At 38.4% G+C, this 56,867-nt stretch carries 64 protein-coding genes and 1 riboswitch (2 of these 65 cut by a window edge); of the genes, 44 read left to right on the top strand and 20 right to left on the bottom strand.

All coding sequences use genetic code 11. The features are described 5' to 3' along the window. A protein-coding gene (locus J2S77_RS06445; RefSeq protein WP_306975729.1) for an ECF transporter S component crosses the window boundary here: on the bottom strand, nt 1-16 show its 5' end (the start). 590 nt of this gene lie to the left of the window's left edge; the window shows 16 of its 606 coding nt (coding positions 1-16); it begins with the start codon at nt 14-16; its stop codon lies beyond the left edge, outside the window. A 10-nt stretch (nt 17-26) separates the two neighbouring features. Further along, nucleotides 27-617, bottom strand: coding sequence for a YkoF family thiamine/hydroxymethylpyrimidine-binding protein (locus J2S77_RS06440; protein ID WP_306975728.1), 591 nt, complete (start codon nt 615-617; stop codon nt 27-29). A 95-nt stretch (nt 618-712) separates the two neighbouring features. Further along, a riboswitch (TPP riboswitch) is annotated at nt 713-815 on the bottom strand. A gap of 111 nt (nt 816-926) precedes the next feature. Between J2S77_RS06440 and J2S77_RS06435 the strand changes: the two genes are divergently transcribed. The 4 genes from J2S77_RS06435 (at nt 927) to J2S77_RS06420 (ending at nt 4,196) form a co-directional block, all read left to right on the top strand. Then, nucleotides 927-1,577, top strand: a complete 651-nt coding sequence (locus J2S77_RS06435; protein WP_306975726.1) for an HD domain-containing protein — start codon at nt 927-929, stop codon at nt 1,575-1,577. Between the two features lie 73 nt (nt 1,578-1,650). After that, nucleotides 1,651-3,084, top strand: coding sequence for an aldehyde dehydrogenase family protein (locus J2S77_RS06430; protein ID WP_306975724.1), 1,434 nt, complete (start codon nt 1,651-1,653; stop codon nt 3,082-3,084). Nucleotides 3,085-3,178: 94 nt separating this feature from the next. Then, nucleotides 3,179-3,562, top strand: coding sequence for a PadR family transcriptional regulator (locus tag J2S77_RS06425; protein WP_370871791.1), 384 nt, complete (start codon nt 3,179-3,181; stop codon nt 3,560-3,562). After that, a complete protein-coding gene (locus tag J2S77_RS06420) occupies nt 3,552-4,196 on the top strand; it encodes a permease prefix domain 1-containing protein (RefSeq protein WP_306975720.1) in 645 nt (214 codons plus the stop codon). Before J2S77_RS06425 ends, J2S77_RS06420 begins: the two co-directional genes overlap by 11 nt. A gap of 106 nt (nt 4,197-4,302) precedes the next feature. Here J2S77_RS06420 and J2S77_RS06415 read toward each other — a convergent pair whose 3' ends face one another. Continuing rightward, complete coding sequence (locus J2S77_RS06415) at nt 4,303-4,497, bottom strand: YfhD family protein (protein ID WP_306975718.1); 195 nt, start codon at nt 4,495-4,497, stop codon at nt 4,303-4,305. A 125-nt stretch (nt 4,498-4,622) separates the two neighbouring features. Further along, nucleotides 4,623-5,300, bottom strand: a complete 678-nt coding sequence (locus J2S77_RS06410) for a queuosine precursor transporter (protein ID WP_306975716.1) — start codon at nt 5,298-5,300, stop codon at nt 4,623-4,625. 398 nt (nt 5,301-5,698) lie between these two features. Here J2S77_RS06410 and J2S77_RS06405 point away from each other — a divergent pair, with 398 nt between their 5' ends. The 10 genes from J2S77_RS06405 to J2S77_RS06360 all read left to right on the top strand — a co-directional run bounded on the left by J2S77_RS06405 (nt 5,699) and on the right by J2S77_RS06360 (nt 13,772). Next, nucleotides 5,699-6,391 carry an aspartate/glutamate racemase family protein gene (locus tag J2S77_RS06405; RefSeq protein ID WP_306975714.1) on the top strand — a complete coding sequence of 231 codons (693 nt, stop codon included), beginning with the start codon at nt 5,699-5,701 and terminating at the stop codon, nt 6,389-6,391. 272 nt (nt 6,392-6,663) lie between these two features. Beyond that, nucleotides 6,664-8,625 (top strand): aconitate hydratase, encoded by a 1,962-nt coding sequence (locus J2S77_RS06400; RefSeq protein ID WP_306975711.1) that lies wholly within the window; start codon nt 6,664-6,666, stop codon nt 8,623-8,625. Then, complete coding sequence (locus J2S77_RS06395; RefSeq protein ID WP_306975710.1) at nt 8,626-8,802, top strand: hypothetical protein; 177 nt, start codon at nt 8,626-8,628, stop codon at nt 8,800-8,802. A 100-nt stretch (nt 8,803-8,902) separates the two neighbouring features. Continuing rightward, entirely contained in the window at nt 8,903-9,358 is a 456-nt protein-coding gene (locus J2S77_RS06390) for a DinB family protein (protein ID WP_306975709.1), read from the top strand. A 136-nt stretch (nt 9,359-9,494) separates the two neighbouring features. Beyond that, nucleotides 9,495-10,130, top strand: coding sequence for a trimeric intracellular cation channel family protein (locus J2S77_RS06385; RefSeq protein WP_306975708.1), 636 nt, complete (start codon nt 9,495-9,497; stop codon nt 10,128-10,130). Nucleotides 10,131-10,200: 70 nt separating this feature from the next. Beyond that, nucleotides 10,201-10,884 (top strand): Crp/Fnr family transcriptional regulator, encoded by a 684-nt coding sequence (locus J2S77_RS06380; RefSeq protein WP_306975706.1) that lies wholly within the window; start codon nt 10,201-10,203, stop codon nt 10,882-10,884. 156 nt (nt 10,885-11,040) lie between these two features. Further along, nucleotides 11,041-11,163, top strand: a complete 123-nt coding sequence (locus J2S77_RS06375; protein WP_306975704.1) for a cytochrome c oxidase subunit 2A — start codon at nt 11,041-11,043, stop codon at nt 11,161-11,163. 30 nt (nt 11,164-11,193) lie between these two features. After that, on the top strand, nt 11,194-11,661 hold the full coding sequence (locus tag J2S77_RS06370; protein ID WP_306975702.1) for a cytochrome c oxidase subunit II: 468 nt from the start codon (nt 11,194-11,196) through the stop codon (nt 11,659-11,661). Continuing rightward, nucleotides 11,662-13,293 carry a b(o/a)3-type cytochrome-c oxidase subunit 1 gene (locus J2S77_RS06365; protein ID WP_306975700.1) on the top strand — a complete coding sequence of 544 codons (1,632 nt, stop codon included), beginning with the start codon at nt 11,662-11,664 and terminating at the stop codon, nt 13,291-13,293. Between the two features lie 20 nt (nt 13,294-13,313). Beyond that, the gene (locus J2S77_RS06360) at nt 13,314-13,772 is read left to right on the top strand and encodes a hemerythrin domain-containing protein (RefSeq protein WP_306975698.1); all 459 of its coding nucleotides are present in this window, start codon (nt 13,314-13,316) and stop codon (nt 13,770-13,772) included. A 357-nt stretch (nt 13,773-14,129) separates the two neighbouring features. Here the strand turns inward: J2S77_RS06360 and J2S77_RS06355 are convergent, their stop codons facing one another. Next, complete coding sequence (locus J2S77_RS06355) at nt 14,130-15,596, bottom strand: catalase (RefSeq protein ID WP_306975696.1); 1,467 nt, start codon at nt 15,594-15,596, stop codon at nt 14,130-14,132. Nucleotides 15,597-15,864: 268 nt separating this feature from the next. Next, nucleotides 15,865-16,245 (bottom strand): RidA family protein, encoded by a 381-nt coding sequence (locus J2S77_RS06350; protein WP_306975694.1) that lies wholly within the window; start codon nt 16,243-16,245, stop codon nt 15,865-15,867. 144 nt (nt 16,246-16,389) lie between these two features. Here J2S77_RS06350 and mbcS point away from each other — a divergent pair, with 144 nt between their 5' ends. Continuing rightward, nucleotides 16,390-17,964 carry an acyl-CoA synthetase MbcS gene (gene mbcS / locus J2S77_RS06345; protein WP_306975693.1) on the top strand — a complete coding sequence of 525 codons (1,575 nt, stop codon included), beginning with the start codon at nt 16,390-16,392 and terminating at the stop codon, nt 17,962-17,964. 46 nt (nt 17,965-18,010) lie between these two features. Here the strand turns inward: mbcS and J2S77_RS06340 are convergent, their stop codons facing one another. After that, entirely contained in the window at nt 18,011-18,901 is an 891-nt protein-coding gene (locus J2S77_RS06340) for a cation diffusion facilitator family transporter (RefSeq protein ID WP_306975692.1), read from the bottom strand. A gap of 145 nt (nt 18,902-19,046) precedes the next feature. On the opposite strand from J2S77_RS06340, the gene asnB reads away from it, so the two are divergent. Beyond that, nucleotides 19,047-20,894 (top strand): asparagine synthase (glutamine-hydrolyzing), encoded by a 1,848-nt coding sequence (asnB, locus tag J2S77_RS06335; RefSeq protein WP_306975690.1) that lies wholly within the window; start codon nt 19,047-19,049, stop codon nt 20,892-20,894. 47 nt (nt 20,895-20,941) lie between these two features. On the opposite strand, the gene helD is transcribed toward asnB, so the two are convergent. Further along, the gene (gene helD, locus J2S77_RS06330; RefSeq protein ID WP_306975688.1) at nt 20,942-23,209 is read right to left on the bottom strand and encodes an RNA polymerase recycling motor HelD; all 2,268 of its coding nucleotides are present in this window, start codon (nt 23,207-23,209) and stop codon (nt 20,942-20,944) included. A gap of 202 nt (nt 23,210-23,411) precedes the next feature. On the opposite strand from helD, the gene J2S77_RS06325 reads away from it, so the two are divergent. The 4 genes from J2S77_RS06325 (at nt 23,412) to J2S77_RS06310 (ending at nt 26,519) form a co-directional block, all read left to right on the top strand. Further along, nucleotides 23,412-24,224, top strand: coding sequence for an ABC transporter substrate-binding protein (locus tag J2S77_RS06325; RefSeq protein ID WP_306975686.1), 813 nt, complete (start codon nt 23,412-23,414; stop codon nt 24,222-24,224). A gap of 27 nt (nt 24,225-24,251) precedes the next feature. Then, nucleotides 24,252-24,911 (top strand): amino acid ABC transporter permease, encoded by a 660-nt coding sequence (locus J2S77_RS06320; protein WP_306975684.1) that lies wholly within the window; start codon nt 24,252-24,254, stop codon nt 24,909-24,911. Further along, nucleotides 24,904-25,626, top strand: a complete 723-nt coding sequence (locus J2S77_RS06315) for an amino acid ABC transporter ATP-binding protein (RefSeq protein WP_306975682.1) — start codon at nt 24,904-24,906, stop codon at nt 25,624-25,626. The genes J2S77_RS06320 and J2S77_RS06315 overlap by 8 nt, the downstream gene beginning before the upstream one ends. Nucleotides 25,627-25,724: 98 nt before the next feature. Further along, nucleotides 25,725-26,519, top strand: a complete 795-nt coding sequence (locus J2S77_RS06310; protein ID WP_306975680.1) for a DUF3298 and DUF4163 domain-containing protein — start codon at nt 25,725-25,727, stop codon at nt 26,517-26,519. Between the two features lie 43 nt (nt 26,520-26,562). Here J2S77_RS06310 and J2S77_RS06305 read toward each other — a convergent pair whose 3' ends face one another. After that, on the bottom strand, nt 26,563-27,519 hold the full coding sequence (locus J2S77_RS06305; RefSeq protein ID WP_306975678.1) for a carbohydrate kinase family protein: 957 nt from the start codon (nt 27,517-27,519) through the stop codon (nt 26,563-26,565). Then, nucleotides 27,512-28,201, bottom strand: a complete 690-nt coding sequence (locus J2S77_RS06300; RefSeq protein WP_306975677.1) for a phosphoribosylanthranilate isomerase — start codon at nt 28,199-28,201, stop codon at nt 27,512-27,514. Before J2S77_RS06300 ends, J2S77_RS06305 begins: the two co-directional genes overlap by 8 nt. 182 nt (nt 28,202-28,383) lie before the next feature. On the opposite strand from J2S77_RS06300, the gene J2S77_RS06295 reads away from it, so the two are divergent. Then, a complete protein-coding gene (locus tag J2S77_RS06295; RefSeq protein ID WP_306975676.1) occupies nt 28,384-28,650 on the top strand; it encodes a hypothetical protein in 267 nt (88 codons plus the stop codon). Nucleotides 28,651-28,815: 165 nt separating this feature from the next. Here J2S77_RS06295 and J2S77_RS06290 read toward each other — a convergent pair whose 3' ends face one another. From J2S77_RS06290 to J2S77_RS06275, 4 genes are all read right to left on the bottom strand, one after another. Next, nucleotides 28,816-30,648, bottom strand: a complete 1,833-nt coding sequence (locus tag J2S77_RS06290) for an ABC transporter ATP-binding protein (RefSeq protein ID WP_306975674.1) — start codon at nt 30,646-30,648, stop codon at nt 28,816-28,818. Beyond that, nucleotides 30,638-32,368 carry an ABC transporter ATP-binding protein gene (locus tag J2S77_RS06285; RefSeq protein WP_306975672.1) on the bottom strand — a complete coding sequence of 577 codons (1,731 nt, stop codon included), beginning with the start codon at nt 32,366-32,368 and terminating at the stop codon, nt 30,638-30,640. The genes J2S77_RS06290 and J2S77_RS06285 overlap by 11 nt, the downstream gene beginning before the upstream one ends. A 508-nt stretch (nt 32,369-32,876) precedes the next feature. Then, nucleotides 32,877-34,313, bottom strand: coding sequence for a DUF3221 domain-containing protein (locus tag J2S77_RS06280; RefSeq protein WP_306975670.1), 1,437 nt, complete (start codon nt 34,311-34,313; stop codon nt 32,877-32,879). Next, entirely contained in the window at nt 34,297-34,881 is a 585-nt protein-coding gene (locus J2S77_RS06275) for a sigma-70 family RNA polymerase sigma factor (protein WP_306975669.1), read from the bottom strand. Before J2S77_RS06275 ends, J2S77_RS06280 begins: the two co-directional genes overlap by 17 nt. Before the next feature lie 139 nt (nt 34,882-35,020). Here J2S77_RS06275 and J2S77_RS06270 point away from each other — a divergent pair, with 139 nt between their 5' ends. The 8 genes from J2S77_RS06270 to J2S77_RS06235 all read left to right on the top strand — a co-directional run bounded on the left by J2S77_RS06270 (nt 35,021) and on the right by J2S77_RS06235 (nt 40,729). Beyond that, the gene (locus J2S77_RS06270) at nt 35,021-36,169 is read left to right on the top strand and encodes a M20 family metallopeptidase (RefSeq protein ID WP_306975666.1); all 1,149 of its coding nucleotides are present in this window, start codon (nt 35,021-35,023) and stop codon (nt 36,167-36,169) included. Nucleotides 36,170-36,293: 124 nt separating this feature from the next. Further along, nucleotides 36,294-36,578 (top strand): hypothetical protein, encoded by a 285-nt coding sequence (locus J2S77_RS06265; protein ID WP_306975664.1) that lies wholly within the window; start codon nt 36,294-36,296, stop codon nt 36,576-36,578. Nucleotides 36,579-36,590: 12 nt separating this feature from the next. Beyond that, the gene (locus J2S77_RS06260) at nt 36,591-37,451 is read left to right on the top strand and encodes a 5'-3' exonuclease (protein WP_306975661.1); all 861 of its coding nucleotides are present in this window, start codon (nt 36,591-36,593) and stop codon (nt 37,449-37,451) included. A gap of 11 nt (nt 37,452-37,462) precedes the next feature. After that, the gene (locus J2S77_RS06255) at nt 37,463-37,906 is read left to right on the top strand and encodes a pyrimidine dimer DNA glycosylase/endonuclease V (RefSeq protein WP_306975660.1); all 444 of its coding nucleotides are present in this window, start codon (nt 37,463-37,465) and stop codon (nt 37,904-37,906) included. A 12-nt stretch (nt 37,907-37,918) separates the two neighbouring features. Next, nucleotides 37,919-38,446: a GNAT family N-acetyltransferase gene (locus J2S77_RS06250; protein WP_306975658.1), complete on the top strand. Its 528-nt coding sequence runs from the start codon at nt 37,919-37,921 to the stop codon at nt 38,444-38,446. An 82-nt stretch (nt 38,447-38,528) separates the two neighbouring features. After that, complete coding sequence (locus J2S77_RS06245) at nt 38,529-39,488, top strand: ring-cleaving dioxygenase (protein ID WP_306975656.1); 960 nt, start codon at nt 38,529-38,531, stop codon at nt 39,486-39,488. Nucleotides 39,489-39,520: 32 nt separating this feature from the next. Beyond that, nucleotides 39,521-39,847: a hypothetical protein gene (locus J2S77_RS06240; RefSeq protein ID WP_306975654.1), complete on the top strand. Its 327-nt coding sequence runs from the start codon at nt 39,521-39,523 to the stop codon at nt 39,845-39,847. Between the two features lie 15 nt (nt 39,848-39,862). Beyond that, the gene (locus tag J2S77_RS06235; protein ID WP_306975652.1) at nt 39,863-40,729 is read left to right on the top strand and encodes a DMT family transporter; all 867 of its coding nucleotides are present in this window, start codon (nt 39,863-39,865) and stop codon (nt 40,727-40,729) included. Nucleotides 40,730-40,743: 14 nt separating this feature from the next. On the opposite strand, the gene J2S77_RS06230 is transcribed toward J2S77_RS06235, so the two are convergent. Then, nucleotides 40,744-41,058, bottom strand: a complete 315-nt coding sequence (locus tag J2S77_RS06230; protein WP_306975650.1) for a YggT family protein — start codon at nt 41,056-41,058, stop codon at nt 40,744-40,746. A gap of 134 nt (nt 41,059-41,192) precedes the next feature. Between J2S77_RS06230 and ytzI the strand changes: the two genes are divergently transcribed. Beyond that, nucleotides 41,193-41,351 carry a YtzI protein gene (ytzI, locus tag J2S77_RS06225; RefSeq protein ID WP_306975648.1) on the top strand — a complete coding sequence of 53 codons (159 nt, stop codon included), beginning with the start codon at nt 41,193-41,195 and terminating at the stop codon, nt 41,349-41,351. 195 nt (nt 41,352-41,546) lie between these two features. Beyond that, a complete protein-coding gene (locus tag J2S77_RS06220) occupies nt 41,547-42,575 on the top strand; it encodes an acyltransferase family protein (RefSeq protein WP_306975646.1) in 1,029 nt (342 codons plus the stop codon). A gap of 71 nt (nt 42,576-42,646) precedes the next feature. Here J2S77_RS06220 and J2S77_RS06215 read toward each other — a convergent pair whose 3' ends face one another. After that, nucleotides 42,647-43,060 carry a thioredoxin family protein gene (locus J2S77_RS06215; RefSeq protein ID WP_306975644.1) on the bottom strand — a complete coding sequence of 138 codons (414 nt, stop codon included), beginning with the start codon at nt 43,058-43,060 and terminating at the stop codon, nt 42,647-42,649. 32 nt (nt 43,061-43,092) lie between these two features. Then, nucleotides 43,093-43,518 carry a disulfide oxidoreductase gene (locus J2S77_RS06210; protein ID WP_306975642.1) on the bottom strand — a complete coding sequence of 142 codons (426 nt, stop codon included), beginning with the start codon at nt 43,516-43,518 and terminating at the stop codon, nt 43,093-43,095. A gap of 134 nt (nt 43,519-43,652) precedes the next feature. Here J2S77_RS06210 and J2S77_RS06205 point away from each other — a divergent pair, with 134 nt between their 5' ends. From J2S77_RS06205 to arsC, 4 genes are all read left to right on the top strand, one after another. Then, nucleotides 43,653-44,450 carry an acyltransferase family protein gene (locus J2S77_RS06205; RefSeq protein ID WP_306975641.1) on the top strand — a complete coding sequence of 266 codons (798 nt, stop codon included), beginning with the start codon at nt 43,653-43,655 and terminating at the stop codon, nt 44,448-44,450. A 165-nt stretch (nt 44,451-44,615) separates the two neighbouring features. After that, nucleotides 44,616-44,963 (top strand): ArsR/SmtB family transcription factor, encoded by a 348-nt coding sequence (locus J2S77_RS06200; protein ID WP_306975638.1) that lies wholly within the window; start codon nt 44,616-44,618, stop codon nt 44,961-44,963. A gap of 13 nt (nt 44,964-44,976) precedes the next feature. Continuing rightward, on the top strand, nt 44,977-46,278 hold the full coding sequence (locus J2S77_RS06195) for an arsenic transporter (protein ID WP_306975636.1): 1,302 nt from the start codon (nt 44,977-44,979) through the stop codon (nt 46,276-46,278). 12 nt (nt 46,279-46,290) lie between these two features. Continuing rightward, nucleotides 46,291-46,707 (top strand): arsenate reductase (thioredoxin), encoded by a 417-nt coding sequence (gene arsC, locus J2S77_RS06190; protein ID WP_306975635.1) that lies wholly within the window; start codon nt 46,291-46,293, stop codon nt 46,705-46,707. 62 nt (nt 46,708-46,769) lie between these two features. On the opposite strand, the gene hmpA is transcribed toward arsC, so the two are convergent. After that, nucleotides 46,770-47,990 carry an NO-inducible flavohemoprotein gene (gene hmpA / locus J2S77_RS06185; RefSeq protein ID WP_306975634.1) on the bottom strand — a complete coding sequence of 407 codons (1,221 nt, stop codon included), beginning with the start codon at nt 47,988-47,990 and terminating at the stop codon, nt 46,770-46,772. Nucleotides 47,991-48,157: 167 nt separating this feature from the next. Between hmpA and J2S77_RS06180 the strand changes: the two genes are divergently transcribed. From J2S77_RS06180 to J2S77_RS06165, 4 genes are all read left to right on the top strand, one after another. Beyond that, entirely contained in the window at nt 48,158-48,670 is a 513-nt protein-coding gene (locus tag J2S77_RS06180) for an RNA polymerase sigma factor (protein WP_306975632.1), read from the top strand. After that, entirely contained in the window at nt 48,654-49,685 is a 1,032-nt protein-coding gene (locus J2S77_RS06175) for a hypothetical protein (protein ID WP_306975630.1), read from the top strand. The genes J2S77_RS06180 and J2S77_RS06175 overlap by 17 nt, the downstream gene beginning before the upstream one ends. Nucleotides 49,686-49,754: 69 nt before the next feature. Further along, a complete protein-coding gene (locus J2S77_RS06170) occupies nt 49,755-50,288 on the top strand; it encodes a DUF4269 domain-containing protein (RefSeq protein WP_306975628.1) in 534 nt (177 codons plus the stop codon). Continuing rightward, entirely contained in the window at nt 50,263-50,988 is a 726-nt protein-coding gene (locus J2S77_RS06165; protein ID WP_306975626.1) for a class I SAM-dependent methyltransferase, read from the top strand. The genes J2S77_RS06170 and J2S77_RS06165 overlap by 26 nt, the downstream gene beginning before the upstream one ends. Before the next feature lie 20 nt (nt 50,989-51,008). Here the strand turns inward: J2S77_RS06165 and J2S77_RS06160 are convergent, their stop codons facing one another. Continuing rightward, nucleotides 51,009-51,602, bottom strand: coding sequence for a TetR/AcrR family transcriptional regulator (locus tag J2S77_RS06160; protein ID WP_306975624.1), 594 nt, complete (start codon nt 51,600-51,602; stop codon nt 51,009-51,011). A gap of 212 nt (nt 51,603-51,814) precedes the next feature. Between J2S77_RS06160 and J2S77_RS06155 the strand changes: the two genes are divergently transcribed. After that, on the top strand, nt 51,815-52,600 hold the full coding sequence (locus J2S77_RS06155) for an SDR family oxidoreductase (RefSeq protein WP_306975622.1): 786 nt from the start codon (nt 51,815-51,817) through the stop codon (nt 52,598-52,600). Between the two features lie 45 nt (nt 52,601-52,645). Here J2S77_RS06155 and J2S77_RS06150 read toward each other — a convergent pair whose 3' ends face one another. Further along, the gene (locus tag J2S77_RS06150) at nt 52,646-53,458 is read right to left on the bottom strand and encodes a SurA N-terminal domain-containing protein (protein WP_306975621.1); all 813 of its coding nucleotides are present in this window, start codon (nt 53,456-53,458) and stop codon (nt 52,646-52,648) included. A gap of 320 nt (nt 53,459-53,778) precedes the next feature. Between J2S77_RS06150 and J2S77_RS06145 the strand changes: the two genes are divergently transcribed. The 4 genes from J2S77_RS06145 to J2S77_RS06130 all read left to right on the top strand — a co-directional run. Further along, entirely contained in the window at nt 53,779-53,976 is a 198-nt protein-coding gene (locus J2S77_RS06145; RefSeq protein ID WP_167262104.1) for a cold shock domain-containing protein, read from the top strand. Between the two features lie 153 nt (nt 53,977-54,129). Then, a complete protein-coding gene (locus tag J2S77_RS06140; protein WP_306975619.1) occupies nt 54,130-54,438 on the top strand; it encodes a phasin family protein in 309 nt (102 codons plus the stop codon). Between the two features lie 23 nt (nt 54,439-54,461). Further along, nucleotides 54,462-56,141 carry an ABC1 kinase family protein gene (locus tag J2S77_RS06135; protein WP_306975618.1) on the top strand — a complete coding sequence of 560 codons (1,680 nt, stop codon included), beginning with the start codon at nt 54,462-54,464 and terminating at the stop codon, nt 56,139-56,141. A gap of 198 nt (nt 56,142-56,339) precedes the next feature. Continuing rightward, nucleotides 56,340-56,867 carry the 5' portion of a putative bifunctional diguanylate cyclase/phosphodiesterase gene (locus tag J2S77_RS06130; RefSeq protein ID WP_306975617.1) on the top strand. Its footprint extends 1,524 nt past the window's final position, so 528 of the gene's 2,052 nt are visible here — the first part of the coding sequence; the start codon lies at nt 56,340-56,342; the stop codon falls past the right edge of the window.

Here is a 56,867-nt window from a genome sequence, read left to right as displayed (position 1 = left end):
TCCATTGTTTAGTCATAACAATCCTCCTATTGATTTGATGGGCTATTTGCCGAAATAGTAAAGGTCATCGTTGTGTGTGATACTTCTTGTTGGACAGCCTCGAAAGCATCTTCCATGGCATCAAAAATAGCTTGCACATCACCATCAAGACGCGTCATATAATGCGCAGCACTGACATCGACACCACGTGCTTTGGACAGATCAATTTGTTCATAGATTTTGTCCATATAGTCTTCCCGTCCAAGCGGATGAATCGCGAACTTACAACCAGCACGTTGTGGAGCATTGGCTAATTGAGGCGCATTAGCTGGTGCATCTGATTCTGCCATATAGACATCTGCTTCGTTATCCCCAGGGCACCCGATAGAATAAGTGCCTGTCATGGCCACATGTTCACCTGTTTTAGCAGCGTGTAAAAAGATGGCTTTGGTCACATCAAAAATGTGCACGATTTTACCCCGCACACAGGTTGTGACGTCATCTGTTTCTTTCCATACTTTTGATTGGTCGACCTCGTCCAGAGCGGATAAAATAATATCGACAAAGTTGTCACTCATTGGATAAAGCGTGAATTGAACTCCTGCAATACGACTTGTGTTACACTGTTGATTCGTCATGGCGAATCGCCTCCTTATAAAGTGTTTGATATAACAAAAAAACTGCATCCCGTGGGAATGCAGTTCAGCTATTGTCTCATTACACTTATGGTAGATTAAGCTTCACTGCACTTCCCCACGCTAGTATTACCTAGTTCGGGTCTTGAGGGTCAGGTCCAACCTTCTCAGCCATTTGACATAGCTCCCCTAGTGCATGTTCATCACGTATGCAGTTTTGTTATACTTTCATCATAATAAATGAACACATAATTGTAAACGTTTAAGGTTGCTAGAATTTGTCGATGTCAGTTTAATAAGGAGTGTATTGGGATGAATGATAGGCGACAGAACATAATTCAAGAAACGGAACAATTTGTACAAACTAAATTAGAAACAGAAGGATCTGGACATGACTGGTGGCATATCTATCGTGTTGTCAACAATGCTAAGCAGATTGCTGATACGGAAGCTGTTGATCAATGGATTGTGGAAATGGCCGCATTATTGCATGATGTAATTGATGATAAAGTGACGCACGATGTGGAAAGTAGCCGAGTAGAATTATTGACTTGGTTGAAAGACCAACATATTTCATATCAACAAATTGATGATATTTTCGCCATCATCGATACGATATCGTTCAAGCATGGTTACAAGACTTTACCAAGTCGTGAAGCAGAGGTTGTACAAGATGCGGACCGATTAGATGCAATCGGCGCCATAGGAATCGCAAGAAGCTTTACATATGCAGGGTCTAAAGGCCATCTCATCCATCAACCCGACGCATCGCCACGCGCTAATATGACAGCCGATGAATATCGCAATGAAACCAATACGGCGATCAACCATTTTTATGAAAAATTATTAACCTTAAAAGAAAAGATGAACACAGCTGAAGGCTATCGTATGGCAGAAAAACGGCATCAGTTCATGGAAACTTATCTAGAACAATTCTATGCTGAATGGGATGGAAAAGCGTAAATCGTGTTACGTTGTGGTTTAAATGTGGAATAGTATTATAGAACATCATTATAAAAGAAAGGTGATGACATATATGTTGCAATATCAACCTTATCTCGATCAGTTAGCTAATAACACAACTGAATCCCAAGCGTTAGTCAATCCGCATACGAAGGAAGAAATAGCTCGAATGCCTATTTGTAAAGAAGAGCAAATGGAGAATGCTATTAAACAAGCAGACGGTGCATTCGAAACGATTAAGAACATGCCTGCTCATGAACGTAGTGATATCTTAAATCGAGCCAGCGAAATTTTACATGACAATAAACAAATGGTCGCTGAAACGATTGCTCAAGAAGCGGCAAAACCGATTAAATATGCTTTATCAGAAGTAGATCGGACTGTGCAGACGTTGAAATTCTCTTCAATTGAAGCACGAAAATTAGAAGGCGAATCGATTCCCATGGATGCAGCGCCAAACGGAGCAGGTCGTGATGCGTACACGCTTTTTGAACCGATAGGCGTTATTGGTGCGATCACACCATTTAATTTCCCACTTAATTTAGTCGTTCATAAAGTCGGACCAGCGATTGCCTCTGGTAATACAGTCATTGTAAAACCAGCTGAAAAAACACCTCTATCAGCGATCTTATTACGTGAAGCGTTGGTACAAGCAGGGTTACCTGAAGATGCTTATCATGTCGTACCAGGTGAAGGGAAAGTCTTAGGAGATGTCTTACTTAAAAGTGACGCTGTTCAAAAGATTACATTCACAGGTAGCCCGCCAGTCGGTCGTGAAATTAAATCGAATGCTGGCCTTAAGAAGGTTACCCTTGAACTCGGGAATAACTCAGCGCTTTATGTTGATAAAAGCATGAATGATCGCTTAGATGATATCGTGTCAAAAGCGGTACATGGATCCTATGCCTATAACGGACAGGTCTGTATTAGTACTCAACGAATTTATGTTCACGAAGATATCGCTGACACCTTTACAGATCAATTTATTAAGGGAGCAGAACAACTTACATTTGGCGATCCACTTGATGAAGAAACGGATATCTGTAATTTAATTGATAAACCATCACAACAGCGCTTGTTAGAATGGATTGAAGACGCAAAACAGCAAGGTGCAAAAGTGTTAACAGGTGGAGAAGCCAAGGATGATGGGATTGCTCCGACCGTCTTAACAAATGTGCCAGAGGGCGCGAAGATCATGAAAGAAGAAGCCTTTGGACCAGTTGTCATCATTAATCGTGTAGCAAGTGGCGATGAGGCGTTAAAAGCGATGAATAACAGTCAATACGGCTTAAGTGCTGGTCTATTTAGTAATGATATGAAGCAAGCGATCGATATGGCTCACGGTTTAGAAGTTGGTCAGGTGTTAGTGAATGATGTACCGACTTTACGTTTTGACCATATGCCATATGGTGGTCGAAAACAATCAGGCTATGGTTACGAAGGTGTCAAATACGCCATTCATGAAATGGTGAATCGGAAAATGATAAGTTTAAATTATACATTTTAAAATGGTGAATGAGTGCCCATCAGTTTATTAACTGGTGGGCATTTTTTGTACCATATTAATTGTTGTAGCATATTACTTTGACAGACAAAGTAATATGTTGTACATTGTTATTGTGGAGGTGAGACATTTGGCATCGAATATTTCAACAGATTTAATTCGCGGACATACATCAACGATTATCTTGAATATCCTGCGCCAAGGCGATAGTTATGGATATGAGATTTATAAACAAATTATTGGCTTAAGCGATGGTGAGTACGAATTGAAAGAGGCGACTCTCTATACAGCATTCAGACGCTTACAAAAGGACGGATTAATTGAATCGTATTGGGGCGATGAAACTCAAGGGGGGCGACGGAAATATTACCGTTTAACTCAGGCTGGACTTGAAGCGTATGAGCAGAACCGGAAAGATTGGATATTTGCTAAAGAAATATTAAATAAATTGATTACAGGAGGAAATGAGGATGAATCTTAATCGAGATGTCCAACAATACGTGGACGATCTATTTAAAGGCGTAAGTGAGAGTCAGCAATTATTTGATTTAAAGCAAGAATTAATTACGAATATGCATGCTCGTATTAGCGATTATCAAAAACAGGGCATGAGTGATGAAGAAGCTTTTCAGGAAGCGAAAGCATCGATGGGGGACATGAGTGGCCTCGTAGAAGATATGAGACAACATGGTGCAGATGAATCCAAACAAACCGTCTATACATCAATGACGAACAGAATGGCCGTTGGGGCACTCGTGATTGGGTCCATGTTAATTGTCTTTGGATTACTAATGTCTGTGAGCATGATGTTTATGGAAGTTGAGCCAGTAGCCGTCCCAGGCGCAGGTATTTTTGCAGTCATCGGAGGAGTGTTTTTAACGTACGGTATTCTAACGCGTGAAACAAAGACCATGTATGCGATGCAACGCCTGAGAGCTGCGCTTTATGCCGTTGCAGTTGGTTTTATGTTATTTGCGATATTCACGGCTGTAATATCAGGTTTAGCGACAGGTGAGTTATTTATAGGTTTTTCTGCTTTTACGGTATTTTTTGTGATTGGCTTTGGATTATGGTTGAGCTTGTTGTTGATGACGAGAGTGAGTCGGAGGAAGTAGATTGAATAACAGCACTCTGTGATTTTAGTTATGAATATAGCCACTCATCAAAAAAGCCCCGAAGTGACTGTTCAATAAGTAAATTGGTCGCTTCGGGGCTTTTGTATTATAATGATCGTCGTTTATTATGTTTTTCCTGTCTAGTGCGTTCTTCAGCTTCGGCAGCTCTTCGTTGTGCTTCGAAATCAGCGCTATCGGCTAAGTCCTCTGCGAATTCAACATCCTTAGATTCGACTTGTTGATTGTTTGGTGTTTGCCCTAATGGCTTTTTACTTTTTCCTTTGTGTTCATCTTTTCCCATCATGTTCACCCTTTCTGAAAGTTAACACGCGTAGTATGTGCATATGGGTGATCTGATATGTATGAATGATGAATAATAAATCATAAAATAACCACCGTTCTGATCAGAACGATGGCTAGGTTTGTTTATTCTTTTTCTGGACCATTCATTTTACGTGCAAGATATAAAATCGGTGTGTCTAAGATAGCCACAAGAAGTTTTAATAAATAGGTTGTAATTCCAATCATAACGACTGTGCTGAATTCAAATACACCGAGAAAGGCAATGAAAGTGAAGATAAAGCTGTCCACTAATTGACTCGTTGCTGTACTGATATTATTTCGAATAAATAAAAACTTGCCATCAGTTTTGCGTTTAATGGCGTCAAATATATACACATCAAGTAGTTGAGAAATGAAGTAGGCCACAAAGCTTGCGATCATAATTCTCGGTGTAATGCTGAACAATGTTTCCATTGGTTCATGGGCGAAGTCTTCTGAGTTCGGTACATAATTTAAGTCGACTTGAATCATGATGACGAAAAATGCCATTGAAGCTAGTCCAACAAATACACTCTTGCGTGCTTCTTCCTTACCATATTTCTCATTTAATAAATCAGTGGCTAAAAAGATCGTCGCATAGACGACATTTCCGAGCGTTGCTTCTAAACCGAAGATATTGACGCTTTTAACAACTTCTATATTCGCAATCACTGTTGCAAAAGCAATCCATGCAAACAATCCGGTTTTTCCAAATAATTTATAGAATAACAATATCCCTATAAAGTTAATGGCTAACGTCACAAAAAATAAAATCTCGTTCAATTTGGTCATCTCCTTAATTTTTTTATAGCAGGTTTTGGGTAACTGCTGTATTAATCTGCGATTTTTGTAGCTAAATCGCTTGTAAATCATACCACTCAACAATACGTTGTTTCAATCATTAATTGTTAGATCGCCTCTATGTTTAACTGTATGTTGTACACAAGCGACAAACCTTTAAGGTCATTTGACTTATGACATTTCTTGCTCTAATATGATGCTAATAATTTAATGGATGGATGATTGAAAATTAGCTGATTATTCTATGCGTGTGGATCTTTCAATAACAAAAATTTTCTGCTTGAATGCTTTTTAAACAATTCATCCAGTGATGATACACTCATCGAAACATGTATTATTACCCGGGAAATAATTTGATTTTGTCGGAAGGTGGTATTGTAATGAAAACAATCGGTGTGATTGGTGGCATGAGTTGGGAGTCGACAGCTGAGTATTATCAGGAAATGAACAAACAAGTGAAGGAGCGTTTAGGTGGGCTTCATTCTGCTGAATGCATGATCTATAGCGTGAATTTCGCTGAGATTGAACGTTATCAGGCTGAAGGTGAATGGGATAAGGCTGGACAAGTGTTAGCTGAAGCGGGGAAGAAGCTTGAATTAGCTGGAGCTGACGTGATTGTCTTAGCTACCAATACGATGCATAAAGTAATCGATCAGATTGACATGGCAACTGAAATTCCGATCATTCATATTGCTGATGCAACAGCTGATGCCATTAAAGCGCATGGCCTTCATCGTGTCGCATTATTAGGGACGAAGTATACAATGGAACAAGAATTTTATAAAGGGCGAATCGCTGAACAAGATTTAGAAGTATTAGTTCCTAATGAGACTGATCAGAATCGTATCCACCAAATTATTTTTGAAGAGTTAGTTTTAGGTGAATTTCATGAGAAGTCAAGGCAGTATTATATTGATGTGATTAATCAACTTGTACAACAGGGAGCAGAAGGCGTGATTTTTGGCTGTACAGAGATTGGGCTATTGATTAAATCACATGATGTGACAGTGCCAGTTTTTGATACGTCTCAAATTCATGTCACACGGGCTGTTGATTATGCTATAGAAAGATGAGAATCGCTTGTTGTTTACATGATTTATGATTAACTGAATAGAAATAATTGTAGAGTGAATCTACATTATTCATTGAAAAAGGAGGGTTACCATATAGGGCTCTCCTTTTTAATATGGTAATAAAATGATTTTTTTGACTAATTCGAGATGATTTGAACATTCTATAAAAGGTGAGAACTGTTGGGTTAAGTGTTTAAGAATGTATGTAAAAGGGTAGATTGTTAAGTAAGTAAGATGAAGTGCGGAATATTATTGAAAGGGGATTCAAGGTTATGAAAATGAATGTAACACAAAAACTCATTTCTGAACATTTAGTTTCAGGTGAGATGACACCTGGTGAAGAAATAGGGTTAGAAATTGATCAGACATTAACGCAGGATGCGACGGGTACCATGGTTATGCTTGAGCTTGAAGCGATGGGCATTGATCAAGCTAAGACAGAAGTCTCTGCCCAATATGTTGACCATAACTTAATCCAAGATGATTATCGTAACCCAGATGACCATATGTTCTTACGTAGTGCAGCTAATCGTTTTGGCATTTATTATAGTCGCCCAGGTAATGGGGTCAGTCACCCTGTTCACATGCAAAAATTAGCTCGCCCAGGTAAGACATTATTAGGTTCAGATAGCCATACGTGTGCAAACGGTTGTATGGGTATGCTTGCGATGGGCGCAGGAGGAATTGATGTTGCTTTAGCGATTGCTGGAGAGCCATATTACATTAAAATGCCAGAAGTTTGGGGCATTAAGTTAACTGGTAAGCTACCTGATTGGGTCAGTGCTAAAGATGTGATTCTTGAGTTATTACGTCGTCATGATGTAAAAGGTGGCGTCGGCAAAGTCATTGAATATTACGGTCCAGGTGTCAAAGAATTATCAGCGATGGATCGTCACGTGATTGCGAATATGGGAGCTGAGCTTGGTGCAACAGGCACGGTTTTCCCGGCAGATAAAGAAGTGAAACACTTCATGAAAGTGCAAGGCCGTGAAGAAGAATTTGAAGAACTGTCAGCTGATCGTGGTGCTGAGTACGATATTGAAGAAGAGATTGATCTTTCACAATTAGAGCCATTAATTGCTAAACCTTCAAGTCCAGGTAAAGTTGTACCTGTTAGCGAAGTAGCAGGTGAACCGATTTATCAATCATATATTGGCTCATCAGCTAATCCTGGTTACCGTGACTTTGCTGTTGTGGCTGAGATTGTTAAAGATAAACATATTGCAGAAGGGTTATCACTTGATATTAACCCATCATCTCGTCAAATCCTAACGCAACTTGTAGAAGACGGCCATATCGCAAGCTTACTCCAAGCTGGAGCTCGTCTTCACCAAGCAGGTTGTAATGGATGTATCGGTATGGGGCAAGCGCCAGCATCTGGGAAAAATAGCTTAAGAACGACGCCTCGTAACTTCCCTGGTCGTTCAGGTACTAAAGAGGATAGTGTGTTCTTATGTAGCCCTGAAACAGCAGCTGCATCTGCACTAACAGGTGAAATTACGGATCCTCGTACACTTGATATGAGTTATCCGAAGATTAAAGAGCCAACAAAAGTCGATTTCCAAAAAGAAAAACACATGTTAGAAGCACCTTCAACACCTGCTGAAGGATTAAAAGTGGAACTTGAGAAAGGGCCTAATATTAGCTCTATCCCACAAATGAATCCTTTACAAGATCATTTTGAAGTGCCAGTTTTACTGAAGATGGGAGATAACATTTCAACAGATGAGATCTTAGCTGGCGGTTCACGTGTTCTACCATATCGTAGTAACCTACCTAAGATTAGTACCTTTACGTTTGAAATAGTTGATGATAATTACTATGAGCGTGCGATGAATCTTCGTAATGAAAGCGGTCATGCTGTAGTTGGTGGTTATAACTATGGTCAAGGTTCAAGCCGTGAACACGCTGCATTAGCACCGCGTTATTTAGGTATGAAAGCTGTGATTACGAAAGACTTTGCTCGAATTCATTTACAGAACTTAATTAACTTCGGTATTTTACCGTTAACTTTTGTGAATGAAAGTGATTACGACAAGGTCGAACAAGATGACGTCTTAGAATTCACAGGTATTCGTGATAAAATCCAAGAGTCTTATGAATTTGATGTGGGCATCAAAGGTAAAGATGAAACAATTCGAGTTAAACACAGTTTAACTGACCGCCATTTGGACATAATACTAGCAGGAGGCATTATCAATTGGGTGAAAAACAAACAAGAAAGTGGTGTCTAAATGGGTTCACAGGATTCGCGTTGTAAAGCATGTGATGGCGCTGGTCTATTAATGGACGATGAAGAATGGCGCTATACATGCAAGGTTTGTGGCGGTGATGGTTATGTTTCTGTCTATGAGCAAGGAGATAATCGTCACTTAAGCAATGTTGATGAGAACAATCGAATTTTAGACTAATGAAAAGCATCTCAGTCGTCTGACTGGGATGCTTTTCTTGTGCAGGTTGTTTTTGTTTATGACGAGCTTTTGCTATTATGAACTTAGGAGGGATGAGGAAATGAACGAACAAACAATTTTTGCAGATATGGACTTTTGGCGTAATGGTCTTATTCAATTAACTGAATCAATGACAGAAGAAGAGTTAGATCGAATTCCTCAAGGTTTTAACAACAATCCGCGTTGGAACATTGGTCATGCTTTAGTCACAACTGATAGTTTGGTCACAGGTGCGTTAGGTGAAAGCAGTCAAGTACCAGATGGTTATGCTGAGCTATTCGCACGCGGAACGAGTCCAAGCGAATGGGGAGAGAAAGTAGTGCCAACAAAAGATGCATTGATCGAGCAATTAAAAGCTAATAACCAGAAATTACAACAATTAGTTTCAGGTAAATTAGATCAATCCATGGCATTCGACATGTTCCATTTAGAAACGGTTGAAGATGCGATTAAATTTGCGACTTCACATGAATCAATGCATACAGGTATTGCCAAAGCGCAAAAACAGATGAAATAACTGGAAAAGGCTGACATATGTCGGCCTTTTTTTAGTTCTTTTATAAAGTTTTCTTTGAACACGTCACACATCCCGACATTATTTGTTAAAATAATATAAGTCTTTGCTTAAAGTTGTCATTAATGGGGGTGATGATATGACGTGGGAAATTCTAAATGTGATTGGTACGATGGCATTTGCTATTAGTGGAGCGATTGTCGCTTTAGAAGAACGATATGATCTCTTTGGTGTTTATTTACTTGGTTTCACGACTGCATTTGGCGGCGGCCTTATACGTCACGTTGTCTTAGGTTTACCAGTTTCAGAAGTATGGAACCAAAGCATGTTGTTTTTAATCGCATTTATCACGTTGACGTTATTATTTTTCATCCCGTTTCATTGGTTTTTAACAGGTTGGGCTAAATGGGGTGCGTTCTTTGACTCTATTGGCTTATCCTCCTTTGCTGTTCAAGGGGCGTTGTTTGCTGTAGCAGCTGGATATCCGTTACCTGCTGTTATCGTAGGAAGTGTCCTCACAGGAACTGGGGGTGGAATGGTGCGAGATGTCCTTGCAGGTCGGAAACCGCTTGTATTACATAAAGAAATATATGCGATGTGGGCTGTATTAGGTGCGATCGTGATTGGCATTGGTCTAGCTGATGAGATGATGGAATATATGATATTATTGTCATTAATCATTACGTTAAGAATGCTCTCAGTAATATATGACTGGCGATTACCAAGTCGAAGTGACTGGTTGAATTTCTTAAGGCGATTTGGTCGATCGTCTTAACGAGTGTACTATTCAATGACCTTGAGTTTGTAGGAATTATGGGGAGCAATCGTCCAGAAGGGGAGATTTCATGACTTATTCAATGGGATTCTTTCGGCAATTTCCGATTTTTCAAGATTTAGCTGACGAAGAATTGCAGGAAGTGAATGATATTGCTAATCAGCGTGAAATGAAAAAGGGAAATGTTGTTTTCCATCAAGGTGAAGTGCGCGATGCGGTCTTTTTTGTGATCTCTGGATTGATCAAAGTTTACAAAGTGAGTGAAAATGGTCAAGAACAAGTCATTAATTTCATTCACTCAAATGATATGTTTCCGCATGTAGGTTTTTTCGATGATTCCCCTTATCCTGCGACTGCTGTTACATTAACAGATACTCACTTGCTTGCTATTCCAATAGAGGCTTTTGAGAATTTATTAATACAAAAGCCCAAAATTTCTATCAAAGTGATGCGCGTGATGGGCAAGAAAATCTTAGATTTGCAGTCTCGCGTCCAACAAATTAGCACGCAAACAGTGTTTGAGCGAACAGTTTCAATGCTAATTCAATTGACGAATGAGTTAGGTGAAAGTGATACAAATGGTGAAATTACTGTAAACTTACCGATTACGAATACTGACTTAGCTAATATGGTCGGGGTTACACGTGAGTCAGTGAATCGGACATTTAATCAACTAAAGAAATCAAATATTATTACATATAACCGAAACTACGTGATCGTCCACGATTATGAAGCGTTATTGGACCGGATATAACAGTTGATTTTTTTCAAAGCCTATTAATGAAATGACAGCATTGTGAGAAATATCACAAAGCTGTCATTTTTTTATGGTCAAAATGTGATACAAATCACAAATTATTCTCCTAAGGATTTGTATGATGAGGTTAGATTCTTAAGAGGGGGCGTAAATATGAGTTCAAGAAAAAAGTCGGACCAAAATGAACCGAAGCTTTATGGCACGTTTATTTCGGTCGTAATCGTAGGAGTTACTATTACATTGATGTGGATCGGAATCTTTATTGGATTTATGTAATTCATAAAATAAGAGGGGAGAGTTGGGTTTATGCACGTACACAAGTTAGAGAAAGTTTGGCTAGCAATTGGATTTATCACGTTAGTAGCATTTTTAACAACAGTCGGTATTCAAGCTTTTGCTTCTGGACATGGGGCTCCTAGTGATTTAACAAAAGTGGATCCGCAAAATCTTGAAGAAACAGAACCATTTGATGACCCAGGTTTACATGAAATTGGGGAAAATGAATATGAGTTAGTTATGATTTTACAGTCTTATGGATTTACCCCTAATGAGATTACAATACCTGAAGGTGCAACAGTTCACTTTAAGGTTGCTTCAAAAGATGTGGTGCATGGCTTTGAAATAGCAGGTACGACAGTTAATATGATGGCAACACCTGGGTATGTTAATTCAACGAGTTATACGTTTGATGAGACAGGTGAGTACTTGATTTTGTGTAATGAATATTGCGGAACGGGTCATCATCTCATGAGTGCTCAATTGGAGGTGGAGTAAATGGTAAATGAAAATGACGTGAAGTTAAGTTTATATCATATATACGCTGCATTTGTGGCACTGTTTATTGGCGGATCATTAGGGTTATTACAAACCTTAGTTCGTAGTGAATCGATCACACTGCCATTTAAGTTAAACTATTATCAAATTCTGACTGCTCACGGAGTATTGCTAGCTTTAGTGTTTACGACATTATTTATTTTTGGATTTATGTATGCGGGTATCTCACGCACAACAGGGGAATTCACATCACACCGGCGTAAAGCAGCTTGGATTGGCTACTTCCTGATGACGATTGGTACTGTACTTGGTGTTGTGATGATCCTAATGAATAAGGCGACAGTTCTTTATACTTTCTACGCGCCATTACAAGCATCACCTTTGTTTTATATTGCATTAGCATTATTAATCGTCGGAACATATTTTGCTAGTTATGCGGTTATTGCTCAATATAATGGATGGCGAAAAGCAAATCCTGGCCAAAAGACCCCGTTATTTGCGTTCATGGCAGTTGCTACGATTGTCTTGTGGTTAATTGCAACGTTAGGGGTAGTTGCAGCAGTCCTCTTTCAGTTTATCCCTTGGTCATTGGGTTGGTCTGAGGAGATTAACGTGACATTAAGTAGAACACTATTCTGGTATTTCGGGCATCCATTGGTTTATTTCTGGTTACTGCCAGCTTATATGGCCTGGTATGTAGTCGTGCCCAAAGTGATTGGTGGTAAAATATTCAGTGATTCACTAGCACGATTAGCCTTTCTATTATTTATTTTATTCTCTATTCCTGTTGGTTTCCACCATCAGTTAACCGAACCAGGGATCAGTGAGGCATGGAAGTTCTTGCAAGTTATCCTAACGTTCGCAGTTATTCTACCATCGTTAATGACAGCCTTTTCTATGTTTGCGAGCTTTGAGTTAGCTGGACGTGAAAAAGGGTATAAAGGTGTATTCGGATGGTTTAAAGGTTTACCGTGGAGTGACGTCCGTTTTCTTTCGGCGTTTATTGGTATGGCATTCTTCATTCCAGCTGGAGCAGGTGGGATTATCAATGCGAGTCACCAAATGAACCAAGTCATTCATAATACGATTTGGGTCACAGGTCACTTCCATATTACAATAGGGGCAACAGTTATTTTAACGTTCTTTGGAATCGCTTATTGGTTGATTCCACATTTAAAAGGTCGAGTGCTTACGAAACGAATGAACAGTTTGGCTAATTTCCAAATTGTATTGTGGACAATAGGTATGTTTATCATGTCAGCAGCGATGCACTTCTCTGGGCTGTCAGGTAATCCGCGTCGTACGCAAAATAGTGACTATAACGGTCATGAAGTTGCTAGTCAGTGGGGGAGTTATGAGACGGCGATGGCTGTAGGTGGAACATTATTATTGTTCTCAATCTTTATGTTTATCATATTAATTATTCGATTAGCTAAAACTGAACCATTAGGACAAGAAGAATTTCCAATTGGGGTAGCATTAGATGAAAATACTAAATCTCCGAAACTATTGGAAAACTGGAAGCTATGGATTGGGATTGCGATTGCATTGATTTTAATTGCTTACACCATCCCAGTATTTGATATTATTCAAAACCCTGCGCCAGGTTCACCAGGTTATAAATTCTGGTAATATAAAGGGAGGATTCTAATATGAAACGACATGAATCATTATATCCTCTGTCTCATCACCACCATCATGCTTTAGTGATGGCTGTGGATATGACGCAAGTAGGTACAGAGAAGGAAAAGCATTCATATCGAGAAATGTTAAGGCAACTAATTGATTTTTGGGAAAAAGACGGTAATCAACATTTTCATGATGAAGAAACAGTACTGATTCCTCTTTACCTAGCGTATGGTGAAGAGATTGATCATGAAGCAGTAAAACGTATGTTATATGAGCATGCGCAGGTTCGTGGCTATGTTCATCAACTGAGACACTCAACGCGTGCTATGACAAACGAGATGCAAGAGTTAGGTCAATTATTACAAGATCATATCCGTTTTGAAGAACGTCATCTGTTTCCGAAAGTAGAAGAACAAATTCCAGAAAAGTATCTCTATCAAGCTAATGGTCAATTTATGCGAGATTCATATAGTGGGTTTTAAATAAAGGGTCTGTTAAAGTCCGTTGTTGATATTGTGATCCGCTGTCGGTGGACGCTTTCCGCGGGCACGGCTCGAGCCTCCTCGGAAGAAAAGCGCTTCCTGCGGGGTCTCGAGACTCGTGCTATTCCCGCAGGAGTCGCCACCTTCGCTCCTCACAATTCAACAACTCAGTGCTACGTCATTTGAAAATCAACGCTAAACTTTAACAGAGCCTAAATATAAAGGATCGAGCGCAACATGCGCTCGATCTTTTTTGAAAGCACCTCGCCGTATCGGAAAACGAACACGCACAATCGAATTAGTTGAACACACAAAAAACCAGCCGCGATCACTCACGGCTGGTTGATTTAATCTTGTTTATTTTTTCACATCTTCAGGTACTTCCATGCCTAGACCGTCTGCAACACGTTGACCGTATTCAGGGTCTGCTTTGTAGAAGTGACCGATTTGACGTTTCTTAACTTCTTCCATTGTGCACTGGCCTAAGTGACCTACGACTGCTTCGATGAGGCGATCTTTTTCATCAGCACTCATAAGGCGATATAAGTCACCAGCTTGTGTATAATGGTCTGCGTTAGGATAAGGTGCTTGAAGTACTTCACCTTCAACATCGAATTGTTGTACTTTGCTGTCTGGATCTTCTTTCGGTGCGTCATCATAGCTATTAGGTTCATAGTTGATGTTGCTGCCGTGATCACCATATTGCATGTAACCGCCACGCTGATAGTTGTTTTGACCATTTACTGGACGGTTAACCGGTAATTGTTCATGGTTAACGCCTAAACGATAACGTTGAGTATCTGAGTAAGAGAATAGACGTCCTTGTAACATTTTGTCTGGTGATGCTTCGATACCAGGCACTAAGTGAGCTGGTGATAATGCTGCTTGTTCAACCTCTGCGAAATAGTTTTCAGGGTTGCGGTTTAAGACCATCTTACCAACTTCGATACGAGGATAATCTTCTTTGCTTACTGTTTTTGTAACGTCAAAAATATCCCATTCATAGTCTTTGAAGTCGTTATAAGGAATGATTTGTACGTAAAGTGTCCAAGAAGGATAGTCTCCTTTATCGATGGAGTTGAATAGATCTTCTGTGTGATAGTCAGGGTTTGTACCTGCAATTTCATCAGCGACACTTTCGTCCATGCCTTTCACACCTTGGTCGCTTACGAAATGGTATTTGACCCAGAATGCTTCTCCATCTTCGTTTACCCACTTGTACGTGTGGCTGCCGTAACCATTCATGTGACGATATGTGGCAGGAATACCACGGTCACCATGTAGGTAAGTAACTTGGTGTAGTGATTCTGGTGAATTACTCCAGAAGTCCCAAACCATGTTTTTGTCTTTTAGGTTAGTTTGTGGATTACGTTTTTGTGTGTGGATGAAGTCAGGGAATTTGACTGCATCACGGATGAAGAAGATCGGTGTATTGTTTCCTACTAGATCATAGTTACCTTCTTCAGTATAAAATTTAACTGCGAAACCACGTGGGTCACGTAGTGTATCAGCAGAACCAGCTTCACCTGCAACTGTTGAGAAACGGATGAACATTGGTGTGCGTTTACCTTTTTCGTTTAAGAAATCTGCTTTTGTATACTTAGAAATTTCATCGTTTGTCACTTCGAAATAACCAAATGCGCCAGCACCTTTTGCATGCACGACACGCTCAGGGATACGTTCGCGGTCAAAGTGTGCTAACTTTTCAAGTAGATGAACATCTTGAATTAGTGTTGGGCCACGATTGCCAGCTGTAATAGAGTTCTGATTATCGCCGACAGGGGCGCCACTAGACGTCGTTAGACGATTGTTTTTGTCTACCATAAAATAATTCCTCCTTAGAATTAAATGATACATTATTATATTAACTAATTTATATAGATTTGTAAATTAAAATAATTATAAATAAACTGTGACAAAACTATAGTGAAAAAGTAGCCTATAAGATTGATAGACTTAATAGAAACCTTTTAATATTTCTCAAAAAAATCTAATAAATTTTCACTTGTTATCATACATGGATTTTTATTATTTGGCTAGTGAAATGACCTTAGAGGTACCATGTATTCTTAGTACCTCTTAATTGGTCAGTTTAGAAGCGCTTGGCGATGCCTTCAATCTCGACTTTAACGTTTTTAGGTAATTGGCTGACTTCATAAGCTGCTCGAGCTGGGTAAGGTTCATATAAATAGCTCGCATAGATATCGTTTACCGTAGCAAAATCACTCATGTCATCAAGTAGGATGGTTAGTTTGACTAAATGATCATAAGTTAAGCCTGTTTGATTAAGTATAGCGCCAATGTTTTTCATCACTTGATGAGTTTGCTCTTCGACAGTTTCGCCTACGATCTCCATTGTTTCTGGGACAAGAGGAATCTGACCGGAAATGTAGATTGTACTGTCGACTTCAACAGCTTGAGAATATGGACCAATAGCTTCTGGTGCTTGACTTGTTGCATAAACTTTTTTCATCGAATCGCTCCTTTCGTGTTAACTCTATCTTAGCAAAAGAATACCCGAACGAAAAATGACAATTGAGATAATCACAAAATAATTATTTATATTTTAAGAAAATTTGGTATAATCAGACATATACAATAAAGAAAGGGTGATTATATGAACAGAGAACAATTAATAGCACCTGAATATTACAACATCGTAAATGAATTTGAACAGTACCTAAAAGACCCACAACGTGATGCGATTCTATGGCAAGATGAAAACGGTAACAAGGACAAGGTAACCTATGAAGGGTTATTTAACAGAGCGAATCAATTTGCGAATGTTTTTACAGAGGCAGACTTACATAAAGGGGATAAGGTTTTAGTGATGATTCCCCGCCTAATTGAGGCGTATGAAGTTTATGTTGCAGCATTAAAAGCTGGACTTGTTGTTATTCCTAGTTCTGAAATGTTGCGTACAAAAGATTTACAGTATCGTATTCAACATGGTGACGTTAAAGCTGTCGTCAGTTATTATCCTCATACAGATGAGTTTGAAGCGGTTAATCAGTTTAGTGACTTAACACGCTTTATATTGGGTGGCAATCAAACAGGATGGCACCGTTTAGATGAATTAGCTGATCAAGCATCTACTGAGTTTGAAACAGTACAAACGAAGCGTGATGATATGGCATTTCTATCCTATACATCTGGTACTACTGGCAACCCTAAAGGTGTTGTACACACACATGGTTGGGGTTATGCTCATTTGAAAACAGCTGCGCCGAAATGGTTAGGCATTCAAGAAAAAGATCTTGTATGGGCAACAGCTGGCCCAGGTTGGGCGAAATGGTTGTGGAGTCCATTCTTATCCGTATTAGGCTCAGGGGCGACGGGTTTTGTTTACCAAGGGAAGTTCTCACCCACAACGTATCTTTCATTACTCGAATCCTACGGCATTAACGTTTTATGTTGTACGCCAACTGAGTATCGTCTAATGGCCAAAGTAGATGGATTAGGTGAATATGATTTAAGCAAACTTCATAGTGCTGTTTCAGCTGGGGAACCGTTAAACCGTGAAGTGATCGATACTTTTGAGCATTATTTCAATTTGACAGTACGTGATGGTTATGGACAAACCGAAAATACGTTACTTGTCGGTGTGACGAAGGGAATGGAGGTTCGTCCTGGTTCGATGGGTAAACCAACGCCAGGTAACTCAGTGGATATCATTAATGAAAATGGTGTTCCAGTCAAAGTTGGTGAAGTGGGAGATATTGCTGTTCATCAATCGACACCTGCCTTGTTTAAGAAATATTATAAAGATCCAGAAAAGACGAGTGCCACTTATCGTGGTGAGTATTATTTAACAGGTGATCAAGCGACAAAAGATGAGGACGGATATTTCTGGTTTGAAGGTCGAAGTGATGATATTATCATTAGTTCTGGTTATACAATTGGACCTTTTGAAGTAGAAGATGCCTTAGTGAAGCATCCCGATGTTCAAGAATGTGCTGTGGTCGCTAGTCCTGATGAAGTTCGTGGTGCGATTGTAAAAGCATTTATTGTTTTAAAAGATGGCGTTGATCCTGAGCGTGAAGGGTTTGTTAAAGAGTTACAAGATCATGTTAAAGACTTAACGGCACCGTATAAGTATCCACGTGATCTTGAGTTTATCAAAGAACTGCCGAAAACAACGTCAGGAAAGATTAGACGGATAGAACTTAGAAAGCAAGAGATGCAACAATAAAAAATGCCAGGAGGATTCCCTCCTGGCATTCTTACGTTCAAGATAACTATTCATGATAAGGATTAACGTGAACATAAACGTCTTGGACTTCTTGATGATCTTCCATCAGTCGTTCTTTGACTCGAGCGGCAATACTATGACCTTCATTGACTGTAATAGTTGGGTCAACACTGATTTTGACATCAATGATGACATAGGATCCATGGGTTCTAGCATTTAATAAATCGAGTCGTTTAACACCATTGATCTTTTTAGTAGTGATTTCAAATTTCTTCGTTCGTCCATGGTCAAGTACTGTTTCTAGCGTCACACTGACTGCGTCACGACCGATTTTAAAGCCCATCCACATAACAAGAATCGAAATTAAAGCACCAGCAATTGGGTCGAAATATTGTAAAACTGGAATACCAGCACGCTGACCAATCATTGCAATTCCAATACCCGCTAGAGCAATGAAGGAAGAGAGTGCATCTGAACGGTGATGCCATGCATCAGCTATCAGTGCAGGGCTATTAATCTTATCGCCGAGTCGTTTCTTATATTGAAACAGAACTTCTTTCACAATAATTGAAAAGATGATGACATATAAAGCGATTGTTTTTGTAGTGCTCTCTTGTTGCTCTGTTAATGAGGTAATGGAATCAAGGAGAATCTCGAAGCCAACCACAACAAGTAAAATCGCAACAATTAAAGTCGCGATGTTCTCAGCTTTACCATGCCCATATGGATGTTCAGGATCAGGTGGTTTTCTTGCTGCGCGTAAACCCACTAAGACTGCAACTGAGCTTACGACATCAGATGCTGAATGAAACGCATCAGCTATTAGGGCTTTACTGTTACCGAAAATACCCGCTACACCTTTGATAATCGCAAGCAATAAATTAGTGACGATTCCAATAATCGATGCAAATTGTGCTTTTTGATGACGATTTTCCATATTTTAACCTACTTTATGATGTGCTAATGTTTATCATACCAATCTTAATTCCATTTAGTCTAATGTTATTAAAAATATTTATGAAACATTTGATCTTCATCACATATGATAACGACATAGAAGATTAGGAGAGGAGTCGATTCGTATGTGTGGATTAACGGGGTGGTTTCATTGGAATCAGACAAACCCTAATCAGTATCCAGTGTTAAAAACGATGACAGAGACACTTCAACACAGAGGAACGGATGATCAAGGTTTTTTCATGAATCGTCACGTGGCATTTGGTCATCAACGATTAGCTGTTATTGATCCAGATCACGGTAGGCAGCCAATGACAGTGGAGTATAATCGTAATCGCTATACTATTATTTATAATGGGGAGCTTTATAATACAGATGAGTTAAGACGGCAATTAAAACGAGAAGGATTTGGTTTTCAAACAACTTGTGATACAGAAGTCTTGTTAACAGCTTATGTTCATTGGGGAAAAGATTGCTTAGATTTTTTAAATGGAATATTCGCTTTTGCTATTTGGGATGATTCTAAAGAGGAGCTATTTATCGCACGAGACCGACTAGGAGTGAAGCCGCTATTTTATAGTGAAGTCGGTGGTCAATTTTTATTTGCTTCAGAAACTAAAGCTTTATTAGAACACCCTGATATAGAACCTCTTGTAGATGAGAGTGGATTAGCAGAAGTTTTTGCACTCGGGCCATCCCGTACGCCTGGCCATGGGTTGTTTAAACAGATCCGTGAATTACGTTCGGGCCATGCTTTAACCTGTTCGACACAAGGTGTTCATATGTGGCGATACTGGCAATTAGAAAGCCGTGAACACATGGATTCGTTTGAAGAGACAGTGGCTAATGTTCGTGAGTTATTCATAGATGCTGTTAAACGACAACTTGTTTCTGATGTGCCTGTTTCAACATTTTTATCAGGCGGGGTAGATTCTAGTGCTATTACAGCTGTTGCGGCGAATCACTTTGAAGGGCAAGGTAAAGGAAAATTGCCAACTTTTTCAGTTGATTATCGGGGGAATCGAGATCATTTCGAATCGAATGCCTTTCAACCGACAACAGATGCTGATTTTACATCGATTATCGCTGACAGATTTGGTACGAATCATCACAATTGTTATATCAGTGAAGAAGATTTGGCTCATTACTTAAAGGACGCAGTACTAATGAGGGACCAACCAGGCATGGCAGATGTCGATTCATCTTTGTTATGGTTTTGCAAACAAATAAAGTCTAAGACGACCGTTAGTTTATCTGGAGAATGTGCAGATGAGATCTTCGGTGGATATCCTTGGTTTCAAGATGGTTTTGATCAAAGTCATGATGGATTTCCTTGGATTCGGTCATTGGCAGAACGAGAGGATTTGTTAAGCCCTGAATGGCGGAAACGATTAAATATACAAGAATATGCAAACATGAGATATCATGAAACATTAGCTGAGACACCACAATTAATGGGCGAGAGTAAACAAGATCAAGAGCGACGTGCTCTTTTCTATGTGAATATGCAATGGTTTATGGCGCAATTGCTTGAACGGAAAGATCGAATGAGTATGGGGGCAACACTAGAAGTAAGAGTACCATTTGCGGATCATCATTTAGTTGAATATGTATGGAATGTACCGTGGGAAATGAAGCAAGCAGGTGGCTATGAAAAAGGGCTATTACGCTATGCATTAGAAGGGTTATTACCAGATGAGGTTCTATATCGTAAGAAAAGTCCTTATCCAAAAACGTTTCAACCAGAATATACGAAACTAGTCAGTTCAATGATGGAAGAGGTATTAAAGGATTCAGAATCTCCAATATTTGAATTTGTATCTAAAAAACAATTAAAGGAGTTAGTGGAAACGGAGGGTAAAGCCTATAACAAACCTTGGTATGGGCAGCTCATGACAGGAACACAACTCCTTGCTCATCTATGGCAAATTAATAAATGGCTACAGCATTATGATGTGCGTGTCACAACATAAAAAACGGTCCGTTGCTTTGTCTTCAATAAAGCGACGGACCGTTTTTATTAATTAAATGAATAATTGTTAAGCATTAGACTTGCCTGTTTAGGTGCGAATAAATGTAAACGGTGAAGCGGTCTAGTTAATGAAACGTACAATAATTTGATATCTGTCTCATCATGATTATTGAACTCATCATTGATTGAGACGACAAAAACTGAATCAAATTCTAATCCTTTCGATAAGTAAGATGGTATGATCATAATCGCTTCTTGATCCATACGTTCATTTGGATCCTGGATTAGCTGCGTTTTTGTATGGGGTGATAAGGCATAATAGATACCTTGGCAATCAGCTTGCGTCTTCGCAATAACAGCAAACGATTGCAGATTCTGGTCTTGATTGGCTTGTTGTTCTTGTAAGATAGGATTAACTAAATCGTTAGCTTTGTTAATCGTTGTAAAAGTTGGTTTTTTACCGTGTCGAACAACCGGTTCAACCTTTGGTATATCGATGGCTAGTTGATCGACTACTGTATTAGCAACGTCCATAATCTCAATGGTGTTACGGTAACTTTTCTGTAGCTCGTGATAGTTTGATTTCGGTAAAATATCTTGGATGAGTTCATCCCAGTTTTCTATGCCTTGAAAGCCATAGATACCTTGAGCGATATCGCCAACAATGGTAAATAACTGTGTATCCATGGCATCACGTAATGCAATGAATTGGATTGGGCTATAGTCTTGCGCTTCATCTATGATTACTTTGTTCATTTTGTAATCAGGTTCAACTCCATAAAGCTTATCGTGCAGTATTAATAAGAGTGCTAAATCTTCTGTTTCAAATTGATTTTTTCGAATTTGCTTTAGGGTATGCTTAGCAAGTGCCTCGGCATCCTCTTCTGATAAATGACCATCACTGTATAAAGCGAGTTTCTTTGGATCTTCCCATAACTGTTTGTAATAGGTCATTAACCCTTTGTTAGGAAAATTCTTAAAGTATCGTTGTGTTGCTCCTTTTATAGCAGTCTCTAATTCCTTCATACGCTGCTCTTTCCTAGTGATTAGCTTTGACACAGTTTCTTTCCGCTTTGTTTCATCTGTCATGCTATAGATAGCTTTTTCTAATTTTTCATCATAAAATGTTTCAACTTTTTCAGTCATTTTCTTTTGTTTCTGTTTGAAGTCTTGTTTAATGACATTTTTAATTTTATTCATTCGTTTGTATAAGGGAAGGTAGCTATAATCGTCTCTAAACAGACGTTCGATACGACGAGTGCTATAGAGTTTAAATTTATCAACTTTAAAATCCTCATCAGGAATAAAGGTTGGGATTAAATCGTTTATAAAATTATTGATAATGGATTTGAAAAAGGATGAGCCTTTTAAGTTTGATAAGTATTTAAGTTGATTTGTTTCTTCGTCATTTAACTGTGAGAGTGATTCTAAATCTTTGTTGTGAATAATCGTTAAGTTTTTACCAATCGCTTGTTGGACATAATCGGTTAATGTTGTTTGATTGATACGTTCAACGCCTAATTCAGGTAATGCTTCAGAAATATAATCTAAGAAAACATGATTGGGTGCTAAAATCATGAGTTTCTCTGGATCGAAGTTTTCGGCATATTGATAAATGAAATAGGAGATACGGTGTAAAGCAATGGTCGTTTTACCACTACCTGCAGCTCCCTGTACAATTATAGGTTTGTTTAAATCTGAACGAATGACACGGTTTTGTTCTTCTTGAATCGTTGAAACGATTTCGGTTAAACGACTGCCTGCTGAACCTTCTAGTGACTCCTGTAATAATTCGTCTGTGGTCGTAAGGTCGATGTCACGGATGGATTGTAATTCGCCATTTTCAATCATAAACTGTCGTTTTAAGGCGAGATAAGCTTCGCGCTCTTCACCATTCACCTCGTAATTGACATTACCAATTCGTCCGTCGTAATAAACATTGGCTAAGGGTGAGCGCCAATCGATTAATATGGGGTCTTGTGACTCGCGTTGATAGAGGGAGGTTTTTGAAATGTAGTACTCTTCATTTTGTCCTTCACGTTCTAATTGTACCTTGGCAAAGTACGGTTTAGCTTGTATTTGACGTAGATTTTCGAGTTGTTTTTGGTTCGTTTCAAGTAAACGAGCGTTCGTTAAGATATTAATATAGCTTAAACTTGAATCAAACCAATCTAAGTCAACAAAGGCTTCTTTAATATTTGCTTTAAATTGATCTTCATCTTCATTTCCAGTTTTAATTACAGCCTGTATATAACGTTTGACAAATTCTAAATGCTGTTGTTCTTTTTCGAATTCCGGATGTCCTTCAACTGACATAGTATACGACTCCTTTTATCAAAATCACCATCATAAAATAACATAATATAAGATGTTTGGCGACTAACAATATCTCAATCTGAAACCCTTTTCAATAATCTGAATATTTAAACTTTATTTTTATGCAGAATATAGCTTTGACAAAAGAATATAATGTGTTAATATACATTTAAACGTATAAATATACAAAGGAGAGATAAATATGAAACAAAACAAATGGGGATTAGCTTTTCTACTAGGTATGATTTTAATCGTATTATCAGCATGTGGAGCAGGTAGTGCTAGTGACGGAGAAAGTGGCGATGCAAATGGAAATAGTGAAGGGAATAGTGATGGAGAGGAACAAGTGATTGAATTAGCAACATCTGCTGATTATCCTCCGTTTGAATCGATGAATGAAGATGGAGAGATTGTTGGTTTTGATATTGATATTGCAAATGCGATTGCGGATGAATTGGGATACGAATTAGAAATTAATGATATGAACTTTGATGGATTAATTGGGGCATTACAATCAGGACGCGCAGATATGGTGATGGCAGGTATGTCAGCGACTGAAGAACGTTCTGAAAACGTCAACTTCTCAACGTCATATCATAGTTCAGGTGAAATGTTCGTGACGAACCCTGATTCTGATATTACGAGTATTGAAGACTTAGACGGCACAACAGTCGGTGTTCAGCTAGGTACGATCCAAGAAGAGGGAGCGCAAACATTGCAGGAAGACTATGATTTCGAACTGCAATCAATGGATAAAGCAACGAATATTATTCAAGAACTTAAGACTGGACGTATTGATGTTGGTTATTTAGATAAAACCGTAGCAGAAGGTTATGTTGAAGAACAGAATTTAGCAGGATTCGATGATCCAACTGAAGCAGCACCAGGTATGGCCATTGCATTTCCAAAAGATGGCGATGAAGAATTCTATAACGAAGTAAATGATCTTGTAGAACAATTTTTAGAAGACGGTACGATCGAAGAACTTGAAGAGAAATGGGAATTAAACGAATAAAAAGAGAAAGTTAGGGGTGAGTAAGGCATGAATTTGGATTTTAGCCAAATCGTGCCTTATATTCCTTTTATGTTAGAAGGAGTATGGGTCACGTTACAATTTGTTATCATATCAATTATATTTGGTTTTATTTTAGGATCATTAATCGCATTAGTAAAAATTAGTGATATTAAAGGCTTTAAATTTATTGCTGATGCTTATACATCGGTATTTCGTGGAACGCCACTGATTCTGCAGTTATTATTGATTTATTATGCGATTCCACAGTTAACGGGATATGATATTTCACCGTTCTTATCAGCTATATTAACGTTTGGATTGAATTCATCAGCATATGTATCAGAAATTATTCGTGCAGGGATTCAAGCTGTTGATAAAGGGCAACGTGAAGCAGCTGAAGCTCTTGGGATTCCATATCGTCCGATGATGCTTAAAATAATTTTGCCACAAGCAATGAAAAATATTTTACCAGCTTTAATGAACGAATTTATTACATTGACGAAAGAGTCAGCGATTGTCTCTGTCATCAGTTATTTAGATTTAATGCGTCGTGCACAAGTTGTTGCCTCAGATATATACCGTAACTTTGAACCATTATTATTTGTTGGGGTCTTATATTATATTATGGTCATGATCTTAACGATTGCTGGTAAGTATGTAGAGAAAAGGATGAGAGCAAGTGATTAAAGTCGAACAGTTGCACAAAAGTTTTGGAGAAAATGAAGTGTTAAGTGATTTAAATACCTCAATTGAACGGGGTGAGGTTGTAACGATTATCGGGCCATCTGGTTCCGGGAAGTCAACGTTTTTACGTTGTTTGAATTTGCTTGAGAAACCCACTTCAGGTCACGTTTTCGTCAATGATACCGATATTACTAATCCGAAAGTGGATATTCTAAAAGTACGTGAACAAATCGGTATGGTTTTTCAACACTTTCATCTATTTCCGCATATGACGGTTTTAGATAACTTAACCTATGCGCCGATGACTGTAAAAGGAATGAAGAAGGATGAAGCGGTTCGTAAAGCAAAAGATCTGTTAGAGAGAGTAGGACTTAGTGATAAAACAAATGCTTATCCGAATAGCTTATCAGGTGGACAAAAGCAACGTGTCGCCATTGCCCGCGCTTTAGCTATGGAGCCTGAATTAATGTTATTCGATGAGCCGACATCAGCTCTTGACCCGGAAATGGTCAAAGAGGTGTTGGATGTGATTAAGGATTTAGCGCACTCTGGTATGACATTGGCTGTGGTGACACATGAAATGGGCTTTGCGAAAGAAGTGGCTGACCGTGTGGTTTTTATGGATCAAGGTAAAATCGTTGAGGAAACACAGCCAAAGACCTTTTTTGATCAGCCTAAAACTGAACGTGCCCAGAATTTCTTGGATAAAGTTTTATAATCATCATGAAGAACACATCGAGAGTCGGTGTGTTTTTTGTATAGATTAAGGGTTGTTCGGGCTAACTAATAATAAATGATTAATGAAGGATGATGGTCATGGGGCAGAAAACGCTGCGTTATTTTTTGTTAGCCTTAGCAATCAGTTATATTATTGGTTTATTTCTGTTTGCGCCTAATGATGATGCTGGGGCGCTACAGGCTGAAGAAACTGATGAATTGGAAGACACGACGTATCCTGATATTCAAATTCGAACCGTTTCAAGAGAAGATGAGCAATATAAGCTATATGTTCAGACGCCTGTATTTCAGGAAGCGACTTTAGATCAATTTTTTGGTGATTATGTCGAACAGGTGATGAATCAATTCTTTCATATTGTCGAACAGAAGCAACAGCTGAATCATGATGTTCCAGCTGAGTTGAAGTTAACCGTTGATATCGCCAAAGCAGGCGAGGGGTTATATTCGATACAATTTCATGAAGAATCCTATACAGGCGGTGCAACCGTTAATCAAAAAGTGAAATCTTGGATGGTGGATTTAAAAGAGGGCGATTTATTTGATCGGCAATCTTTATTTAAAGATGCAGAAAAAGCAAAAGATACGGTTTTTACTTTGATTGAAAAGCAACTTTATACATCAGAACAATATCGTGATTATATTTTAGAAGCAGAGTTAGAAGGTTGGTTAGCTCAAACAGATTATCACTTTTCGAATATGATGATTGATGATGGTAAGGCTGTTTTTCATTTTGACCAGTATGAAGTGTTGAGTGGGGCAGCTGGACTTCCGGAAGTTTACGTTCCAATGCAGGAATTAGAGGACTTAATTAAAGAAGAATGGCTTAAGAGGTTGGAATTAGAAGATGCGACTGGGTTAGATTTTTATATGTAAAGCACTGCTAGAAGATGAGCATACTAGCAGTGCTGATCTTTAATCAATAAGTAGATAAGAATTTTTCCAGCTCATCGATTGTTGGAGATGAACGGGCGCCTTCTTTATTGACACTAAATGCAGCCGTGGCATTGGCGTATTTAAGACTCTCTTCTGTAGAATAACCCTTCATGCAAGCGTAGATAAAACCAGCATTAAAGATATCCCCTGCACCAAGTGTATCCACTACTTGAATCGGGAAGCCTGAAGCTTCAATAGTATTTGATTGCTGTACGGCTAATGATCCTTGGTCTCCCATACGTGCGATAAAGGTTTGGTTTGCTGATACTAATTGCTTAATGGTGTCTAACCAGTGCTGTTCAGGGGATAGATAATGGAATTCATTCTCGCCTGAACCAAGGATATAATCACTGTGTTGAATAGTCTCTATGATCGCCTGGTGGTAATCTGGATCAAATTCATCGTCCACTCTTAAATTTAAATCGAATGAGGTTGTTAACCCCAACTCTTTCGCTTCTTTAAATAGTGATAAGATTGTTTGTCGAGCTGATGTATTTTCAAGCATTGAAATGCCTGATGAATGGACCCATGAAACGTTTTGAAAAATGTTGTCTTTAATTTGATCACGATTTAACGATTGAAAAGCTAAATCACGTTTAGGCCAAATATAAGGGTGCCGCTCACCATTTTCATCAATAAAGGCAAATGTTGAAAATGTATTCAGATCATTATTGACGATTAAGTGATCGATATTAACGCCTTCCTGTTTAAAGTCTTCAATGACTTGTTTACCTTGTGCATCATCACCTATGGTACCTAGAAAAGATGTACTCATCGCTAATCTACTTAGGGCAACAGCTGTATTAGCTGAAGTGCCACCTCCAAGTAAAAAGGGCTCTTTAAAGTCTGCCTTTCCATTTTCATCGAATTCTGGTAAATGAACGACTATATCTACACCTGCATCGCCAATCACTAAGACATAAGAGTTTTGATTAAGCATTGTGAGCCGCCTCCACAAATGCGCGTATTTTTTCGATACTTTTAATATGTTTTTCATCAATCGGATTGTCTTCATTGGTTGAAGTGAATGAATCGACGCCGTATGGTCTGGAGATACGGATCGCTTCTTGGACATTTTCACTCGAAAGACCACCCGCTATAATGCAGGGGACATCTGTTGATTCAATGATAGCTCGGTCAATCTGCCAATCATGTATAGTACCAGTTGCTCCGATTACATCTTCTGAATGTGATTTTGTATCGATTAAAAAATAGTCTGAAACATGCTCATAACGTCTTACATAATCAAGTGCTTTTTGGCTGGCCAAATCTTGGTCAGCGTAGACGGGAATCGCTTGCATAATTTTTAATGGTTTAAAATCTTGTTTTAGTCGCTCAATCTCTTCAGGTAAAATGGCCTCGATATTACCAGAAAGATGAAGAACATTTGGCATGACAGTTTTTAGATTCTGTCGAATATGATGAATATCTTCTGAAATAGTTAAGCCGATCTTTACAATGTTAGAAGGAATAGATTCAAAAACATCCATTGCTTCTTCACATGTAAGGTGACCAGGGTAAGTCGGATCTTGATCATACGGGATGCCTAGGTGATCAGCTCCTGCTTCAACAGCCTTTTGCGCATCTTTAATTGATCGTATTTCATAGATTTGTACTTTCATGAATCATCCCCCTTTTTAAGCACTGCTCATAAGTTATTTATATCTATTATAGCAATAATTTTCGGAATATTTAATCATGAAGTATTGGACAACGGAAAACTTGAATAGTATTATCTGAAATATTTGAAAAATATGTTAATATAAATATCATATAAGTCATGATGATAGAAAGGGTGAGGGAATTGAATAGGGTTGAAATTTTGGGCACAGTTTTATTTGTATCAGGGGTCTTGTTGTTTGGACTTATGCACCTTGCGATTGCTAATATTGTGCCTGATTTAGGTGGTTTTACTGGAGCCTCAGGTAGATTTAGTCGTGTTATGGAAGCAGGTATGGTGAATGTCCCATATTTTTTAAGTATAGGGTTTATGGTTACGGGGTTATTGATGATGCTACATCGTGATATTAGAAAATTAAACGGATCAATCCCAGAAGATGAACAATCATAAGGTTTATTGTGGCAGTTATGAATTTAAAACCCGAATGATTTATGTAGGATAAATGGCTCTCACCCAGCAGACATTTTGAAAGAAAACTGTCTGCTGACTAATCCTATAATTAAATCAATCGGGTTTTTTATATGTGAATGATGATTCAACGGGATCACCAAGCATTTATTGAGCTTGGTTGTTGAGTTGAGCTTGGTGTAAATCTGCATAATGACCGTTTTGTTGAATTAATTCCTTGTGTGAACCTTTCTCAATCACTTTGCCATTTTCAAACATAATAATTTGGTCTGCATGGCGTATCGTATTAAGACGATGAGCAATGACGATACTCGTACGACCTTGCATTAATTGGCGCATGGCTTGTTGAATCTTAATTTCGGTTACCGTATCTATGCTGCTTGTTGCTTCGTCTAACACCAATATTTTTGGATCAGATAAGATTACACGCGCAATCGTTATTAATTGTTTCTGGCCTTGGCTAATCCCACTACCATCTTGATCAAGCACGGTGTCATATTGATCAGGTAACCCCGCGATAAATTCATGTGCGTTGGCAAGTTTAGCCGCTTGGGTGACTTCTTCATCTGTTGCATCTAATCGCCCGTAACGGATATTGTCACGAATCGTTCCTTCGAATAAATAAGCATCTTGTAAGACAAAGCCCATATATTGGCGCAAGCTTGATCGTTTTATATCTTTTATGTCGGTTTCGTCTAGTAGTATTCGGCCTTGATCGTATTCATAAAATCGAGATAATAGGTTAATGATTGTCGTTTTACCTGCACCAGTATGACCGACAAGGGCTACCATACTACCAGCTTCGACCTGAAAAGAGACATCGTCTAATACTTTTTCGTTATCATAGGCAAAATGAACATGATCAAATGTGATGTCGCCACGAGGTTCATCAATACCAATCGCATGAGTCTCGTCCTTTTCCTCGCTTTCTTCATCTATGATGTCAAAAACACGTTCTGCACCTGCTACTGCGGTTAATAATTGGTTAAATTGATTAGCGAGTTCATTTAATGGACGTGTAAATTGACGTGCTAATTCTGTGAAGATCACGATTGTACCAACTGTGACCATATCATTTAATGCGAAAATACTGCCGGCAAAGGCAATAAGGGCAAAGCTTAACGAGTTCAGCATATTTAATACTTTAGGAATGAAACCAGAAAAGACAGACGCCCAGTAACTGGAATGCATAACGGCGTTATTTTTGGCCTCGAATTCACGGATGACCCGATTTTCTTGGGAGAATGTTTTCACAATCGGCTGACCAGAAATCGTCTCCTCAACAAAGCCATTTAATTCACCAATACGATTTTGTTGGATTTTAAATAAAGGTCTGGTTCGTTTCGTGATCCATTTAATTCCGATCACGAGTAAAGGCACAATGGTTAAGGTAACGAGCGTTAATGGCGGACTTAAATAAAGCATAACGCTGACAGTTCCAACAAGGGTTAAGATGCTTTGAAATATTTGAATAAACGATTGATTTAATGTGTTACTGATATTATCGACATCATTTGTCACACGACTCATGATTTCACCATACTGACGCTTATCAAAAAATGAAATCGGTAGCTCATGTAATTGATTAAATAATTGAGAACGCAAACGATAAACAGCGTTTTGAGCAATACCAATCATAAGGAAGTTTTGCGTAAAAATCGTAATCGAGTAACTAAGATAAATCACAAGTAAAATAAGAATAAATGTCATAAACCCATCTGATTGACGGTCAACGATATAATCATCAACACCACGACCAATTAAATAAGGCCCAAGAATGGAAAAGGCTGCGCTAAACATGACGAGAACCATGACACTAAGTAATAGCCAATTTTGACGCCACAAATAAAACCAAATACGGCTAATCGTCCCTTTCCAATTACGGACTTTTGGTTTTCGTCCTGCTGATGACTGATTAGCTTCACTTAAATCAATTTTTTCATATTGAAACGGCTCTAATAGTTTTTGTTTAAGACTCATGGCGCTCTTCCTCTCCGAATTGTGACTCAACAATTTGTTGATACATGGCAGAGTGTTGCAATAGGCTGTCGTGGGTGCCTTCAGCAAGTAATTGACCTTCATCAAAGAGTAAAATACGGTCAGCATTCATAGCTGTTGAGATTTTTTGAGTCACAATCAAAGTCGTACACTGATAATGATCAATAGCGTTGAGTAGTTTGGCTTCTGTTTTTAAGTCTAACGCGCTGGTGCTGTCATCAAGCATGAGAATCGTCGGTTTACGGATAAGTGCTCGGGCAATAGAAATGCGTTGTTTCTGACCACCAGAGAGGTTCACCCCTTTTTGACCGATTTTCGTTTGATAACCGTCTGGTAATGCTGCTATTGTATCGTGAATTTGCGCATCTTGGGCTGCTTGTTGAACATCTTCAAGTGATGCGCCATTTTTCCCCCAAGCAATATTGTGAAAGACTGACCCTGTGAATAAGAGTGGATCTTGCGGAACGTAACCAATTGATTGCCTTAATTGATCGAATGAATAAGATTGAACTGGATGATGATCAATATATAATTGTCCCTCACTTGTATCATATAAACGCGGAATCAATTGAAACAATGTTGATTTGCCTGACCCTGTTGCCCCGAGAATCGCCACCTTTTCTTGCGGATCAATATTGAGATTAATATCTTCTAAGACATATTCATGATTAGTCGGATAGCGAAAGGATACCTGATCAAACTGAATCTTACCTGTCGTGATATTTTGATTCTGGTCGACTGATGGGTCTTCAAGTAAATCGACCTCTGTTGTAAAAACGTGTTCTAAACGTTCTGAAGAAGCCTTGGCACGAGCGAATGCTCTGGTTAAAAAGCCAAACATATTCATCGCAAGTGATACACGTAGCGCATAGTTAATAATCGAAACAACTTCACCCACTTGAGCATTATTTTGATTGACTTCCTCATAACCAAACCAAAGAATGAACAAAAGGCTCAAGTTCATAATTAATAATAGAATCGGAGAGGATGCTTCTATCACACGAAAGGCTGTTTTCGTTTCATTCATTAGGTGAGTATTAGCTGTTACAAAACGGTTTTTTTCATGTCGACTTCTTAGAAAAGCTTTAATCAATCGAATGCCACTCAGATTTTCCTGCATCACACGATTCACTTTATCTAAATAACCTTGGACTTTAGTAAAGAGTCGGCTACTGATTTTTACAATGATTCCTAGCAGTAAGATGAGAATAGGGACGGATATTAGGAAGATGAGCGCGATCCGCCAGTTTACGATAAATGACATAGTAATGCCACCAATAACTAATAGTGGCGCACGGAACATAATTCTTAAAGCTAAGAAGAGCCCGCTTTGAATTTGTCTAATATCATTGGTGAAACGAGTGATTAAGGTCGATGTCGGATGTTCGTTTAGATTTTTAAACGAAAAAGATTGGACTTTATCAAATAAGTAGCCTCTAATATCATAACCAAATTTATAGGTTACATGGGATGAATAGAAGGAGTTCCCGATTCCTGCTATAAAAGATAAAATAGCAAGCCCAATCATGATTGACCCCCAGAATATGACGACATTTAGGTCTTGGGTGATAATGCCATTATCAACCATTTTGCCGAGGAAAAATGGCAACATTAGCTCGACTGATAATTCGATTAACATCAGACTCCAAGCGATGATCATATGGAAATAGTACGGTGTTAAGTATGAAAAAATATAACGCATATGATAGCCTCCGTGATTGCTACAATGATGAGAGAAAATATAGCTTAGAAATATACTCTATCTTATCACATGGCAATTGGCAGGTAACAGTAATATGAAATCTATGAAATAAGGTTCTGTTAAAGTTTAGTGTTGATTTCAATTAATTTAGCACTGAGTTGTTGTATTGTGAGAAGTGAAGGTGGCGACTTCTGGTCGACTAAAATCGGTCACGTCCTGTGACCAACGTTGACATTAGGCCGTCCGGGCCGTCACAGGAATAGCACGAGTCTCGAGACCCTGAAGGCCACGATTTTTGGCCGAGGGATGCACCTGCGTCTGCAAGTCAACGCTTCGAAGTAGGCTTCCTCGGTGCAAGTTCCAAAGAAGCTTATTCGATGTAGTTGCCTGGCTTGAGCCGTGCCTGCGGAAAGCGTCCACCGGTAGCGGATCACAATATCAACAACGGACTTTATCAAAGCTTAAAATAAAAAAGAATCTGCCAATTAGGATGGCAGATTCTTAAGTGTTATAGTTGTTCGTAATCAACGTTTTCTAAAATCCAGTTATCATCTTGATAGCTAATGTTATAAATGACTCGAACGTGGCCTGAGAGTTCATTGTCTATTTCTTGAGTAACACGATAAGTCGTATCAGACGGTTGTTCAACTTGATAGTCTTCTCCGAGGTTGATTCGTGTGTCACCACCTGTTGGACGAATATACAAGCCTTCTGATGCGTCACTCGTAATATCTTCTTCAACAATGAATGTTTCAAACAGGTAGTCGATGTGTGATTGAGATAATGTGTCGTTTAAGTCGTTAACAATCTCTTCTTTGCTGTCGTAATGAGCTAAGCGATGGCTCTCACCTTCTTCAGTCTCCATTATTCGATCTTCAGCAGCGTGATACTCATTCAATAAATCTTCTATATTTGGTTCTGGAGGGGAGTCCGTTTGTTCTTCTGATTCAGACTGTTCAGAGCTCGATTCATCTGAGTTGGATTCACTTTCGTCTTGATTTTGTTCTGAGCGTGATACTGTCATGCTCTGGTCACTAAAATTCACTGTCATAGCTTCGATTGAGTCGTATTCGAATACGATATTGCCAATGTCATCAACTAAGGCATCTTGGTCGATACTACCTGCGTTATCAAGGTTTATCGTTAGCATTTGTTCTTCGACTTCAAATCCTTGATAGTTAACACTGCTATAGTCGTCATTAATTAATTGTGATAAGGATAAGTCAAGTTGAACTTGTTCTGCACCACGTAATGATTGATTTTCACCATAAGTGGTACTGACACTAGAACCATCGACTGCGATTGAGAAACTGGCGGATTGGTCTTCCATTCCAGCATCTTGAATATTGATTGACCAGAAACCGTCCTCACTTAATAATTCAACGTTACTCACCACTTTAACCGTGTAGTCCTCAATAGTACGTAAGGCTGAGGCTAAAGCTTCTTGCTGCGACATATCGGATTGTTCACTTGATTCAACAACTTCTAGGTGATCAGCTTCACCTTGTGAAGGATATGATTCTGCTAAATCAGAATGCCATACACGGACTTCATCACCTAATTGAACATCTTCCTCTACATCAGAGTACCAAGTGGCAGGGTATTGGCCGTTTTCATTCTGCTCACTACCTGTTACAAGAATTCGGGTATCTTCTTCTTCAACGACATACCCTTCGACATCAGGATTGCCTTCAGGTGCCGTAGTGGTTTCTTCTTCACCTTCATTGGCTGTATTCGGACTGTCATCAGTTGCTAAGCTTGCAAATATGGTGAACATCAATAGTAAGGCTGCCGCAAGTGGAATAATCACTTTTAACGGAAACATTGGCTGTTTTTCTTTCCGCTTCGGTTCATTTAACTTAGCTAGAACTTGTTTACGATCATGATTCGTAAACGATGTTTGATTTCGATAAGTTTCACGTAAGTCTTTAAGCTTTTGATCCATTTTCTTCACCTCCAGACTCGATAATGGTTTTGAGTCTTTCTCGTCCTCGTTTTAACCGAGCCTTAATTGTATTGGATTTCGTGTCTAAAATTGATGCAATCTCTTGTACGGATAGTTGCTCAAAATAATATAAAATAATCACTTCTTTATACTTTCCTGATAATTGATACACGCGTTGTAGTAATAACTCATTTTCATCAGCTTCTACTGAAATAGATTCAGGTGTTTTGGTTTCAATTGAATCTTTTTGTGCTGACTGCATCAATTTATCTCGAATTCGTTGTTGTCGTTGTTTGAACGAACGCAAATGGTCTTTGCTTTTATTAATCGCAATCCGAAAGAGCCAACTTTTTAATTGTGATTGTTGGTTAAATTGATCAATCTTTTGATAGACCGTAATAAATACATCTTGTGTCACGTCTTCTGCATCGGCTTCGTTATTCACATATGAAAGCACGACACGTTTAATATCAGACCCGTAAAATTGCATGCAATAATCCAAGATGTCGAGCCGGTCTTGTTCGGTTAATGATTCTTTTTCTAGTGCAGCTAATTCAGAAACCGACATAACGAGCCTCCTTTCTGTTTTACTTATTAGACGTCATAAAGCCAAAAGCGGTTGCATGATTTGTAAATATTATAACCTTTCAGCAATTAATCAGTGTATAATAGAGTGAACATCAATTAATGGAGGCCCTATTAAATACATGAATGATTTAGTTCAATATTTACAAGATAGAGAAGATGACATGGTAGAGTTGTTGCGTGAATTGGTATTGATGGAATCACCTTCAAATGATACTAGGTTAACGAAAGCAATGAGTAATTATTTATACAAAGTAGTAAAATCGATGATTAAGGCTGATGTGACACGCTTATCAGGTGATCTATATGCCCCTCATTTAAAGGTTGAATGGGGTGCGGGAGAAGAGCAGTTATTGATTGTGACTCATTTAGATACTGTCTGGCCTGAAGGTACATTGGAAGATATGCCTTGTAAAATAGAAGCAGATAAATTATATGGACCAGGTTCGTTTGACATGAAGGCAGGAATTGTTCAAGCGCTTTTTGCGATCCAATCGATTGAGTATCTTGATCAAACTTTGAATAAGAAAGTCACCTTATTAATTACGAGCGATGAAGAGTTGGGGAGTCCAACGTCTAAGTCATATATAGAGGAAGAAGCGGCGAAAAGTGATGCAGTTTTTGTTTTAGAACCAGCGCAAGGTGAAGCTGGTGCTCTGAAAACAGCTCGAAAAGGGGTCGGGACTTATGAGCTTACGGTTCATGGGGTATCATCACATGCTGGAATTGAACCTGAAAAAGGCGTCAGTGCTATAGAAGAGTTAGCTGAACAGATTACGTATCTATCTAATTTAACTAGTATTGATCAAGGGACGACCGTCAATGTTGGTGTGATTGACGGTGGCTCATCAAAAAATATGATCGCAGAAGAAGCGCATGCAGTCGTAGATGTTCGTGTTCAAACTGAAGTGGAGATGACTAGAGTGGTGTCTGAGATTGAATCGATTAAACCGATTAATAATGGCATCAGCATTGACATACAAGGCAGCATTTACCGTCCACCCCTTGAACGTACAGATGGCAGTGAGATGTTATTCGAGCATGCTCAAACCTTAGCGAAACAATACTTAAACATTAAATTAGAAGAAGAATCGACAGGTGGAGGTAGTGATGCGAATTTCACTGCTTCTTTAGCACCTACATTAGATGGTTTAGGTGCAGTGGGAGATGGAGCTCATGCGAAGCACGAACATGTAATCATACATGAGTTGCCGAAACGCAGTGCCCTTTTAGCTATGTTGTTACGTAGTTATGGCCAAGCATCTCAATAGTCAGGTGCTGTCATCTAAGCGACAAAAAGGTTTGTTTTTAAAATGATGCGTCATTTACTTCAAAAGACACGTTCATTAATCAATGCTATAATGACAACCATAGATCGTTTAAAGGAGTCCAACAATGATTTGCGAACATCCCTATATTACGTTCAGACGTGAAATTGATCATGTTCATTTTCAACAGAAAAACATCGAAGACACCCATTATATTCGATTATATGAAGATCGTATTGAAACAGCTGAATACACGTATGAAATAAGCATGATCTTTGATATGTCATATAAGATGTTATCAGGTCAGTACGGGTTCTTTTATTTACACACCACAAAAGGCGTTATGACCTTTCAAATAAAAGAAAATCCTGAACATTTAATTCATGAATTCCGTAAAGTTGAAATCAAGTAATGGAGGAACACAATGAGAAAACATGTATTACTCGTTGACGGAATGGCCTTGTTATTTCGCGCCTACTATTCCACAGCGATGATGAATAATTTTATGATTAATAGCCAAGGCCTTCCAACGAATGCGATTCATGGCTTTACAAGACATTTATTAACGGCAATTGATACCTTTAACCCAACGCATGTGATTAGTTGCTGGGACATGGGAAGTCACACGTTTCGAAATGACCTCTTCCCAGACTATAAAGCTAATCGTAGTGCCCCGCCAGAAAATCTTGTGCCACAATTTGACCGAGTAAAAGAAATGACAAGTGCGATGGATATTCCGAATGTAGGGATTCCTGGTTATGAAGCAGATGATTGTATTGGTACATTAGCTAGTCATTATCAAGATGAGGCAGACGTCACGATTCTTACAGGGGATCAAGACATCTTACAGTTGCTAGATGACCATGTGCGTGTTGCCCTTCTGAAAAAAGGATACGGCAACTATGATACTTATGAGGCGCCACGATTTATTGAGGAAAAAGGCATTACACCGAAACAAATGATTGAACTTAAGGCGATGATGGGTGATACGAGTGACCATTACCCTGGTGTTCGAGGGATTGGTGAAAAAACAGCCTTGAAATTGTTAATTCAACACGGGTCACTTGATGCGATCCTTAATAATTTAGATACTCTCACGAAAGCTCAGCGGACAAAATTTGAAGCTGATCTTGATATGGTTCATTTATCAAGACAATTAGCTGAAATCCGGTGTGATGCAGGTGTGTCTTGTGATTTGAATGAAGCTCTATATCAGCCAGAACGTGAGAAAGTGATCGCTAAGTTTAATGAATTTGAATTTAAACGGTTAGGCGAGCGAATCTAGGAGGAGATGACATGCGCATATGGTCTATTCACCCGAAATATTTAGATGCTAAAGGTTTAGTGGCGTTGTGGCGTGAAACTTTGCTAGCTCAAAAAGTATTACAAGGTGAGACAAAAGGCTATCGTAATCATCCTCAACTCGTTCGCTTCCGTAATCAAGAGAATCCAGTTCAAGCAATCGGCACATATTTGCAATATGTTTATGATGAGGCTGTTCGACGTAGCTATAACTTTGATCAAAGTAAAGTCTATGATGTTGATCAAACCTTACATCTAAAGGTTACGAAAGGGCAAGCGGAATATGAGTGGCATCATTTATTAGCAAAATTAGAAGTGCGTGATCCTGAGCGTTATGGATCGTTAAAAGAAATGAAACACGAATCAATTGAAGCACATCCTCTATTTTCGATTGTGGAAGGTGAACTCGAAAATTGGGAACGTGTGACCAAGAAATAGAAAGGGTTATACATGAGTCAATTAACATTAATTAAACCGACAACATCACTTGAATCAGCTTATTTGGATTTTATAAATGATTGGCAAGAAGCGGGCGAAGGTGTTGTTCCATCTATATTAGATGCAAAACCATCAGAATTCGATGTATTAGTTGAACAATTATTAAACCGTGAAAAAGGGATTGGCTTAACAGGAGAAGAGGTCCCGGCTTCGACACGTTGGCTCGTTGACGAAAAATATAAGATCATCGGCGCATGTGTTATTCGCCATGAACTAGTCGGTTCCTTAGTAGAAGTCGATGGTTTAGTCGATTTCGGTGTACGTCCATCTGAGCGAAATGAAGGGCATGCGACATTTATGTTGAATGAAGCGACAGCGATGTTGAAATCATTTGGCATTCCTCGTGCTTTAGTCACTTGTCGGGATGGCGACTCAATCGTACAACGCGTTTATGAAAAGATTGGCGGTATGCAAGGCTTACCATTTACCAAAGAAAATGGAGAAGTGGTTCGACGCTTCTGGGTTGATTTGCGAGACTAAGAATAAACCAAGGTATGAATTGACCAAATCAATCGTTTGATTAATATCAGATTATTATGTATTAAGACTTGGAGGTGCGCATATGAGTATTTTAGGAATCCATCACGTATCAGCCATGACGAAACAAGCGCAAATTAACGTTAATTTCTATACGAAACTATTAGGAATGCGAATGGTCAAAAAGACGGTCAATCAAGATGATCCATCTATGTATCATCTTTTTTACGGTGATGAATTGGGGCGACCAGGGACTGAGTTTACGTTTTTTGAGATTCCTCAAATTGGTCAAAATCATGACGGTAATAATAGTATTTCGGCAACATCGCTTCGTGTGCCTACTGATGAAGCCTTGACTTATTGGGAAGAACGGTTATCCTCAGCTAATATAGAACACGATGGAATTCAGGAACAATTTGGTCGGAAGGTCTTACCATTTCAAGATCATGAGAAACAACGGTTGATTTTGGTCTCTGATGAAGGGAATAACGGTGTAGCAGGTGGGCAAGCTTGGGAAAAATCATTCGCAAGCACGCAACATGGAATTGTCGGTCTTGGTCCTATTCATTTAACTGTGCCTGACATTAAACAACTAGAATCGGTGATAGTCGACGTTCTTGAATTCCATCATATAGGCGAGTATCAAGGTGCTCAACATGAAATGGTTTATGTCTATGAGATGGGTGAAGGTGGAACAGGTGCAGAAGTGCATGTACATCATCGCTCGGATCTTTCCGCAGAACGATTAGGACGTGGAGGCGTGCATCATGTGGCATTCCGTGTTGAGGATGAATCGAGTTTGAAACGTTGGATTGATACCTTAACTGCGAATGGAATTGGCCATTCTAATTTTGTTGATCGTCACTATTTTAAATCCGTCTACTTCCGCGAACCGAACGGAATTTTATTTGAATTAGCTACTGATGGACCTGGTTTTGCGACAGATGAAGATGTTCATCATCTAGGTGAGTCTCTTGCTTTACCGCCATTTTTAGAATCAAAACGGAATCGCATCGAAAAAGTTTTAAAACCAATTCACATGTAATAAGAAATTAATATGGTAGGTGCCAATAGATCATGAAAAAAGTATACTGTCAAAACTGTGGAAAACACATTGAATCCAAGCGAGATTTATTTACAACGCAAATCTTCTTTATGATTCAAGCTTATTGCCAATCATGCTACTTTGAACGTATTAAGAAGGTTTCAGCACTCGCAGTAAGCAATACACCACTTAACGGACGTTATTCAAATTTCTTAGCGTTAATGACATTAGTGGGCTTGATCATGGTCTATTTTGCAGAAATAGATTATATTAAAATCCCATTATTAGTTGTTCTATCTATTGTGTTATTCATGCGTTTGTATTCATTTATTCGGTTTGAACGGCATTTGCTATTTTAAAGGTGGGGAATGGTAATGCGTTATATGATGTTAGTCTTAGCTGGTGCGATCTTGTGGGGAACGACAGGAACAGCACAAGCACTCGCACCTAATGAGTCATCACCCCTTGTAGTAGGTGCATTACGCTTACTCATTGGTGGTGGCTCTTTATTTATTTTAATTTCATTGCAAAAGCGATTTTCATTTCGTCATTTACCTAAGAAACCAATATTAATAAGTGCTATTGCTATGGCGTTATATCAACCGTTCTTTTTTTCAGGTGTTGCCATGACAGGAGTTGCTGTAGGTACAGTAATTGCGATTTGTAGTGCTCCGATTATAGCTGGTTTATTTGAAGCCATTAAATTTCGAAGTATGCCAGAAAGACTATGGGTAATAGCAACAGCTTTAGCTATTCTAGGGTGTGTCTTATTATTTTCAGCAAGCGAAAAGGTCGCTTTTGACCCAAGAGGGATGGTTCTAGCCTTGTTAGCTGGAGTAGCCTTTGCTATCTACACGTTAACAAGTAAACAACTTGTGACATCTTATCGATCAGACACGGTTGTAGCTGTTGTGTTTAGTACAGCAGCGTTATTCTTATTACCTATTCTAGTTGTATCTGATTTAGCTTGGGTTTTTGAACCGATGGGACTTGTGACGATGCTTCATTTAGGTCTGCTAGCCACTGCTTTGGCCTATTTATTGTTTGCAGCTGGACTAAAAGGTGTTACCGCTTCGGCTGCTGTCACACTTGCCTTAGCAGAACCATTAACAGCAGCTATGCTTGGGTTTATTTGGCTAGGCGAGCCATTGAATTTCGTGTCTGGTTTTGGAATTTTGCTATTGTTAGGGGCTATATTGCTCCTAACTTTAAAGCCATCAAATCAAGCGTCAACCTCATAGAAAAACCGTCCAAATCATAAGTCATTTGGACGGTTCTTTCGCTTACTAAAATTCATCACTAAGGATGATAAGAAATGGCCGACTAAGGTGTATACTAGAACGGCAAAAATGGCTGAAAACTCAATCACATAAATGCCATCTAATACTTTCGAAGGAAAGATTCCTTCAAATGGTAAGAGTAATGGAGCGCTTGTTTGATAAATCCATTCCACAAATGGAGCCGATTCAGACGCACCGAATAATTTGAGGATAATCCGTAATCCTAAGAGTATCTGAACGATCCATACTAGTATATTTATCAATTGATTAATATATTGCATCACTTTCATAAGCTTCACCTCTTATTCATGGTTACCACATATGCTTCGTAGCTTAAACATCACTTTTGACGTTGAATATGATATAATTTTTTTGAGGAACCATATATTTACTATTTTATATAAAAGACTGAAGGAGTTTAAACATGTTTACGGTATTAATTATTTCAATTGTGATTGTCATTGTTGTAGCTGTGCTAACAATTATTGCAATAACAAAAGGGTATGCCTATGAACATACCGTTGACCCTTTACCTGAAAATGAAGAAAAAGAACAATCTGAACCTGACAAAAACAATGAGTAGCCAAGACCATTTGTTAAATGCCGACATGCACTTTCTTAAGTGTTTGTCGGCATTTTTAATAGCTTCAAAATCATGTCCTAATATAGTACAAAATATTACAACGATATAATAAATCAATAACAATTTGGTTATATGGGTTCAATCAAGTATAGAGATGCGATATTATGTCTTTGGTTGATTGGGGGCGAAAAGATTATGCAACGACTAGCCTTTTTTGACAACGCCAAAGTCTTTTTTATATTTTTAGTTGTTTTTGGACATTTAATCCAACCTATGCAAGGTGATTTGATCAGTGTAGATGCACTATATCAGTGGATCTATATATTCCATATTCCTGGATTTGTATTGATGAGTGGTTATTTCGCTAAAGGAAGAAGTGATCAGAGCTTTCTAGTTAAAATGATGAAAAAGCTGTTACTACCATTCTTATTATTTCAAGTACTATATTCAATTGTACCTATTTTGATTAATACTGACCCTTGGTATGTCGCTTTATATAAGCCACATTGGAGTCTGTGGTTTCTATTAAGTCTATTTTGCTGGCATCTCTTACTCATCGCTTTTAAACATTTATCACCAATTAAAGGTTTGATGATTGCGTTTAGTATTGGCTTAGGAATTGGGCTCGTCCCATTTATAGGGCATGAATTTAGTATATCGAGAACATTTGTGTTTTTCCCATTTTTCCTAATGGGGTACTGGATGGACCAAACGTTAATCACGTATTTAAAAGAAATGAAGTTCAAGGTTGTAGCCGTTTTAATCTTAACCATATTATTTGTAGTCAGTCTAGTTATGCCTGTTATCCCTGATGAATTACTATTTGGGTCAGCCTCTTATAGCGCTATGGGAATTGAATCGATTGGAATTATTGCACGGTTAAGCTTATACGCTTTAGCGATTTTAATGGTGTTTTCGGTGCTTACCTTAATTCCAACTAAGAACTATCAAATCACAGCAATGGGACCATATACACTATACGTCTATTTGCTTCATGGTGTGATTATTCAATTTGTTCGCGAGCTAGGATTGCTTAGAATGAATGAGAATTTAGATGTTTTAGCTTTAGCGATTATTGCTGGTGCGATTGTCATGTTCTTATCATCAAGATATGTGTTGATCTTTACTCAGCCAATCATTGAAATGAATACAGTCTGGGCACAAAAGTGGTTAAAAACTCGAAGTCAGCAGCAAATGAATTATCGAAATCATCAATCGACTTAAAGTTAAATCATTTGTGAATCTAAAAAATCTCCGAGCTATCCAGATGAGTAGCTCGGAGATTTTTGTGTTTTTTAGTCTAAAACAACTTGATTGAAAAAGGATTCGAATTCCTCGTTCGGTGCTGCACCGACAATGCGGTTAACTTCTTCGCCATTTTCGTAATGTACGACAGTAGGTGTGCTTTCGATATTGAAATTATTCCAACCTTGGTCATGTTCAAGAAGATTAAATAATGTCATATCAACATCCATATCATCAGCCAGTGGCATTAAACGTGGTGTCGTTTCTTGACAATGGTGACATTCTGGACTGAAATAGTACACCGTTAAAGAATCTTCTTCTTCAATTTGTTGTTCTAATTGGTCTGGTTCGACTGCTTGACTATAATATTCTTCATTAGAAGTGTCAGATCCTTGGTTTGTTAATAAGATTAAGACAACAAATAAGACGATGATAATACCGCCAAAAATTAATATTTTTTTCATTTTAAATCCTCCTAAATTAAGGTCAGTATGAATTAATGAGACTGCTTGATCTTACGGTTACCTAAAATGCTTAGCGTAAGTATAATTGCAAATGCAAGCCCTGCTAAGAAAGGAATCGTAATGAATCCACCCCAGTTAATATATTGTGCGACACAAGATGTCTCACCACAGCTTAAAGCATTATCTTGCATAAAAGCAATTTTTTGAATGGTATAATGATAAATGGAAATAGCTAGTCCTATACCTGATAAGATCATGCTGTATTGGAAAACATGACGATCTTTCCCGACGATACCGATTATCATGATTATAACGAGAGGATACATGAATATCCGTTGATACCAACATAATAAACACGGCTCGAACTGACGAATTTCTGAGAAATATAAGGAACCTAGTGTGGCTACTAAGGCCACAAGCCATACCATAATCACAGTATTTTCGCTTTGTTTTTCCATGGATAAATCTCCTTTTACAAATAACGTCTATCACAAATTATAGTATGATTCCTTGTAAAAAGTAAGTTTTATTTATGAACATTTTCTAACTTCATGAAAATGGTGTATGATAAGAAAAGATTGGAGGCGAATTCATGCATAAATTACATAATATAAGCAGTCGAATGGCAACAGCTTTTCTGACTATGGTTCTTACATATATCGCTTATTTACTTTATTCAGGTTTTCATTTGTCAGAAGCTTATGATCTTGTGTCTAATCCATTTATATGGTTAATCTTCATTGTTTACTTGGTGGTCTGCTCTTATGTGAATGAATGGGTAGCACGTAAGTTAGATGATAATGCAAAACGGACGTTTGTATCATTATATATGATTTCGGCTATGTTTATTTGGGTGCTTGTTTATATCCCTTTAGCGATGAGTTCTATGGCTGTTTATCTCTATATGATTTTTTATAGTAGTTTGTTTACGGTATTTGCGTTTTTATTGTTTTATTTTATTGAACGCATTGTGCGTCGTTCGAAAAGACGCCCATTTGGTGTGGGTGTTCCTGCGATTATCATTCTAATTATTATTATGACCTGGAATCCTGCGATTAAATCTGGTTTCTCTGAAACATACGATCAAGGTCAGTACGAAGTGACATTTGACCAGTTTAATGGTGAGGAAACGGTTCATATTCCGGTAGAATCTGGTCAGGATTACGAGTTACGGGTTGAGTGGGGCCTAGCCGATGACTCAGGAAATAATTATGGCTTGAAACGCCATTCCGCTACAAGTAACTATGGTAACTTAGATTATATCGGTGAAAATGAAGATTGGTTATACCAATTTGAAGCTACTGATTCAGGTGATTTACCTATTAAATATCATGGCCATAATATTAGTGGTTCAATTGTGATTACATGGAAAAACGTCTCGGACAATTAGTCTTGTCCGAGACGTTTTTCATTTGACTTAAGTTCTTGTTTATAATCATACATCGCACGGTCAGCTTTTGAAATATAGAATTCAAGGTTATTTATCGCGTCTTTACAATTATTAATCTATAACTTACAATCATATAAGTATTAACTTATATAAGGGGATGCTTATATGGCGTTACAAACACAAACTGTTCAACAAACGTCTCAAACACTTAAGTTACTAGGGGATTATAATCGTCTTAGAATGATGCAATTCATTTATGAGCGTGAATGCTGCGTGTGCGAGCTAGTTGAATTAATCAATCTATCACAGCCAGCTATCAGTCAACATTTACGCAAGCTACGAGATGGTGGTTTAGTCATGGAACAACGAAAAGGATCATGGGTGTTTTATCGAATGAACGAAGACCACACAACGTTTAACTTAATGAAAGAGATTCTTCAATCATTACCGAGTGTCCAGAGTGAGTTGGATGAACTAGAACAAGATGGACTAAACGTCATATGTCATAAATAAAGGAGTTTACTTCATGGAATTAACTATAGCTATTATTATATTTCTAATTACGTTAACATTTGTTATCTGGCAACCTAAAAATCTAGGGATTGGCTGGACAGCGTGTACGGGTGCATTACTTGCCTTGGTCTTTGGTGTTGTAAACGTGCAAGATGTCATTGATGTAACGGAGCTTGTGTGGAATGCGACATTTGCATTCGTAGCAATTATTATTATTTCGTTGATTTTAGATGAGATTGGCTTTTTTGAATGGGCAGCTTTACATATGGCACGACTTGCCGGTGGTAATGGTGTGAAAATGTTTGTGCTTGTGACCTTACTCGGTGCTGCTGTGGCCGCATTATTTGCGAATGATGGAGCAGCGTTAATCTTAACACCGATTGTTTTATCGATGGTTCGCGCTCTTAATTTCAAAGAAGCGATGATTCTGCCGTTTATTATGGCGAGTGGTTTTATTGCTGATACGACATCATTACCTTTAGTGATTAGTAACCTTGTGAATATTGTGTCAGCTGACTTTTTTGATATAGGTTTTTTAGAGTATTTATTAAGGATGATTATTCCGAATTTATTTTCAATGATTGCAAGTATTGCAGTATTATATCTGTTCTTCCGAAAATCTATTCCAAAGAATTATGATTTAAGTGAATTACAAGAACCTAAAGAAGCAATTAAAGACCATAAGATGTTCCGCATTTCATGGTTTGTCTTAATCGTTTTATTAGCTGGGTACTTCGCAAGTGAGTGGGTTGACTTTCTTTATGTGTCATTCGTGGCAGGTGTCATTGCGATTATTTTCTTGATACTAGCAAAACGGAGTAAAGCCGTCCCGACAAGTGATGTTGTGAAAGGTGCTCCGTGGGATATTGTTTTCTTTTCGATTGGAATGTATGTCGTTGTTTACGGTTTGCGTAATGTCGGTTTAACCGATGTTCTTGCAAATGTTATTGATGCAGCTGCAGGTCAAGGTTTAATGGTTGCGACGATGTCGATGGGTTTTCTGGCCGCAATCTTGTCTTCTATCATGAATAACATGCCAACCGTCATGATCGATGCTTTAGCTATTGAGGCCTCGAATACATCGGGCATGATTAAAGAAGCGTTAATTTATGCCAATGTAATCGGAAGTGACTTAGGTCCGAAAATCACACCAATTGGTTCACTTGCGACATTGTTATGGCTGCATGTGTTATCGAAGAAAGGTATTAAGATTTCGTGGGGTTACTACTTTAAAGTCGGCTTAATCTTAACGATTCCAGTGTTAGCTTTCACGTTACTCGGTTTATATGTCTCAATTATTTTAGTAAATTTATAAGGAGTGTTCTGTATGAGTAAGCCAATTATTTATTTCTTGTGTACGGGTAATTCTTGTCGCAGTCAGATGGCTGAAGGGTTAGGGCGTCAATTATTAGGTGATGAGTGGGATGTCCATAGTGCTGGTATTGAGGCGCATGGTGTGAATCCGAAAGCGGTTGAAATGATGGATGAAGTAGGCGTTGATATACGAGATCAGCAATCAGCTGTCATTGATCGTGATCTGTTGAAGCGAGCGAGTTTAGTGATTACACTTTGTGGTGATGCGAAAGAAAACTGTCCGGTCACGCCACCGAATGTTGAGACAGATCACTGGGGATTGTTTGATCCGGCTAAAGCAGAAGGAAGCGAAGAAGAAGTGAACCAAGTTTTTCGTGATGTCCGAGATGATATTAAACGTCGGATTGAATCATTGAAAGATCATAAATAAAACCAAAAACACCTCAGCTTCATGTAATTCAACTTGAGCTGAGGTGTTTTATATGGTTAAGGCTATTGTACTGTTTCTAGCTCTTCTTGTGGGCCGAAGAATTCAAAGTTAAGGCGGTCTTCGGTCACACCATGTTGATTTAAATGATTCATAACAGCTTCCATAAACGGTTTTGGACCACAGAAATAAAAATCAGCTTCATCCATCGGCAAGTGATCCTTCATCCAATCATATGTGATGAAACCTTTCTGATGATAATGTTTATTGGCCTCATCATCTGCTGTTGGGTGAGATAGAATGGTATAGATATTAACATGTTGATGATCTAATACTAAATCCGTTAGTTCCTGTTCAAAAGCTTGAACATCTCCATTACGGACGGCATGTACTATTGATACTGGTCGACTCGGCTGTTGCTCAACGACTGTATGAAGCATATTGATAAGCGGTGTAATACCTACACCACCAGCTAACAGAACGAGTGGTTTTGTACTATTCGTATCTAGTGTGAATTCACCTGCTGGCGCACTAACGTCTAACAGGTCACCAACTGATGCTTCGTTGTGTAAATAATTGGAGACAACACCATTCGGATCATGTTCATCTTCACGTTTAACACTGATTCGGAAATAACTTTGATTCGGTTTGTATGAAAGACTGTACTGACGAATATTCGTATAGGTTTCACTTGGAATATCAAGTTTAACACTAATATATTGACCTGGTTCGAAAGTCGGCAGTGGTTGTTCATCAACTGGTTTGAGATAAAATGACGTGATAACATCACTTTCAACAACTTTACCTGCAATGTAGAAAGGTTTGAAATCTTTCCATCCACCTGGTTGTTGTTCAGTTTCTTCGTATAAATCAGCTTCAACACTGATAAAAATATCGGCAATCACTTGATAAGCGTCTTCCCAAGCTTGCATGATGTCATCTGTTGCAGCATCACCTAATACGTCTTTGATCGCAATAAGTAAGTTCTCACCGACGATCGGATAGTGTTCAGGTTTAATACCTAAACTGCGATGTTTATGAGCGATTTGTTCAACAACAGGCATAATCGACTCTAATTGGTCGATGTGTTCAGCTGATGCGATAATAGAGTTAGCTAAAGCACGTTGCTGTTTACCTTGTTTTTGATTTGCTTGATTAAATATATTTAAGAGCTTTGGGTGTTTTTCGAAAAGCAATTGGTAAAAACGTGTTGTAATCGTTGTGCCATGTTCACGCAGTACCGGAGCTGTTGCCTTAATTGTATCTTTTTGTTGTTCTGTTAACATTTGAAACCCTCCATATTTGAGTTAATTTCATTATCTAATCTATAGAAGGTTTAGTTTGTGATATATATCACAAAAACAGTTTGAAATTATGAATATTTTATTAAAGTGTAAGATTTTTTGGTTGGTATCGTCTAATAAGTAATCCAGACAGAAAGTGGGGGCGTGAGATGGATGATGATCTAATTATAAAATGGTTTGATCAATATGCTGATGATATTTATCGATTTTTAGTCTTTCGCTTAGGTACACCAGATGTTGAAGATCTGGTTCAAGACGTATTCATTAAAGCAATTAATCACCATCAGTCATTTCGTGGTGATGCGAACCCTAAAACATGGCTTATTAGCATTGCCCGTAACTTAGCTACAGATCAAATGCGTAAAAACAAAGTAAGGGATTGGCGACGATTGATAGATGAGGAAGATTATCAGCCGAAAACAGTGGATTCGCCCGAGACAGTCGTAGAGAATACTGAATTACGAGTTTATGTTCGAGAATTAATCAATCAATTAAAGCCGAATTATCGAGATGTTGTCTTTTTACGCGGTATCGAAGAATTCACCGTTGCAGAAACCGCACAAGTATTAGGATGGTCGGAAAATAAGGTGAGCACCACTTATCATCGTGCGATTAAAGCACTTCAGCGTAAAGGAGGGGTTGCTTTTGAGTCAGAATCATGATGAATTAGATGTTTTGAAAGAAGAGTCGAGGGAATGGAAAATGGATCAACAAAAAAAACAACAGATGCGTCAAACGATTCAACAATATGCTCAGAAAAAACAAAAGCGTCAAAAACGACAACGTTGGATGGTGGCTGGCACGAGTGTCGCAGCCGTAGCATTATTTGCTTTTGTGACTTTGGGGATAATGAACGACGGTGATGATGGTCAGCAAAATATGGCTCCAGATCATAGCGCTGAAGAGGCGGAAACGAAAATATTACCTGAAGAAATCGCCGAGGCAGCAGAAATTGAAGGGGAAAGTGGAAATTATACGATTACCGGACCAGTTGGTGAAGGGTATGAAGCGATTAGTCATTCAATTGATATAGAGGGAAGCACACCTCCAGACTTTTCTGAAGTTACGATGGATGACTCCTTTATAATTAATGTCTCAATACCAGAATCTGATTTGCCAACTACAGGTGAGGTTTATTGGCATGTATCAAATGGTACTGATTCAGTTACGAAGGTCATTGATCAATTAGAAGCACCACCATCTACAAAGGAAACGTTGTCACTCGAAGAAGTTTCGGTTGGTGAAGGAACAATCGTCGTTGAAGGTACTGAGGAACAAACAGAGATAACAACCTTTGCATTAGATCCGTACGGTATCACATATCAAATGGATGAATGGCTTGCGCCTTATAACATAGAAGATGGGGTGGTCACTCATCATAATAATGCGGAATCAGTTGATGTAGCGATTAACCTTCAAGTATTTACCGATATGACTGTTAATGAAGCGGTGAATCAATTGTCAGTTGATGAAGGTGAATTTGAAGGGGAAGAGAATTTGGCGAATTACGACACGTCGATTGAAGGCAAGCGCTATTACCGTTCTGGCGAAGGGTATGTTGCAGGAGAACTGGGGGAAAACGTCGTCGTGATCGATTATCATTACCCTATGGCAGCAGGCGATGGGTTCTGGCCACGATTTGAACTACTTCTTGAAACAATTGAAAACGAATCTTAATCGAAGTATGGAAGCCTTATTGGTACAATAGAGACTAATAAGGCTTTTTTATGTGGGTGAGGTGAAACTGTGTTTGATTCATTATTAGCTTTAAAGAAAGGTGATCCATATCAAAGACGTGCTTATAAGGCAATTCAAAAGGTTAACGTTTTAGATGAATTCGTATCCTACGATCCGATTGTTTGTGGGACGATTCCATTGAATATCCATGACGAAGATTCTGATCTTGATATTATTTTTTATGTACATGATCTCGATGATTTTGCTAGACGGTTAAGTGAGGCTTATCAGTCATTTAAGTCATTTTCACTCAAAACAATTGAAGTCAACGGGTCAGCTGTCGTTAAAGCTAATTTCTATGCGTATGGCTTTGAATTTGAATTGTTTGGTATGAATCAACCAACCAATAGGCAAAATGCATATTTACATATGATGGTTGAAGCACACATATTGATGGATCATCCAGAGTTTATGGAGGATGTACGTCATTTAAAAAGGGAAGGATTCACAACCGAAGTGGCGTTTTGTGAATGCCTAGGACTGGATTATCAAAATCCTTTCGAGCGATTAATGGATTATGGAGAGGAACATAACTATATTTAAGAGGGTGTATAAGGTGAAAAAGAATATTTGGCATATTCAAGCAAAAGAACAATGGAACGAACGTGCGAATTTCTGGCACGCTAGAAGTCAATCCATGTGGGAAGAAGGAAGCCGACGTAACATTATCCCATTTTTTAATCAGTTCGTGCCGAAGCAAAGTGCAGTCCTAGATTTAGGTTGTGGTGATGGCTACGGCTCTTATAAGTTGTGGCAGTTAGACTATAAGGTAACAGGCGTTGATTTATCGGATGATATGATTGACTTATGTCGTGACCGTTTGACTGAGGATATGACTCATTTAAATTTTCAACAAGCTGATATGGCTCATTTACCATTTGAGAACAATACGTTTGATAGTGTGCTTGCTATTAATTCACTGGAGTGGACTGAAAAGCCATCTGAGACGTTTCGAGAAATAGGGCGAGTCGTTAAACCTGGAGGCTATTTGTGTTTTGGCATCTTAGGCCCTACAGCAGGACCTAGAGCTAATAGTTTTGAGCGGTTATACGGCGAGGATGTCATTATGAATACCATGATGCCATGGGAATTTGAGCAATTAGCTGAGTGTGAGGGTTATCATATTATTGGTTCAGAAGGAATTTATAAGGAAGCTGTGTCAGATCACATCCTTGGGCAATTACCGAAAAATTTAAAGCAGAGTTTAACATTTATGTGGTTAACGATGTTACAGAAACAATAAAACTCGATTGCTTTACCCGTTTATAAGTCACCAATATATTGTACAGAACGGATGTGTGTTTTGGATAATTCAATTACTTCATGGATGAAATCATCTTGGCTTTCTTGAAACCCACCTTGAATCCAACTCTGAATCAGGCCGTAGAATCCCAATGCAATATAATGTTTAAAGTAATCCATATTAACAGGTTGATCACCGATTGTTTCGAAAGCAAAATAGTTTTTATAAATGTCTAAGAATTTATTAGGAAGACTGCGGTGAAGACCAGGCAGTGTATCGTCATAGTTAATTAAGTCAAAATAAAATCGTTGCTGATAGACATAAGAAATGATTTCGAAATGTGATGTGTTCAGTTTTTCCGTGTTAATCGTTCGACGTCTTTTATATGGAAGTTGCACTGCTTCTTCTAATCCATGTAATAATTCATGTTGTAAATCATCTGCCATTTCGAATTTATCATGATAATGCACATAAAACGTACTACGATTATATTGCGCTTGTTCGACTAGATCTTTGACGGTGATTGAATAGAAACCTTGTTCTTTAATGAGTTCGGTTAAGGCTAGTTTGAAATGATTTTTAGTTCGGTTTTGTCGAACAGATTCTTCGTACATGATAATCCTCCTTTTATTTAGACAAATTGTTTTGATCTGTCTAAACAATAGACAAATGTTAAAAGATCAATGATTGTATGATTGTTCAAGCGTTGTATACTTTAATTATAAACGAACATTAAGCGACATGACATAGTCTAGTACTATGAAATTTTAGTTGTTTGATGTAAGCGTTTACCCCAAGAATTGATGTATATTAAGGAGGTTTGATCATGCAAAATCGTTTTGACGATCAAGTTGTGTTGATTACGGGAGCAGGTTCTGGCTTAGGACAGGCTGCAGCGATTCAAGTAGCGAAGGAAGGAGCTAGTCTTTCGTTAGTTGATCTTAATCAAGAGGCGTTAGATGAAACAAAAGCGAAAATTCAAGAAGTAGCGCCATCAGCTGAAGTGTTAGTTATTAAGGCAGATGTATCAAATGAAGATGAAGTAAAGAAGTATGTTAATCAAACAGTAGAAACATTTAAACAAATTGATGGATTCTTTAATAATGCAGGAATTGAAGGGAAGCAAAACCTAACTCAGGATTACGGTTCTGATGAATTTGAGAAAGTTGTTAATATCAACTTGAACGGTGTTTTCTATGGCATGAAATATGTATTAGAAGTGATGAAGACACAAGGAACTGGTTCAATTGTTAACACAGCCTCAGTTGGAGGTATTCGTGGTGTAGGTAATCAATCTGGTTATGCTGCAAGTAAACATGGTGTTGTAGGCTTAACGAAGAATTCTGGTATTGAGTATGGTCAATACGGCGTAAGCATTAAAGCCATTGCACCTGGTGCGATTATGACACCAATGGTTGAAGGATCACTCAAACAAATTGATCCGGATAACTGGGAAAAAATTGGCGAGCAATTTGTTGAGCCTAACCCAATGAAACGGTTTGGTAAACCAGAGGAAGTGGGTTATCTAGTGGCTTTCCTACTCTCTAATCAGGCTAACTTTATTAATGCTTCAGTCATTCCAATTGACGGTGGACAGTCTTATCAATATTAATAAAAAAGGGCTACTCCGAAGTTTCGGAGTAGCCCTTTTTATTAATTAAATCTGAACGTTAACTTCAGTATCTTCTTTTAAGTCATCAATTAACGCTTGTTGTTGTTCACTTTGTTTTTGTTGTTTTACTTGTGATTCTAGATCACTACGCATATTTTCTAAACTTTCTGCTTCTTGATTTGCTTGTTCCATTTGTGATTTGTAATCTTCATATGCTTGCTCGATGTCTTCATCTGAAACACTTGGTTCTTCCATGTTTTCATCTAAATAGTTTTGAATTAACATGGATGAACGAATTTGATCTTGGACCTCTTCTTCGCTCATGCCAAGTTGCTCGTATACAGCATCTTCAGATTCAAGCTCGTTTTGTTCTTGCATGGTACTAATTTGTGAGTCTACTTCTTCAGTCACTTCTTCTTCAGAAGGCTCAAGACCAGCATCAAGTGCTGCTAGTTCAATTACTTTTGAGTTAACGACTTGATCCATAGCTGCTTCGCGAATAGCACCTGCATTTTGACTAGGATCTTGTCCCATCATTTGATATTGCTGACTAAGGGTTTGTTCAGCTTGGAGTAGGCGAGAACCTAAAATGTCTTCACCGCCAACAGTTGCAACGACTTCATCTTCACCTACATCTGAAACAGATTCACCTGAGGATTCAGAGTCACCTTCGCCGTTAGATGATTCTTCACTGCTACCATCTTCGCTATTGCCACCTTCTTCACTGTTACCTTCTTCTTCTGATGTACCTTCGTCTCCTGAGTTTCCTGAATCGCCTTCATCGTTATTATCACCGCCACAAGCAACCATTACACTTGCGAGAATCGCTAATACGAAGAGTAAAAGCGTCTTTTTCATGTTAATACACATCCTTTGCTGTTAATAAAATGTTTCGTTAATGAATTGTAGCAGAGGCTTTAGACTAGTACAAGCCAAAACCCTGCTTGAAAATAAAATGTAATATGATTGTTATAAAGTGTTATTAGCGTTTATTTTATAGGGTGTTATAAAAAGATTTTTCATTTTGAAGTGTTTGGGGTTGCAATTTAGTTCAGAAGTGTGTAAAGTAAGAGTTGAGCAAATGATTGATATCGATGATTACTGAAAGGCCTCTCTTAATTGATGTCGAAAGTAACGAGATTCAATTTTTGTCAACACAATTAAGGAGGTCATTATATATGACAGGTACAGTTAAATGGTTTAACTCAGAAAAAGGTTTCGGATTTATTGAGCGTCAAGACGGTGACGATGTATTCGTACACTTCTCAGCAATCCAAGCTGAAGGTTTCAAAACACTAGAAGACGGTCAAACAGTTGAATTCGAAATCGTTGAAGGCGACCGTGGACCACAAGCAGCAAACGTTGTTGCTCAGTAATAAACTGATTATAAAAAGTGTGTAGCTAAGGCTACACACTTTTTTTGTATCTTCTAGGGCTTATATAAACCTCTCCATGTACATAAGTTTTTATGGCTGTATTTCAGGGTAATGGTTAACTATCAACATATGATTGATGAGGAGGTACAAGTTATGCGTGATACTTTTAAAAAAGGGTTATCATTAGGATTGGGTTTAGCGCAAGCAAGTAAGGAGCAAGTGGATAAAGTATTAGATGAAATGTATGATAAAGGTGAATTATCTAAATCAGAGTTAACCAATTTATTAAATGAAGTTCGCCAAAAAGGTGAGCAACGGCAAGAAGAGATGGATCAAAAAGTTCATGAATTAGTTAAGTCTTATTTACATGAATTAAACATCCCAACACGTGAAGATTATGATGAATTAGAAAAACGTATTGCTGAATTAGAAGCGAAACATGATACGAACGATCAGTCCTAATTAATAGTGATGGAGGCATTACCATGATTGGTAAACGAATGAAGCACATGCGGCGGTATAGAGAAATAGCAGCAGCACTAGCAAGGAATGGTTTTGGATATTTCGTGAAAGAAGTTGGGCTTGACCAAGTGTTTTCCTTACCGCGTCGAGTGTATGTGAATCAACGTCACAGTGAAACATCCCAACAATTAGGCAGACGATTACGCTCATTCTTAGAAGAGTTAGGCCCGACTTTTATTAAGGTTGGTCAAATTGCTAGTATGCGACCTGATTTATTGCCTAAAGATGTCATTCGCGAATTGTCTTTTTTACAAGATGAACTTGAGCCATTTTCATTCGAAGATGTTCAAATAATGGTAGAGCAAGATTTTGGGGAACGTGTTGAGACGTTATTTGATGAATTCAACCCTGAACCAATTGGTGTGGCTTCTATTGGTCAAGTACATGAAGCGACTTTGCCAAGTGGCCAACGTGTTGCGGTTAAGGTTCGCAGGCCAGGCGTGTTTGAACAAATACATACAGACCTTGAAATTCTAGAAGAGTTAGCGAAACGTGCTGAACGTCGTTTTGATTGGGCCGGGCAATATCAAGTCACAGGTGTGTTAGAAGAATTTAAGAGTGCTATTATTGATGAACTCAATTATGAAACAGAAGGTCTGAATGCTGATTTAATGCGCAAACAATTCGAGGAATGGGACTCGATTAAAATTCCTGAGATCTATTGGGATTACTCCTCTAAGCGTGTGTTAACTATGGAATTTGTAGAGGGGTATAAACTGAATCAAGTTGATGTGATGAAAGAAGCGAATTTTGACCTTGATACGATTGCAGAGAATATGATTCAAGCACTTTATCATCAAATCTTTAAAGATGGACTGTTTCATGCCGACCCTCATCAAGGAAACTTCTTTATAACTGAAGATCAAAAAATTGCCTTAATGGATTTTGGATTAGTTGGAAGGTTGTCTCGTGACATGAAATCCAGATTGGCCTCATTAGTCATTGCAATTGTGCGACAAGATGCCAATAAAATTGTGAAGACCATTAAGAAACTAGGAATAGCGCCAGATCATCTGGATGAATCCTCGCTACGAAGAGATATAGATCAGCTAGTGATTAAGTATTATGATGTCCCATTAAAGGACCTCAGCATTGGTGAATCAATTACGGATATGTATCAGATTGCACAGCATCATCAAATCTATATTCATCCTGATTTATCATTGGTAGGTAAGACGATGTTCACGATGGAATCGGTCATTGAAACGCTAGCACCTGATTTGGATATATTTGCAATTGCTGAACCATACGGGCGAGATTTAATCCGCCAAAAATATAACCCGAAACGAACAGCTGAGAAAATATTTGATCAATTAGGTGAATATGGGGAGGCTGTCGAAGATTTACCAGAAGTCTTACAAGAAATTAATGCCATAGCAAAAAAACGTAAAGTTCCAATCGAGATCAATTTCTCGAAAGCAGATACATTTATGCGGAAATTAGATCAAGTAAGCAATCGGTTATCATTCAGTATTGTGCTATTAGCGTTCAGTTTAATAATGGTTGGTTTGATGATTGGTTCTGCATTAAACGAACAACATTCTATGGTGTGGAGCATTCCGGCGATTGAAATTGGGTTTATTATAGCATTATTAATGTTTCTCTGGATGTTGTATTCAATTATGAGGTCAGGTAGGTTTTAGGTGAATATAGGAATGTTGATGGCAGCGTACGGTCGCGTTCGCTGCCATTTTTTATTGGAGTAACCTAACCTTAATGATGGAAGGTCGATAGGAGTTGGATTAGTTAATGTAACGAATTTTGTCGAAATATCATAGTCATTTCGTCATAACTGTATTAAAATATGGATAGATGTTACATGAAACGGTGAGGAATTTCAGATGGGTTTATTAGACTATAATTTGATCACGACGGTTACCATCAATGGTACATACAGTCAGTTTTTGGTAATCTTATCGATTCTAATTGCAATTATTGCCTCTTATGCAGCGCTGTCTTTGAATGAGCGTTTATATCATAGTGGTTTAATTCACCCTTATTTTTGGGTTGGATTAGCCTCGTTGACGATGGGGGCTGGTATTTGGTCCATGCATTTTATTGCCATGAGTGCTTATCAATTAGGCGTGCCCATGACGTATGATCCTATATTAACCATTTTGTCCGTTTTGCCAGCGATTTTTGCTGCATTATTAGCCTTTTGGATGGTTTATTATCGTAAGCGTAAATACTTACATATGTGGATTGCTGCTATGATTATGGGAATAGGTATTGCATCTATGCATTACTTAGGTATGGATGCAATGAGAATACCTAATGTTACCATAGACTATCATGCTGGCTATGTATTGCTCTCAATCTTACTAGCGGTGGTTATTTCATTAATTGCGCTTCTCATATTGATTAACCAA

Source organism: Alkalibacillus salilacus, assembly GCF_030812915.1.
Lineage (GTDB): Bacteria > Bacillota > Bacilli > Bacillales > Alkalibacillaceae > Alkalibacillus > Alkalibacillus salilacus.
Note: the sequence above shows the minus strand (reverse complement) of the source record. Positions and strands in the feature narration are given on the sequence as shown.

Excerpts from the sequence above, each read along its gene's own strand:
- J2S77_RS06440 (WP_306975728.1), bottom strand. The coding sequence starts at position 617 with ATGACGAATCAACAGTGTAACACAAGTCGTATTGCAGGAGTTCAATTC.
- J2S77_RS06435 (WP_306975726.1), top strand. The coding sequence starts at position 927 with ATGAATGATAGGCGACAGAACATAATTCAAGAAACGGAACAATTTGTA.
- J2S77_RS06430 (WP_306975724.1), top strand. The coding sequence starts at position 1,651 with ATGTTGCAATATCAACCTTATCTCGATCAGTTAGCTAATAACACAACT.
- J2S77_RS06425 (WP_370871791.1), top strand. The coding sequence starts at position 3,179 with ATGTTGTACATTGTTATTGTGGAGGTGAGACATTTGGCATCGAATATT.
- J2S77_RS06420 (WP_306975720.1), top strand. The coding sequence starts at position 3,552 with ATGAATCTTAATCGAGATGTCCAACAATACGTGGACGATCTATTTAAA.
- J2S77_RS06415 (WP_306975718.1), bottom strand. The coding sequence starts at position 4,497 with ATGGGAAAAGATGAACACAAAGGAAAAAGTAAAAAGCCATTAGGGCAA.
- J2S77_RS06405 (WP_306975714.1), top strand. The coding sequence starts at position 5,699 with ATGAAAACAATCGGTGTGATTGGTGGCATGAGTTGGGAGTCGACAGCT.
- J2S77_RS06400 (WP_306975711.1), top strand. The coding sequence starts at position 6,664 with ATGAAAATGAATGTAACACAAAAACTCATTTCTGAACATTTAGTTTCA.
- J2S77_RS06395 (WP_306975710.1), top strand. The coding sequence starts at position 8,626 with ATGGGTTCACAGGATTCGCGTTGTAAAGCATGTGATGGCGCTGGTCTA.
- J2S77_RS06390 (WP_306975709.1), top strand. The coding sequence starts at position 8,903 with ATGAACGAACAAACAATTTTTGCAGATATGGACTTTTGGCGTAATGGT.
- J2S77_RS06385 (WP_306975708.1), top strand. The coding sequence starts at position 9,495 with ATGACGTGGGAAATTCTAAATGTGATTGGTACGATGGCATTTGCTATT.
- J2S77_RS06380 (WP_306975706.1), top strand. The coding sequence starts at position 10,201 with ATGACTTATTCAATGGGATTCTTTCGGCAATTTCCGATTTTTCAAGAT.
- J2S77_RS06375 (WP_306975704.1), top strand. The coding sequence starts at position 11,041 with ATGAGTTCAAGAAAAAAGTCGGACCAAAATGAACCGAAGCTTTATGGC.
- J2S77_RS06370 (WP_306975702.1), top strand. The coding sequence starts at position 11,194 with ATGCACGTACACAAGTTAGAGAAAGTTTGGCTAGCAATTGGATTTATC.
- J2S77_RS06365 (WP_306975700.1), top strand. The coding sequence starts at position 11,662 with ATGGTAAATGAAAATGACGTGAAGTTAAGTTTATATCATATATACGCT.
- J2S77_RS06360 (WP_306975698.1), top strand. The coding sequence starts at position 13,314 with ATGAAACGACATGAATCATTATATCCTCTGTCTCATCACCACCATCAT.
- J2S77_RS06355 (WP_306975696.1), bottom strand. The coding sequence starts at position 15,596 with ATGGTAGACAAAAACAATCGTCTAACGACGTCTAGTGGCGCCCCTGTC.
- J2S77_RS06350 (WP_306975694.1), bottom strand. The coding sequence starts at position 16,245 with ATGAAAAAAGTTTATGCAACAAGTCAAGCACCAGAAGCTATTGGTCCA.
- mbcS (WP_306975693.1), top strand. The coding sequence starts at position 16,390 with ATGAACAGAGAACAATTAATAGCACCTGAATATTACAACATCGTAAAT.
- J2S77_RS06340 (WP_306975692.1), bottom strand. The coding sequence starts at position 18,901 with ATGGAAAATCGTCATCAAAAAGCACAATTTGCATCGATTATTGGAATC.
- asnB (WP_306975690.1), top strand. The coding sequence starts at position 19,047 with ATGTGTGGATTAACGGGGTGGTTTCATTGGAATCAGACAAACCCTAAT.
- helD (WP_306975688.1), bottom strand. The coding sequence starts at position 23,209 with ATGTCAGTTGAAGGACATCCGGAATTCGAAAAAGAACAACAGCATTTA.
- J2S77_RS06325 (WP_306975686.1), top strand. The coding sequence starts at position 23,412 with ATGAAACAAAACAAATGGGGATTAGCTTTTCTACTAGGTATGATTTTA.
- J2S77_RS06320 (WP_306975684.1), top strand. The coding sequence starts at position 24,252 with ATGAATTTGGATTTTAGCCAAATCGTGCCTTATATTCCTTTTATGTTA.
- J2S77_RS06310 (WP_306975680.1), top strand. The coding sequence starts at position 25,725 with ATGGGGCAGAAAACGCTGCGTTATTTTTTGTTAGCCTTAGCAATCAGT.
- J2S77_RS06305 (WP_306975678.1), bottom strand. The coding sequence starts at position 27,519 with ATGCTTAATCAAAACTCTTATGTCTTAGTGATTGGCGATGCAGGTGTA.
- J2S77_RS06300 (WP_306975677.1), bottom strand. The coding sequence starts at position 28,201 with ATGAAAGTACAAATCTATGAAATACGATCAATTAAAGATGCGCAAAAG.
- J2S77_RS06290 (WP_306975674.1), bottom strand. The coding sequence starts at position 30,648 with ATGAGTCTTAAACAAAAACTATTAGAGCCGTTTCAATATGAAAAAATT.
- J2S77_RS06285 (WP_306975672.1), bottom strand. The coding sequence starts at position 32,368 with ATGCGTTATATTTTTTCATACTTAACACCGTACTATTTCCATATGATC.
- J2S77_RS06280 (WP_306975670.1), bottom strand. The coding sequence starts at position 34,313 with ATGGATCAAAAGCTTAAAGACTTACGTGAAACTTATCGAAATCAAACA.
- J2S77_RS06275 (WP_306975669.1), bottom strand. The coding sequence starts at position 34,881 with ATGTCGGTTTCTGAATTAGCTGCACTAGAAAAAGAATCATTAACCGAA.
- J2S77_RS06270 (WP_306975666.1), top strand. The coding sequence starts at position 35,021 with ATGAATGATTTAGTTCAATATTTACAAGATAGAGAAGATGACATGGTA.
- J2S77_RS06265 (WP_306975664.1), top strand. The coding sequence starts at position 36,294 with ATGATTTGCGAACATCCCTATATTACGTTCAGACGTGAAATTGATCAT.
- J2S77_RS06260 (WP_306975661.1), top strand. The coding sequence starts at position 36,591 with ATGAGAAAACATGTATTACTCGTTGACGGAATGGCCTTGTTATTTCGC.
- J2S77_RS06255 (WP_306975660.1), top strand. The coding sequence starts at position 37,463 with ATGCGCATATGGTCTATTCACCCGAAATATTTAGATGCTAAAGGTTTA.
- J2S77_RS06250 (WP_306975658.1), top strand. The coding sequence starts at position 37,919 with ATGAGTCAATTAACATTAATTAAACCGACAACATCACTTGAATCAGCT.
- J2S77_RS06245 (WP_306975656.1), top strand. The coding sequence starts at position 38,529 with ATGAGTATTTTAGGAATCCATCACGTATCAGCCATGACGAAACAAGCG.
- J2S77_RS06240 (WP_306975654.1), top strand. The coding sequence starts at position 39,521 with ATGAAAAAAGTATACTGTCAAAACTGTGGAAAACACATTGAATCCAAG.
- J2S77_RS06235 (WP_306975652.1), top strand. The coding sequence starts at position 39,863 with ATGCGTTATATGATGTTAGTCTTAGCTGGTGCGATCTTGTGGGGAACG.
- J2S77_RS06230 (WP_306975650.1), bottom strand. The coding sequence starts at position 41,058 with ATGAAAGTGATGCAATATATTAATCAATTGATAAATATACTAGTATGG.
- ytzI (WP_306975648.1), top strand. The coding sequence starts at position 41,193 with ATGTTTACGGTATTAATTATTTCAATTGTGATTGTCATTGTTGTAGCT.
- J2S77_RS06220 (WP_306975646.1), top strand. The coding sequence starts at position 41,547 with ATGCAACGACTAGCCTTTTTTGACAACGCCAAAGTCTTTTTTATATTT.
- J2S77_RS06215 (WP_306975644.1), bottom strand. The coding sequence starts at position 43,060 with ATGAAAAAAATATTAATTTTTGGCGGTATTATCATCGTCTTATTTGTT.
- J2S77_RS06210 (WP_306975642.1), bottom strand. The coding sequence starts at position 43,518 with ATGGAAAAACAAAGCGAAAATACTGTGATTATGGTATGGCTTGTGGCC.
- J2S77_RS06205 (WP_306975641.1), top strand. The coding sequence starts at position 43,653 with ATGCATAAATTACATAATATAAGCAGTCGAATGGCAACAGCTTTTCTG.
- J2S77_RS06200 (WP_306975638.1), top strand. The coding sequence starts at position 44,616 with ATGGCGTTACAAACACAAACTGTTCAACAAACGTCTCAAACACTTAAG.
- J2S77_RS06195 (WP_306975636.1), top strand. The coding sequence starts at position 44,977 with ATGGAATTAACTATAGCTATTATTATATTTCTAATTACGTTAACATTT.
- arsC (WP_306975635.1), top strand. The coding sequence starts at position 46,291 with ATGAGTAAGCCAATTATTTATTTCTTGTGTACGGGTAATTCTTGTCGC.
- hmpA (WP_306975634.1), bottom strand. The coding sequence starts at position 47,990 with ATGTTAACAGAACAACAAAAAGATACAATTAAGGCAACAGCTCCGGTA.
- J2S77_RS06180 (WP_306975632.1), top strand. The coding sequence starts at position 48,158 with ATGGATGATGATCTAATTATAAAATGGTTTGATCAATATGCTGATGAT.
- J2S77_RS06165 (WP_306975626.1), top strand. The coding sequence starts at position 50,263 with ATGGAGAGGAACATAACTATATTTAAGAGGGTGTATAAGGTGAAAAAG.
- J2S77_RS06160 (WP_306975624.1), bottom strand. The coding sequence starts at position 51,602 with ATGTACGAAGAATCTGTTCGACAAAACCGAACTAAAAATCATTTCAAA.
- J2S77_RS06155 (WP_306975622.1), top strand. The coding sequence starts at position 51,815 with ATGCAAAATCGTTTTGACGATCAAGTTGTGTTGATTACGGGAGCAGGT.
- J2S77_RS06150 (WP_306975621.1), bottom strand. The coding sequence starts at position 53,458 with ATGAAAAAGACGCTTTTACTCTTCGTATTAGCGATTCTCGCAAGTGTA.
- J2S77_RS06145 (WP_167262104.1), top strand. The coding sequence starts at position 53,779 with ATGACAGGTACAGTTAAATGGTTTAACTCAGAAAAAGGTTTCGGATTT.
- J2S77_RS06140 (WP_306975619.1), top strand. The coding sequence starts at position 54,130 with ATGCGTGATACTTTTAAAAAAGGGTTATCATTAGGATTGGGTTTAGCG.
- J2S77_RS06135 (WP_306975618.1), top strand. The coding sequence starts at position 54,462 with ATGATTGGTAAACGAATGAAGCACATGCGGCGGTATAGAGAAATAGCA.